Source organism: Paraglaciecola aestuariivivens, assembly GCF_052983255.1.
In genome coordinates, this window is sequence record NZ_JBRKBA010000011.1 from 57672 (window position 1) to 109491 (window position 51820).

Consider the following 51820-nt stretch of genomic DNA (forward strand, 5'->3'; position numbering starts at 1 on the left):
TATCGATTTCCCATGGATGAAAATAAAACGAATAGGGCTGCTTTTCTTTCTTGAGGTACTGGTTAAGCAAAAACTTATTTAACACATAAGGATAAAGCCTAAAATATCCGCCCCCGCCTATTGGGGTTTGTTTACCTAATAATTTAAGGGTTGGAATAGGAATTTCGATTAGGCCTTCTTTACGTTTGTAGGCAAATCTGGGCCAATCTGGTGTACCGTAAAGATCGTGCTTAACTGGGTAAGTACTTGAACTATAACCAAAATCTAGCTCAGCCAAGACTTCAAAAGCCCATTCGCTGTCGTAGCCAATTGAAAAGCTAGGGGCACGGTAACCCGTTACTCTTTGGCCTATTAGGCCTTCTAGGTGATCTTTAGAGCGTTTTACATCCTCATAAAATTCATCCCGGGTTTGTGAATGTACACGTCTGTGGGCATAACCATGACTGGCAATTTCGTGACCTTGTTGATGGATTTCACGGATTAGTTCAGGGTAACGTTCGGCTACCCAGCCTAAAACAAAAAAAGTCGATTTAACTTGATGTTTGGCGAATAAATCTAACAATCTGCGGGTATTAAAATCGACCCTTGGTTGGTATTCCTTCCATTGACTTGGGTCAATAATAGATTCAAACGCAGAGACATGAAAAAAGTCTTCTACGTCTACTGTCATGGCATTTAATACAGAGTGTCGCAACACTTACCTTCCTTTGCCGAAAAGCACCACTTCGACTGTTCTTATTAATATAAGGATATCTAACATCAAGCTTTGATGTTTGACATAGTACAGATCAAACTTCAGCTTCTCCATAGAATCTTCAACACTGGCCCCATAAGGGTAATTGAGCTGCGCCCAGCCGGCTAAACCGGGTTTAACATTGTGCCTTTGATTGTAATAGGGAATTTCTCTAATCAGTTGTTCAACAAATTGTGGTCGCTCAGGCCTAGGCCCAATAAAAGACATTTCGCCTTTAAATACATTTAATAATTGAGGTAGTTCGTCTATTCGATATTTGCGAATAAAATGCCCGACTCGTGTAACCCTATCGTCGTTAGTGGTAGCCCACTTGGCACCATCTTTTTCTGCATCTAAGCGCATACTTCTGAATTTAATAATATTAAACAGTCGGCCGTTTAGCCCTACCCTTTCTTGTTTGTAGAAAATCGAGGCGTTTTTAACATTGACGTCTTCAAAGAAGATCACCAAGGCCGTAATCAACATAAAAGGCCAAGTTAATAACAATACAATAGAGGCCAAAATACAGTTAATGGAATAGTCTAAGGCATCGCGCAGATAGTTCTGTGAATTAAAGCCGTTGGAATAGATCACCCAACTTGGGTACATCAAATTCACTACTATTTGACCGGTTTCGCGCTCCATAAAATCTAGAAGATCGGTGACTTCTACCCCCCTAAGGCGGCAATCAAATAAAATTTCTACTGGCAAGGTGCCACGCCTTTGATCGCATGCTATGACGACTTCGTCTATGTCGTTATCAGCAATAAAGTTTCTGAAATTTTCGTCGATTTTGACGTGGATTAATTTTTCGTTTTGAATGCCTTCTTCGCGGTTGTCCCCTGGAATAGGAATAAAGCCCAGCAATTCAAAGCCAAACCTGTCGACTTCGCGGCGCATGCGCTTTTCGATTATAGAGGCGCGTTCACCGGCGCCAATCACTATAATTTTAGTTTGCCCTAAACCTAAAATACCCAAACGGTTAATAAAATAACGAAAAATGGCTAACGCCAAAATTGTTAGCCCCGCATAGGTGGGGAAATAAAACTGGCTGATTTCTATGGTGGGGAAAAAGCTATTGGTGATAATCTCAATGATAAAATAACTGATGGCAACGCTAACAAAAATGCGCCTGACTATGCCCCTAGAGGTTTCACGTAATTTAGTTTCGTATAGCCCCACAGACAAAGCCGCAAGAACCACTATTAAGGTAAAGAGTGCCACTTGAATGGCAAAGTCTGCCATTGGAACAACAACAAAGGTCTCTGGAAAGAAATGTTTAACTAAAATAGAAGAAAGATAACCAATGTAACTGACGATGACAGCTTCAAGTATCATCATGATATTTGAACGACGAATTTCCTTACGATTACCAAAACTCATTTATAGCCATCCTGCCCAATGAAATTGAAAGAGTATATTTGAAATCATCCTGTGAAAAAGCGTTTTTTTCAATTTAATCATCATATTATAGTTGTCTAGCTTACCCAAAACTTGCTACATTGCGCCAGTGGGTGCAAATTTTATTTGAAGGTAATTTACATGAAGACTAACAAAATAGCATGGGCAAATTTAATATTTTTTATAATATTATCAACTGTAGGATGCAGTACTAATAGTGGTAAATTGCCAATGGCAACCAGCTACAATTCAATGACCACCTCAGTCGATGACTATCAGTATTTAATCGGTCCAGGCGATACAGTTTCGATTTTTGTTTGGCGTAATCCAGATATTTCAGGCTCTTATGTGGTGCGACCAGACGGAAAAGTCACCACCTCTTTAGTTGAAGACATAGAAGTGTCGGGCAAAACCCCCACTATGTTAGCGCGTCATATTGAAAAAGAACTGTCTAAATACATAAACAACCCTAGAGTAACAGTTAGTGTAGGCGGTTTTAGAGGCCCATTGTACGAGCAAGTACGTGTAATAGGTGAAGCAACCAACCCTAGTGCCGTGAATTATACCGAAAGAATGACCTTATTAGATTTAATGATTTCTGTAGGGGGCCTAACTGAATTTGCTGCTGGCAATAGTGCCAAATTAGTGAGAACCGTAGCTGGGGTACAAAAAACCTACAAGCTGCGCATTGAAGATCTCATTAAAGATGGAGAAATAGAACACAATATCGATATGTTACCTGGTGATATTATTATTATCCCAGAGGCGTGGTTTTAGTCGTTAGTTATAAATGGAAATTTAGATGCAAGATCTTCACAAAACCCTCGAATTAATTATTGGTTATATCAAGGGTGTATGGGTAAAAAAGCGTTATATCATGATTTGTTCATGGCTTATTTGCCCCCTTGGCTTTGTTTATGTTGCCTCTTTACCAGACGTATACCAATCTTCAGCTAGAGTTTATGTAGACACTCGTTCTATGCTAGCCCCTATGCTAAGGGGCTTAGCGCTGCAGAGTAATCCTGAACAAGAAGTGGCCATGATGGTAAGAACTCTGCTAACACGGCCAAATTTAGAGATCATTGCACGTAATTCAGACTTAGACATTACCACTTCTAATGATGATCAGTATCAAAACCTTATTACTAACCTTTCGAGAACGATTAAATTAAGAAAAGCCGGTAGAGAAAACCTGTATATTATTTCTTATACTCACAAAGATCCTGAAGTTGCGCGTATTGTGGTACAAAAAACCTTAGATTTATTTGTTGAGGGCACTAAAGGCAATAATCGTAAAGAATCAGACTCGGCTGACCAATTTATTGATGAACAAATTGCCGAATACGAAACCCGTTTAATCAATGCCGAGCAACGCTTAGTTAACTACAAAAGAAAGTACAATACCTTGTTACCTAACCAAGGGACCTTTTATCAAAATTACAACAACTTAACCTCGCAGCTTGAGCAAACCCGTTTAACCATTAAAGAGGTGGAACAACAAATTGCCACCCTAAAAGCCCAAGTCAATGGCAATAAACCTGATGATGCAGGTGAAACTTCTTCTTTTGATAATCTGGCAATTTCTACCCGCTACGACGATAGAATTAAAAACTTAGAAGAAAAACTCGACCAATTGATGTTGAAATATACCGAGTTGCATCCTGATGTGATTGAAACCAACAATTTACTTAACTCTTTGTTAGATGCCAGAAAGAAAGACGTACAAGAATACTTAGCCGCTGGTGATGGCGAACGCCCCGCACAGATTGGCTCTATCGCCAATGAGTTAAAATTAGAAATTAGTCGTTTAGAAGGGCAACTAGCTTCGTTACGGGTTCGTGAAGAAGAGTTTGCAGCCAAAATTGACGACCTGAAACAAAAAATTGACTTTGTACCTCAAGCTGAAGCAGAGCGTACTGCTTTAGATCGTGATTATAATATTACTAAAAAGAAATACGAAGGTTTACTCAACCGAAGAGAAGCATCGAACCTAGCCAGAAAAGCCGATATTTCTACCGAAAGTGTTCAATTTAGAGTACTAGACGCCCCTAGAACCCCTAAAGAAGCGGCCTACCCAAATAGAATGTTAAACTATACTGTAGTGTTAATTCTTGGCTTTGGTGCAGGTTTAGGTTTAGCGTTTTTAATTAGCTTGTTAAACCCTGTATTGGTTAAAGCCAACCAATTAACTGAGCTTACCTCTTATCCTGTTTTAGGTATGGTCAGCCATCTTAACAAAGCCCACATATTAAAAGTGAAACGCACTAGGTTATTGGTGTTTGTTTTATCCTCCAGTATTATTGTGGCCTTATATGCTGCCCTTATGAGTGCAGAAGTAATGAATATAAATATTTATGCGAGGATTTTCTCTTGAACTCTATAGAAAAAGCTCTGCAGAAACAGCAGCAGGAAGCAGAGGCTAAGAGTAAAAACCTAGCCTCTGAACAACAAGCAAGCAGCGCCTCTGACTCAGCAGAAAGCTCAATTGAAAAACTGCAAAAGGTACAGCAAAACCAAGAGCAACAGCCGCTTGAAACCAGCAGCGCGCCAGCTACAGAATCAGATACTGAAAATACAGCAGAGCCCGCAGTTCAACCAGAAGAGCGGGCCAGTAACGCTAAAATTAACATTGATCTGCAAAAGCTAGCGGATAAAGGCTTTGTATCCATTAATTCACAACGCAGTGTAATTAACGAAGAATACCGAGTAATTAAACGTAAGTTATTAGACAATGCTTTTGGCCCTTTATCTAAGTCGCTAAATAACAGCAATGTCATTATGGTAACCAGCTCTCGCCAAGGAGAAGGTAAAACCTTTACTGCAATTAATTTAGCCCTAAGCATTGCCCTAGAACAAAATAAAACCGTACTTTTAGTGGATGCTGACGTATTACGCCCAAATGTAATGCGCACCTTAGAGCTAAAAAACGAAACTGGCCTAATGGAATACTTATTGGGTGAAAAAGATGACATTGCAGATGTGATGTGTCGCACCAACTTAGACAACCTTAGAATTATTTCGGCGGGTAAGTCTCACCACTTATCTACTGAATTACTGGCTAGTCAACGCATGTTTGACGCAGTTGAAGAGTTCTCCAATCGTTACCCAGATCGTATTATTATTGTTGATACGCCCCCCCTATTAGGTATAAACGAAACCGCAGTATTAGCTAACTTAGCCGGACAGGCTTTAGTGGTAACCGAAGAGTTTAAAACTCGCTTAGTCGATTTAGAAAATGCAGTAAAACATTTAAATCCTGAAATGGCCATTGGCTTTGTAGTAAACAAAACCGAACAAGTGAATTTAGAAGGTGGCGGTTATGGATATTATTATGCCGGAGCAAATTAATCTTGCAGTTTAATAGTTGTAAACCTAAAACACTTACAGGCCTATCTACGCAAATAAAATACCTAGGCGTTTTGCTGACCTTCACTACTTTTAGTGGATTCTGCCAAGAAGTAAAAGTTAAAGGCACTATAGATAGCAAAGCCTATTTTTACGAGAGTGAAATAGCAGAGCAAGATCCAACCCAAACTAAATCTATAGTGCTTAAGCCTTCATTAACTGCCAGCTTTGCAAGCCGCAAATTACAGATGTCTTTTACTGCTAATCATTCTAAAGTGAAAGAAGTTGATAGTGACGATTTGCTTGGCGACTCAGACAGCACCAGCGAAACAGAAACATCCAATAATTCTAGCGACAAAGATTTTACTGATTATAAATTTACCAGTAGTTTGTCGGTGATAGACAATGTGTTAACCCTAGGGCTAAACGGCTCACAAAGTTATCAAAACCGTAGTCAGCAACAAGAAGGTTTTAGTGACATCATTGTTAATTCAAACAATCTTACCAAAAGACAAAATTATGGTGCTTTAGTAAATCTAAGCGTACCTAACCCCAGTTATCTAGGCTTTAACTTACAAAGCCGTTTGCAAAATACTAAAACCTCACAAACCATAGATAATGAAACCGGCCTAGATAACAAAAACATTGGAATTACCAGCCGTATTTATAATGGTAAAGATGTACGATTTATCAATTTTGATTTTACTACACAGTACCGTGACACTAGCCGAACTAATTTTCAAAACTTTAAGTCAACCCGAGCTAACGGGCAAATAGGTTTGCCATTGTTTAGTGATTTAGAATTTGTTGTAACAGGCAGTTTAGAAGAGTATGACACTGGGCAGGCGAGCTTTTTTAATCGAGTAAATTTAGATACCCATAGCTATGGTGCTGGGATTAATTGGCGCCCCAGCGACAGCCGACAACTTGCCCTCACCTATAACAGATTAACCGAAAACGACAAAGAAACCGACTTTTTAGGGGTTGACCTAAACTGGGCTTTTTCTTCTAGAACCTCAGTTAACCTCGACTATGGCAAGCGTTTTTATGGTGACTCTTATAGTTTTGGTTTAAAACACGCAACTAAGTCTATTCGTACATCAGTATCTTACTCTGAAGAATTAACGACTTATTCTCGCTTAGGTGAATCAACCACTAACATTACTGGCATATTTGTTTGTGAGTTTGGTGCCACAGATTTGGCTGAATGTTTTCAACCTGATAGCTTAGATTACCAATTGGCCGCCGGTGAGCAATTTAGAGCCACCACAGAGGTTATTACCGACATTAACGAAGAAGTGATGTTGCGTAAAATGGGTACTGCTAGCATTGGCTACGAAAAACGTAAGTTTAAAGTGTCGTTGAATGCCAATTATCAACATATTGAATATTTAGAATCAGACCGCGAAAGAACCAACAATAGAGTGAGTTTGAGTGTTAATTACTCCCTTGGACGTAAGTCGAATATTAGCTTAGTGACTAATATTGCAGAAAATAAATATAGTGAGCTTGATGCACCAGATCTAATCAAAACCACTACACTTAACTTTAATCGTAGCATTACTCGTTATTTAAAATTTAACCTAAGCGCCAGTGTGTTAGATCGTCAGTCTGATAGCTTTGAGCGCAACCGCACAGATAACCGCTTAACCTTAGGTTTAAATTACCGCTTCGAATAATACAAGCCCTGATCGCAGGGCTTTTTAATACTTGAGTTTAATTCTTTAAATTTCACTATTTAGCGCGTGTTATGCGTCTAACGTCACAAAACTCTCACAAAACTATACTTTTTCAATTGGTTAAGCTTTAATCAATATATGCAATAAATAAGCATAAGAGAGAGTAGCTATGTTGAGACATTATTATATAAGTGATGACCTAGACGATTTACAAGCCATAGAAACTGAACTTGAATCACAGGGCGTATCTAGCCCACAAATTCATGTGTTAAGTGAAGACGATGCAGCTGTAGAAAAACGCCATTTACACGCCATTGAAGCAGTACTTAAGCAAGATGTGGTGCATTCTACTGAGTTAGGTGCTGTGGTTGGTGTAATAGGCGCGGCCACTGTGTTAATCATTGCCTACCTAATGGGTTGGCATAATTCAGAAGCAGGTTGGATCCCCTTTGCGTTTTTAGCCATTATTATTTTAGGATTTTGTACCTGGGAAGGCGGATTAATTGGCATTCAAATTCCTAATTATCAGTTCAAACGTTTTCAAAGCTTACTTAATCAAGGTAAACATGTGCTTTTTGTTGATGTTGATGCCTCGCAAGAATCCATATTATCTCAAGTTGTAGAGAACCATCCCAAGCTCAAATTAGCCGGTACAGGTGAAGCTACGCCAGCCTGGGTAGTGCATGGTCAAGAGAAGTTTAGTAAGGTGATGAAAACCCTGCCTTAGTGATCGGTAGCGTATTGCCAGAATATTCTTAACTCATATTCTGGCTTTGCGCTGGGTTTATCTAGCCGTTAATTATCAAAAAAAGTTATACGACTAAAAAAGGTATAGTTTGACTCTATTGCCATAATCCCAATAAACAAACCTAGGCAAAGTGGTGGCAGCAATATGGCACAAATTAATGCCATTTTTTCCCACATCATATGCATAAACACACAAACAATTAAACCCGCTTTTAAAATCATAAAAAACACAATCAATGACCAACGCAACATTCCTTGTAATTGCATATAGTCAACCATGTATGACAACCCACTTAACACAAATAACAACAACCAAATTTTTAAATATAACCCGACCGGGTGAGCCTGCTGACCTTCAACCATTGGCTCTTGTTGATTTGAAACCGACATAATGATTTCTCCAGATGATTTACCACAAGTAAAATAGCGCGAAAATAAACACCCACACCAAATCTACAAAGTGCCAATACAATCCAGCTATTTCTACAATTTGATAATTCCCTTTAGCTTGGTAATGCCCTTTTAAAACTTTGATGGCCACTATTGCCAAATATATAACGCCTATAGAAACATGCAGCCCATGAAACCCAGTAACCATAAAAAACACTGCCCCAAATTGTTCGGCACCAAAAGGGTTAGCCCAAGGTCTCACTCCCTCAGAAATAAGTTTGCTCCACTCAAAAGCCTGCATGCCAACAAAGGACAACCCCAATAAAGCCGTGACTAACATTAATACCCCGGCCTTTACTCTATTTTTTTGGTATCCATAGTTCACTGCCATGGCCATGGTGCCGCTGCTGGTTATTAATATAAAAGTCATGATGGCAATCAGCACTAGAGGAATATGCTGCCCAGCTATTTCTAAGGCAAAAACCTCACTGGCATTGGGCCATGGCTCAACTGCAGACATTCTCATGACCATGTAACCAATCAAAAAACAACTAAACACAAAGGTATCGCTGAGTAAGAAAATCCACATCATGGCTTTGCCCCAAGGCACCTTGAACGTCTCTTTGTCAGCGGACCAATCTTTTATAAACCCATCAATACCTTCATCTCTATTAAAGCCTGATTGTGATGACATGCTTAGACTCCTAGTCCACAAAATTCGACTATGGCATTGTAGGTTTCTGGCTTACTAACTAATAAGGCAAACAAAACTATCCATAAACCTAATAAAAAGTGCCAATAGGTGGCACATAAATCAACATACTGCCTTAGGTTAGGGCTACCACGTAAAATCACTTGTACTGCCAATATCCACACTATTAACCCCACCACTACATGTAGTGCATGCAAACCCGTTAAGATATAAAAAAAGCTTAAAGCTGGATGACTATTGACCACAAAACCTTGGGTATATAACTGTTGCCATAAGATCCATTGGCCAGTAACAAAAGCCCCAGAACACAGGCCCCCTAATATTAAATGTATTTTAGCTATATGCATTTTGCTGCTACGGCTTGAGTAACGGGCAAGCTGTAAAAACACACTGGCCATGACTAAGTAAAAGGTATTTAGCCATAATAAAGATTTATCAAACAAAGGCTGATTCGATTGTTCTGCCAAAGGTTGCCAGTCTGGGTATTGAGAGCGCATTAAATAGGCCACAATAAATAATAAAAACAGCACAGAAATGACACTTAGTAGCACCTTAAGGCCAGTTTTTCTTACCTGTTCTCGCCCTAAATATTGGGATTGTGGTTGAGGCTCAGCTTGCCAAGACTTTTCCATTAACGCCGAAAACATATTCATGTTGCGCTCCCTTGCTTTTTATCTATAAAGTTCTGTGGCAAAAAGTCTTGCTTGTATCCAGGCACGCTGTAGTCATAAGCCCAGCGATAACAAATAGGTAAATCTTTGCCCCAATTACCGTGACCAGGCGGGGTGGTTTCGGTTTGCCATTCAAGAGAGGTGGCTTGCCAAGGGTTATCGCCAGCTTTTTCGCCTTTAAACAAACTCCAGATTAAGTTGTATAAAAAAATCAACTGCACTAAAGCCACAAAGATCGCCATCACCGAAATCATGGCGTTTAAGTCTTTAGCTGAGTCAGGAATAAAGTCGTAGTTTTCGTAAGCAAAATAGCGCCTAGGTACCCCCAATACACCTAAATAGTGCATAGGGAAATAAATGGCATAAGTTCCTAAAAAGGTCCCCCAAAAATGTAGTTTACCCAGAGTAGGGTTAAGCATTCGCCCGGACATTTTGGGATACCAATGATAGATCCCGCCAAATACCACTAAAATAGGCGATACCCCCATAACCATATGAAAATGTGCCACAACAAAATAGGTATCTGACAGGGGCAAATCCACTACTACATTGCCTAAAAACAAGCCGGTTAAGCCACCAATAGTGAAAGTAGAAACAAAACCTAAAGCAAATAACATAGGCACGTTTAACCGAATATTGCCGTGCCAAATAGTTAACACCCAGTTATACACTTTAATAGCGGTAGGCACGGCAATGATAAGAGTGGTAGTGGCAAAAAAGTAACCAAACAAAGGATTCATACCACTGATGTACATATGGTGGGCCCACACCACAAAGCTTAACACCCCTATGCCCACTATGGCCCATACCATCATGCGGTAGCCAAAAATATTCTTACGCGCATGAGTACTAATTAAATCTGAAACTATGCCAAAGGCCGGCAGAGCCACTATGTAAACTTCGGGGTGCCCAAAAAACCAAAATAAATGCTGAAACAAAATAGGACTGCCGCCTTCATGATCCAGTTGCTGGCCCATAGATAAAATTGCCGGCATAAAAAAACTGGTACCTAAGGTTTTATCAAATAACATCATGACAGCACTAACAAAAAGCGCAGGAAAGGCTAATAGCGCCAATATAGTGGCCATAAAAATGCCCCATACCGTTAATGGCATGCGCATTAAGGTCATGCCCCGGGTACGCGCTTGCAACACTGTAGTGACATAATTTAAGCCGCCCATGGTCGCTGCCACAATAAAAATAGCTAAAGACACCAACATTAAAATAATGCCCCAATCTGAGCCTGGCGTGCCTGGTAATATGGCTTGTGGTGGATACAAGGTCCAGCCCGCTCCACTAGGGCCGCCGGGCACAAAAAAGCTGGCCAATAACACAATAACCGCCAATAAATAAAACCACACACTCAGCATATTCACAAAAGGAAACACCATATCTCGGGCGCCAACCATCAGTGGAATCAGATAATTGCCAAAGCCGCCTAAAAATATTGCGGTAAGTAGATAGATCACCATTATCATGCCGTGCATAGTGACAAACTGGTAATACGCACTGGGGTCGATAAAATCAAAGTAACCGGGAAAACCCAATTGCAAACGCATTAACCCCGACAACACTAACGCCACTAGCCCAACTAAAATAGCAATGACTGAGTACTGAATAGCAATCACCTTATGGTCTTGGCTCCATACATACTTAGTAAAAAAGCTATGCGGCTCATGCATATCCATTTCTGATTCTTGTTGCATTGGCGACTCCATTTTTTAACTGGTTATAGCTAACATGGGTTATAAGGTTTTAATGTATTCGATTAATGCCATAGCCTCACTTTCACTCACTACTGGAGGCGGCATAACTGGCGCAAAGCTTTCTACAATTTTGGCATTAGGCTGAAAAATCGACTCTTTTAAATATTGTTCATCAACTAACACGCTTTGGCCGCTTTCTAGTTTTCTTGTAGAGCCAAAAATGCCTTTCCAGCTCGGTCCAAATAAACGCATGCCATCTACACTATGACAGGCTAAACAGCCTTTAGACTGCGCTAGTTTGGCCCCTTCAAGTACTTGGTTAATGACTTGAGTAGCTTCTGCAACTTGGCCTTTTTCTTTGATATAAGCGATTAAAGCTGAGACTTGTAACTCGGATAGTTGCATGGGTGGCATTATGGGTGCGTACCCTTTAACTATTTTGGCGGCGGGATCACTTATCGACTCAGCTAAGTAAGCCTCATCAACCAGTACAGTTTGGCCATTGGCTAAAGTTTGGGTTTTGCCATACAAGCCCATCCAAGTAGGACCGATAGAATTATCACTAAAATTATGGCACCCCATACAACCGTTTTGTTGTGCAACTTGCTCACCACTTTTGGCTAATTGACTGAGTGCCTCTGATTGATTTTGAGCTATAGACTCAGCAAAGGTAGGATAAGTGGCCAACCAAGTTTGATGATCCTCTTGCGTGACCACTTCAACATGGCCTCGCATATTAAAGTGCCCTACCCCACAAAACTCCGCGCATAAGATTTCGAACTTTCCTAACACTGTAGGGGTTAGCCAGATATAAGATACAGTGCCTGGCACCATATCCATTTTGACGCGAAACTGCGGAACATAAAAATCGTGCAACACATCTTTGGCGCGCATTAAAAGTTTAACAGGCTGATTTAAAGGCAGTGCTAGTGTGTTAGCATTTACTAACACATCATCTTGACCAGCTAAATCCATAGGATCTACGCCAAAAGGATTATCAATACTAATGTGCTTAATGGCGCTTTTACCTAATTGATTGTCTTCGCCAGGAAACCTAAAATTCCAACTCCATTGCTGCCCCACTACCTCTACAATAGCCGCGTTTTTAGGCACATTAACAAAGTCGGAATACACCACTAACCCTGGCGCTAACATGGCGATTATGCCTATGCTAGTCACCACAGTTAGCCAGACTTCAAGCTTTTTGTTTTCGGGTTCGTATTTGGCTTTGCGGTTTGTATTATGGCGATACTTAATCACTGCATAGGCAATGAAAAAGTTAATGGCAATGAAGACTATTCCGGTAATGATCAGAGTAATAGCCATAGTGTCATCAATGGCTCCCCAGTTAGATGCTAGGGGGGTCATTACCCAAGGTGAAACAAAATGAAATATCACTGATCCAAGCACAATCAGGATCAACGCTACGGCAATGCCCATGCCAGCCCCTTATAACATTATTATAAAGTGAACTACCGGCTAACTATTTGTAATCTAGGCGTGTTTTGGGCCCACCTAATCAACATTAAGTATTTAAAGGATTAGGTTGAACTGCATAAAAATAGACTGATTCAGCCTCAACGTTTGGTTATTTTTTAATCAACTCAAATAGTGTAGGCATGGATTTGAAATTGTGCGAATTAGGGCTATTTGTCCAACCAATAAAACAGATTTAACGCACTAACTCAATGAAACAAAACGCTTAGATTATCTAGCCACAGAGTTAAGCTGTGGCTTGAAAGTCACCAAAAAAACGAATTCCAAGCTTCACGTCTTGAATAATGTGTAATTGGTTAAATCGGCTTTTAGGCGCGCTGTCTTTTTCTAATAAAAAGCTTTGTTTATTGTGCTGAGGCAGCCCCTCGTATTCAGCAACAATTTGAAATAGCCAAATTTCCGCATCCCATTCTAGTTTTTGTTGAACTAAATAATCGATGCCACTGACCGGCTCGGCACTGTCGATAACAAAAATGAAAAAGTCTTCTACGTCTTTGCTCAGCTGTTTTTGTTGCTGGGCCACTAGCGGCTGAGTAGCCATAGAAAAACTATGGGTTTGTTGGTCTGATTGAGTGGTTTGAGTCGGCTCTCTTGGTATAGCTCTAACTAACTCAGCCAAAGTGTAACTGTCTTGCGGACGGTCAAGTGCTATGGCCGCTTGTGCTTTAATCGGATGCGCCACGTTAACAACTTTTGGTATCTGGCTACGGTTTGGATAATCGCCCACTTGAAAGTTAGGATGCTGGCGTAAAAAAGCACTCATGCGGTTGATTAACAAGGCTTTGTCTTGTTGCTGACGGAACCTAGCCATTAATAAAACCAAACGCTTTTGCACTTCGAATAACGAGCCCGAGTGTTCTGAAATACGCGCCTGCAGTTGACTGACCAACAACTTACGTAAGCTACCATCACTGCCAGCTAACTGGATTAAGTTATCAAAATCTATTTCGGCAAAGCCATCTAAAATGCGGCGCAATTGACGCTGGGCCAGTTCAATTTCTAATATTTTGTCATCTAGGCTGCTAACAAAACCAAATTCTGTATTTAGCCTGTGCCATAAACTGTCTATGGCATCACCAAACTGCCCTGTCATATCGTGCACGCGCTCACTGAGCAATTGCATATGATGTTCAGTGGCAGCGTAGTCGCCTTTTTGCCTAGCGCTTTGCAAAGACTGCACTCTAGTATGAATATGATCTAGGTGCTCACTTACATCTGAGTTGATTTGGCGCTTACGTTCATCTTGGGTCAAACTGGCAATAAGTTCGTTTATATTAGGGCGCAAACTAAGGGGTTGTTGCTCATCAGCCCGCCATAAAATACGACTTTGAATTAACTTTTCTAACGCCTGTACAGAAAAAGCCGATTCATTTACATGCCCTTGCAAATAACCTTGCATCAACAATTCAGCATGTTTACCTATTAACTCTAACCTTTGTGCCCCTAACGCAAATAATGGATTGCTTTGGGCTGCAGCTGCGCCTTTACTAGACTGACTCAAAACATTGCCTCTTGTTCGGGTTGGTCTTCATCAATAGGAAGGTTTTCTTCGTCTTTAATAAAACGCACTAGCTCAATTAGGTGGTCGATTTTACCCGTGACTATGTAAAACAAACGGTCTTTATGCGGCTGATGCAAATAGCCTAGCTCTTTAATACGCTTAAATACCTGCTTAATTTGCATGTCGACTTTTTCACTGGTGGATTTAAAGGTTTTGTCTTGTGCTAACTGCCCCAAACGCTGGATCAAAGATTGGTTGTCTACAACTTTAGATTCAAAGTCTTGTAACTTAATAGTATCCCCGGCACTTAATGCGCCATCTCGGCCCAATGCTTCTTGGACCAATTGCATCCATTCCAACATAGGTAACAAAGCTTGAATACTATGGGCAAACTGCTGACTGACTTGCTGCCTAGCGTTAGGTGTAAGATCGCAATAGGCCAAAAAGTAAACCGAACCTTCATCATTTTGTGCCACTCGTCTATTCAATGGGCGCAAAAAGTGATTTAAATCATCAACTAACGCTTGGTTTTGTAATTTGTGAAAACTTTGCTGATCAGATACAGCACAAATAAACTCGCCTTCTAATAAACGTTCTAACAAAGGGCCATGTTCAATCATGCTGATACCTCTTGTGGTGCTTCGGTGGACGTTTTATTTTGTTGTAAACGTTCGGCTATACGGCTGAGTTTGGGCTCTATTTTTTCTAACCTTTGTTTTTGTTTATCGATTAAATAACGATGTTTAAATAACATTAACACTTCAGATTCTGGGTTAGGAAAGGCCCCTAAAATATGAATTTTATTGGTGTCGCAGGCAGTAAATAGTTTTTCAACATTGTGGTAAGCCAAAGTTCCAATTTCATCAATCGGCCAATGAATATTAATCTGCGCTTGATTACGTAACAATCGAGTAAAGGCCAGTAAAAACTTACATAAAATAAGGTAAGCCATACCGTGACTAGATGACTCTAACAACTGGCGATCATTCTTAATCACTAAGTCAGAGCCCCCTTCGTTTAAATGCAGTTCTAAACGCAATAAGGACTCAATGCTGTAGTTGGCATCGTTGGGCAACACTTCTACTACGTCGGCTAAATTATCTAAATAAGCTTCGCTCGGTAAAAACGCATCACTTTGATTCCATTTATTGTATTGCTCAGCAAAACGTTTAAGTGGTTGCCAAAAGTTTAATTCGTCAACGCTAGAAATAATTTTCACTTCAGAGCGTGCGATTCCATCTAAGCTTAAATCGTCTGATACTTCGTCGGTAAGACGTTGACTCTGTTGGGCGATCTTACGATTTATATCACTAAATACTGTGAAGAATTTGTTTAGGTCGCCCCCTATGGTTTCGCCTTGCTCAACTATTTGCCTTTGGCGAGACTCCAATATACTTAATAATCGCTGCAAAATAGGTAGGCGTTCACGCACATTGGCGTCTTCGTCTAATTGGCTAAAGGCTTGGGTCATAGTGTCTAAAAAGTCTTTGCCTGCATCTTTGCCTAAACTAGATTCAAACTCAGTAAGGGACTCTTTAAGTTTTTTCTCACCACGGCTGCGACTTTCCAGCGCTTGATTACAACGATTAACCCTTTCGATTTGATCGCCTAAGTTTATTTTTGATTTTTCTGTAGGCTCAAAAACAAACTCTATGTGGCTTAGTTGACGCACCATAGGTTCGATTTCAGTCATTAAAGATGACCATTGGGCAAGTTGAGCTTCTATCTCTGATAAGTCTTTAGATAAAGCCGTACGCTTACTTTGATATTGCTTAGTTAACGCATTTTGTTGCTGTTGTAACTGCTGAACTAGAGCTTTTAATTGCGCCTCTTCTTCTAACAAAGCCGGACGTTGTTTTGCCCAGTCGCTTTGCATAAAGGCTTTATATTCGTTTAACTCGTCACGCCTAGCATTAATGGCTTGTAGATGGTTTTTTAATGCTTCTGTTTCGGCTTTTAAGCTTTTTAAAGTATTAGGATCAATGTCTTTATTGGCCAACTCTTGATTAAAGGCGTCTTCTAGTTGTTTGATTTGTTCACGGTTTTGCTGACGTTTATTGTCGACTTGCTGCTCTAAGGTTTCGACTTGTTCATCTAACTGCGCCAGTTCATCTTGCCAGCCAGTTTTAAACTCCAATAATTGCTCTTCAAAGTCAGACTTTAGTACTGCCGTAGCTTGTTGTTTTTGTTCAACTATTTGCTGTTTTTCAGATAATAATTCTTGCAGTTTTTGCTGGGCTTGTTGTTTACGCTTATCTAACTGAGATTTTAGCTCATCGGCAAACCTTTGCTTAGCACTTTGTGCATAGTTAATTTCTTGCTCGGCTTGTTCAAACTCGCGATTTTTTTCGGCAACCACTTCTCTTTGCAATTCTGCGGCTTGATGACATTGATCTAGCTCTGCTTCAGCCTGTTTTTGTTGTTTTTCTGCTTCTACTAGTTGTTTCTTGGCTTGCTCTAACGCGGCACTCAAGGCACTTTCGTCTTGGGCATAATCTGGTGCGTCTATGGCGGCTAAATCAAGTTGCACCCCTAACAAACTGCTGTTGGATGATTCTTGGTCGAGCAGTTGCGGAGATAAGTCTTTACGCTCTAACAAAGGTTGGTCAATTAACTTTCCTATGTTTTGCTCCCAACCCGGCTTATGTTCACGTAAAAAGTGCCGCAAACTATCTTGTTCTGGCGACAGCTGTTGTTGAATATGTTGTAACTGCTCTTTGGCTTTACGTGTGGCCTGACGAGCTTGATGTAAGTCTTTATCTGCCTTCTCGCGTTGCTCTCTTAATGCTTGAAGCTGACTTTCGGCCTGCTTTTTAGCTCCTGAACTTTGTTGCCAGGCCCGTTGCGCTAATTCTAAGCGTTTATCTGCAATGCCGGCATTTTCTAATTCTTGCTCGGTAGGCGAGGCTTGTTTGGCTTGATGCTCTTGTTGCACTATGTTGCGTTCAAGGCTAAGTAATTGTTGATCAAACTCAGCACTTTGCTGCTCTTTACGTTGGTCAAACTTGGCTACTAAGTCTCGCTCTTTTTCACTATGACTCGCGCGTAGGCTTTCTTTTTGTTGACCTATGCCTTTAACTTGCGTTTGATTTTTACGTGACAATCTTTCGAGAGACTCAGATAGCTTAAATTTTTGTTGATCTAATTGGCCTTGAAGATCTTTGTGTTGATCAATTAATAAATTGTATTGCTCTAGCTTTTGTTCATATTCTTCACGTTTTAACGGCAAGGCATCCATATCTTTTTGTAACTGTTCTAGATCTGAATCTTGATATTTTTCATACTGCTGCTGAATATGATCTAAACGCGAAGATTTGGCTTTTAGACTTTCAGCGGTTTCACTGACCTGGCTATTTAATGCCGCTTCGGCTTGTTCAAAGCTTTGTTTTTCGCTGCTTTGTTGCTGCTTGATTTTGTTGCGTTGTTCTTGGCCATCAGCCTTTTGCCTAGCTAAATTTTGCAGATCTGTTTCTAACACAGGTTTAAGCTGCAACAATTCACTTTCAATCACATTAAGCTGTTCGGTTTGACTCTGGATTTTTTGATAATCATCTTGCATAGCCTGCAAACGCATGGTTTGGCGCATTTGCGTGATCCATTCACGGGCTTTGGTATTTTTTACTGTAGTGGTTGGCTGAACTAAGCCATCTTCTTCAAAAATAGCCGCTAGCATAGTGCGCAGGGTATCCATTTTGCCTTCTTTGGCATGCACTGCACTGACCAATTTTTCCATATGCCTAATGCGGTGTTGGCTGGAGACTAAACTGTAACGACTGGCTAATTGTCTTAATTTAGTGTTTTCTCGCCCCACTGCCCGGCCAACACTGGCATCATTTTGTATGATGCTACGAAACTCACTGGTGGCTTGAATTTTATGCGAAAACTCAATATTTAACTGTCTAAGTTGTTTAATCCATTGGTCTGGCAACATGGCCTGTACTTGGCCATCTTCGGTATCTAATAACACTTGTTCTTGGTGATAAGGAGCATCAACAAAGCGGTATTGCACCCCTTCACTGCCTTTGCGAGTTAACACCACTTGGCAAGCTTGGCCGTCTTCTCTTTGATAATCGTAAATTAAATAACTGTTGGCATGGGGCAAATAAAAGTCATCAAACTTTTTACGGGTTTTAGGTACCACTTTGCTCGGCAGTTCGCCATAAAATACCGGGATTAAACGTTGCAGTGTGGTTTTACCTGAGGCATTGGTTCCACAAATGTTAGTGTGTCCTGACAGGTCGAGTTCAACAAAACCAGGAAGATGACAATTAATCAGAATAATACGCTGTAAGCCAGCCATGCTTGTCCTTTTTCTCGAATGAAACTTTAATAGAAGTTAATGGTTATTAGCCGCTAAATATACCTGAAATCCTTGGCTATTTAACCCTTGAAATAACGCAATCTATTGGCTTTTTAGCTTTAACTAGCCTGAAACCTTAGAAGGCCTAAGTTACCTCTAGCCAAAAGTGCGATTTTTAACCAACCTTGGTTAATCTTGAAGGAACAACTACATTCAATATTGCCCTTGTATACCTAAAGTAAATAGTCTGCCAAAATATTGCTATTCCTACTAGCCAACCAAAGCCAAAACCTCATGCATAAAACTCGTACTGTTATCACCCTTACCCTTTTAAGTTTTTGTATATTGGCCTTTTCAACTCTGGCCACACAAACCAAAGCAAAGATAATTGCCACGCATAAAGCCATAATCGAAACAGACTTAGGCTCAATCGAAATCGAACTATATGGGCATAATGCTCCAAAAACTGTGCAAAACTTTATTGGTTATATTCAGGCAGGCGCCTTTGACAAGGGCAGTTTTTATCGGGTGGTACGACAGGATAATGATAATGGCTCGCCTAAAATTGAAGTAATACAAGCAGGAGCCAGAGCTGAATTTAATGATTTTGCCGCAATTGAATTAGAGAATACTCAACTAACTGGCATTAACCATCTAGATGGAGTGTTGTCTATGGCTAGAGGCGCACCCAATAGTGCAACCTCAGCATTTTTTATCTGTATTGGTCCTCAGCCTTCGTTAGATTTTGCAGGAAAACGTAATCCAGACGGGCTGGGATTTGCGGCCTTTGCCAAAGTGGTAAAAGGCATGCAAGTAGTGCATCAAATCCATCAAATTCGAAAGGCCTTAGCAGTTGACGATCCTTATGTTAAAGATCAAATACTGGCAGAGCCTGTCGGCATAAACACCATCAAGCTCATTGATATTTAAGCCATCTTAAAAAATTAGTAAGAGTTAAGAAAAGACTTAACTAAACCTACACTAAAAAGGCCAACTTGATCTTGTTTGTCAATAGCAAGGTCTTGGCCTTTTTGAGATAAAAGGCTGAGACTTTTCCTATCGCAATCAGACGTTTTCTGATTAATAATTACCTCTAATAGCAAATTATAAGAATAATTAATTTTGTAATTAAATATTTTTACTTTGCCTCTTGTCACATCTACCGATTTTACTTTTAGCTCAAGCAAAACCCCACCAACTTACTATTCAAAGCCAAGCGCAATCTAATTAAAATCAATAGAGAGCAAAGGTTTCTTAAAGCTTCAGCATACAACCAGCTGTTCATATTTTAGTCACAAGTATTGACAAGTCAGAACATTTGGAATATTAATTTACAATCAAATAACAATAAATGAATATTTTATTTTAAATTGAGGCTAATTATGGATAGACACACATTTGGAAAATCTACTATAGCGTTAAGCGTGGCAATAGCGTTAAGTGGGCTCAGCTCTTTTCAAGCATACGCGCAAGAAAGTAACAAGCAGGAAAAAGACCAAGAAACAGAAGTCATAGAGGTCAAAGGCTTTCGAGGATCAGTGCAAAAAAGCCTAAACATAAAACGCTTTGCTGACACTATAGTGGATGCCATTTCTGCCGAAGATGTGGGTAAGTTTCCCGATCAAACTGTGGCTGATGCCTTACAAAGGGTACCAGGAGTACAGGTTGAAAAGTCTGAAGGTGAAAGTGATCGCGTTAGTATTCGAGGTACCGCTCCGCATTTAAACCTTACTTTGTTAAACGGTCAAAATGTTGCTTCGGCCACAGCTTCACATTCTATAACTCGAGCTTCCCGTGGTTTTAACTATTCATTATTGCCTACTGAACTGATTGATACCCTAGAAGTGCATAAATCTGCCCAGGCCAAAGTCCAAGAAGGCTCGGTTGGGGGCACGGTTATTGTTAGAACCCGTAAACCGCTAAATGAAGAAGCCAATACTATGGCATTTTCTTTAAAAGATGTTTACCAACAAACCAGTGGCGAACATAGCCCAACCTTATCTGGCTATTATTCTTGGAAATCAGAGGATGAAAACATTGGTTTTAACTTAGGCGGAGTCTTAAAAGAAACCTCAACCCAAAGAGATGGCCTAGGGGCTACGGGATATAACCATGCCTACACTATTAATGACGCCACTTATTTTACTCCTAGAGATGTAAAAGCATCGCGCTTTAGTTCGGGTAAAGAACTCACCACCTTATCTTCTGCCTTTCAGTATGCCTTTGATCCAGCTTGGGTACTGACTTTTACAAATTTATATTCCAATGTGGAAAAAGAAAACCGCAGCATTACTAATGGGGTGTGGATTGGCGAAAACAGCTATGCCGACTTAACCGGCACACCTAATGGTGACATTTTATCTGCTGGTACAGTGCAAATGAATCCAAACGACTTACATTCTGATGCGCGCTGGCACCACTATGGCAATCGTTTTGAGTCTCGCTACACTACAGCAAATGAAATAGGCGAATACCAAACCAAAGTTCACGACCTAAGGCTAGATCACAGTACTGACAATTACGACTTAGTGATGCAATTAGGCATAACCAAAGCTGAAGGTGAAATTGAAATTCGAGCGCTAGATTTTGAAGCACAAACGGATGCGAGTTATAACATTGAAAATGACAACATTAGTTTTTCTCTAGACTCTAACCCCACACCATCAGATTATTATGGGGTATACATAGCTGATAAAAACTATGTAAACGATCAGCAAGAAAGCTATTTTCAAACTGACTTTAACTACCGCCTAGACGATGGTGTAATAAAATCGGTGGATCTTGGTTTTAAATATAGTGACCATGAAAAAACCTCTCGAATTCGTTTAAAAGAACGCTTTCCTTGGTTTTCTTACAATCAGGAATACAGTGGATCAGCTTATCTAGAAAGCTTATATCCAGGTTTTGGGGTGCAAGCGATTGACATGGGCGGACGCACTAACGGCTTGGTTAAAGACTTTATGGGGGGCGGTGAACATCCCTACCTATTCGACTTTGATTTTTCTACTCTAGACTCTGCCTTTGCTGAGGTCGCCCTATTACGTGACTACTGGCACCCTGGGTATGCGTTACAAGTAGAAGAAAAAGTCAGCAGTGTATACGCTCAAGCAAACTTTGAATCAGGCAAACTAAAAGGTAATGCTGGGGTCAGAGTGGCTAAGACCGAACAAACCAGTACTGGGGTAGACATTTTAACCCCTGCTGGCTGGTTTAAGTGGGACGAAGTAGTAAAAACTGCTGTGCCTATTGCAGTTGAGCGTGATTATACAGACGTATTACCTAGCTTAAACTTATCTTATACCTTAAATGATGAGGTGATTTTGCGTTTAGCTGCAGCCAAAGTCATTTCGCGCCCAGACTACGATTTATTGGCTCAACGAAAAATCTACTCGCGCGCTGGAGGGATCCAAGGTAACCCTTATTTAGATCCCACTAAAGCCGATCAATATGACCTATCTGCCGAGTACTATTTTACCGATAGCTCTATTTTGTCATTTGCCGTGTTCTACAAAAACATTCGCTCTTACGTGGTTGAAAAACTCATCACTGCCGATGTGGTATTACCCGATGATGAAGGAGTCAACTCCTTAGACCAAGATGGCGTATTGTACTCTGTTGAACAAATGGAACTACGCACACCTATTAATGGCTCGGGTGGCACCAATAAAGGCTTTGAAGTAAATGTACAGCACGACTTTGGTAATGGTTTTGGGGCACTTGCCAACTACACCTACCAAGATGCCGACATGGACGAAGAAGGGGCGGTGTTGCCAAATAATTCAGATGACACCTTTAATCTAAGTGGCTATTACGAAACTCGCGACTATTCGGCCAGACTGTCTTATTCATTTAGAAGTGCCTATTACGCTGGCCTTGCCCGAAGTATTGACCGCTACACTGATGATTATGGCCAGTGGGATGCCAATTTTAATTACACTATTAACGAAAACCTGTCGGCCAGTTTACAAATTTTAAATTTGACCGATGAAAACCAAAAATCTTTTGTTAAGTCTGACTCTGGGCAACAAGCCAGACTCGCAGAATACAACTACGGGCGTAGATTTTACCTAGGTATATCAGCGCACTTTTAAAGCGTTTTCATAGCTGTGCTTAACCGACTAACAACCTTTGTTAGTCGGTTTTTTTATGTCTAACGAAAACTAAAACAAGCGCTACTTTATACTGACTGTAACGACCTAAGCTTGCTTACTCCTAAGAGTTAGGCATAGCTAGTTGTTATGTCTAATGGAATAAGGATAGGTAATGATTTAAATATCGATATCAAAACGTAAGCTTTGCATGCCGCTGCGATCTACAGCAACCACTGCTACAGCTGTCACTTTATCAGTTGGCAAAAATTGAAAGTGTTTAGTATCACGATTAAAAATTCGATATTGCCATTGTTCATTTTGCTGATAATACAGCACCCAACGGAATACGGCTTCTTCACCTAAATTTTGCCAACTAACATTTAAAGAAGATCCATTATCAATAGTCACTACAGGTGGCGTTGGCGGGATATTGTCTAACCAAGGAGAAGGTGGTACTAGCGCCTGATTATTATAAATATTATTGGCTAATATTTGTTTGAATTGTGGGTTTTGGCTAATAGTAAAAACATTCCAAAAGACCTGACCTGCATTAGGTTGTAATAGGGCTCTGGCGATCATAATTTGATTCACCACTTCGTCTATTCCTGCAAGGGTTTTGACTTTATTGCTACTTAATCCTGGCCAAAAGTGGCGTTTTTGAAAATTTTGTTGTTGCCACCATACCAATAACTGGGCAAAACTTTGCTGAACTTGATTAACCGGCCAATAAAGCTGAGGAGTAAAATAATCTAGCCAGCCCTGATTAAACCACAGCTTGGCATCGGCATATAAGGTGGCGTACTGATCTAATCCTGCAATGCTTTGGGGATAGCCTGGCCGCCAAATGCCAAAAGGGCTTATCCCTACTTTTACCCAAGGTTTAAGGCTTTTAACTTGTTGGTACACAGATTCTACAAAAAGGTTCACTGCTTGGCGCCGCCAGTCGCCCAACGATAACTCGCCGCCTTGTGCTTGATATGCTAAATATTGTTGGTGATCAGGGAAGTCTTCACCATTGTTATAAGATGGATAGGGATAGAAATAATCGTCGTAATGAATACCATCAATATCATAACGAGAGACTAGGTCTTTTATGACCTCTATTGAATGGTTAATGGTTTCTTGATGGGTGGGATTCATCCACTGCATGCCATTATGTAATTCTGCCACTAAGTGGGGTTTAGTATAAACAATAGACTCTTGTGATACTTCGCCTGCGGCATAGTGATGAGCCCGATATGGGTTGATCCAAGCATGTAATTCTAAGCCTCTACTGTGCGCTTCTTCAATCCAAAATGTGAGCGGATCATAAAAAGGCTCAGGGGCTTGTCCTTGCTCCCCAGTTAGGTAGTAAGACCACGATTCTAACTCACTTAAATACAAGGCATCGGCATGGGGCCTAACTTGTAATATCACTGCATTTAAATTGGCCTCGGCAATGTGATCAAGCAGGGCTATAGCTTCTTGTTGTTGTTCAGCAACAGACAATCCCGGCTCGCTAGGCCAATTAATATTGGCAACAGAAGCGATCCAAGCGGCTCTAAATTCTTGCACCACTGTAGGTGATTGGGCTTTTCCATAATTAGGAAGGCTTGGCCCAAACAACCATGAATAATTAAACATGGCCAAAATCAACAAAGCGATAACACTTAAGTAAAGCTTTTCTTTGCCTGATATGCGCGATAGCTTGCTTTTAATTTGCTTGAACAACGGCTCATTCCTAATGCTGTGAACCAAACAACAAGGGTGAATATTCTTCCTGTTTGGTTAGTTTTGTTGATATTCGTTGAGGGCTGATTGCAACAATTTGGTTTTTGCCATGTTTTGCGGTAGCGAATTAGCTAACGCTTGATATTGCGCAATATTATTTGCATTTAGGTAGGCAGAGATCTCTTGGGCTATGGTTCGCGATACATAAAAACTGCCGGTTTGTAGGTTACTTATTAACAATTCATCAATTTGCTCAGCTAGAGAGGGGTAGCGAATCAGTTCCTGTAAGGCTAATGCCATCACTTTACTATCGTAACTGTTATCTAATGCGCTGATTAAGCTTTGGGCGTTTTGAATATTAGGCGGCTGTTGTTGCATCATTTGCAGCGCTTGAAATTGCACGCGTCCTAAAGGGCTGGCAATAAATTCATCTATAGTTTGTGTCAAAACTTGATCTTCAATTTGATACTCTTGATACAAAGCCTGTAGAGATTGCAAACTTTCAACTAAGCGTTTTTCTTGCTCAAACATGGCCGCTTTAGGATCATTTAAATCGGCTTCACATTGCCCACTTTGTTGACACAGTCTAGCTGCATCTAAGTCGGCCAATATGCGCAGGCGGGCTTGATAAAAAGCCTTATCCACTGTTTGTTCTTGCTTGTCAGTTGGCATTGTTTGTTGCTTAGGGCTCTGCGGCTGTTGGGGGGCTAGCGGTTTAGCCTCTTCAACAGCTGACTGGCTTGGTTTGGGTAAAGAAGCTGGTTGCTCAGCAAATAGTTGCCACAGCCAAACTCCCAGACCAACAACAACCAAGCTAACTGATACGGTTTTTTTCATTATTTGATCCGCCTAGATAATAAAATCGATACTAACAATAAATACCCCAAAGCTCCGCCGCCTGAGCTATCTTTTGGTTTGTCTGGAGTAGTAGGGGCCGGTGTTTGAGTGCTAGGTTTATTAAAAGTGGCTCTTTCGGCTAAGGTGGATTCTGGCAATAATTTACCTGCGTAGAAGTATCCGCTTAAGCCGTTTGCGTTAATTTGGTAATACACCTGATTGTCGTTGCCCGTTACTACTGTATCGAGAACCTCAACTTCTGTGTCTTTAGACAGCTTTCCAAGACTAGTGGCATTCTCACCTATGTCGTCTGTTACCGACACGCCCTCTGTATGGGCGATATAAATTTTATCCCCTTGCATAGCAATAATGCGATCGGCAACAGGCAAATCTTGATGACTGATTTGTGTTGCCCAATCAGCAAAGTCCCATACCCCGCCAGCATAAATGTAGCCCTGATTAGTGCCAGAGTAACGAATGCGATAATAACGACTTTGATCAGCTGGTGTGCCAGCTACAACATCTAAAATTTGGTAGGCTTTGCCTGTTACTGCATCTACCCCTGTATCTGTGCCGCCAGCCGTTACTCTAATATTGGTATCTTTTTGAGCTTTAATGCTTTGCCCTACGACAAAACTATTTTCTAAAAAGCTTAAACATTGATGCCTTTCGTAAACTAGCTGTGAATAAGCCTTGCTTTGTTCTTCATTTAAACTCACGGCTTGAGCTTTAAATACTCGATCAAATTTAGCCCCTAAGCAGCTCGCATCTTGTTGTTGCTGAACACAATGAAAAACCCCAGCCTCCAATACACAAGTATGATTATTGGTTAACTTTAAGTAGTTAAATTGCCATTTTTCTTTAGGGTTTTGTAAAGAATACTCAGGTTGCTTATATTCTGGCAGACAAAACTCTACCCCTTCCATAAAGCACTCAACATCAATGGATGGGGTTTTAGTTGGGTTGTCGATGTAATTTAACCAAGACTTAGCCGCGTATTTGTCGGCAAAGCCCTCATCTTGCCACGCTATGTTGTCGTGCCAACGACATAATTTACTGGGGCCTCCATTGTAGGCAGAATAAGCCGAGCGAGTTCTTTCTAGCCAATTATCGCTTTTGCTCACACAACTAGCAGACGCAGCGTTTTGCCATTCTGCATAAAATATTTCCATGGCATAGATAAGATTTTCAAATATTTGCCAGCCTTTACCTTGGTTAATTTCGGTGAAGTGCCAGCGATCATCAATTTGCATCATGCCATGACCATGCCCAGAATCACCACGCATCATTTTTAAGCGCCCATCTACAACAGCATCTCGATAATGGCTCCAAAACGTCTCTTGATTGGCCACGGCTTGGATAGCATGTACCCAGGCTTCGATTTCATCGGTTTGAGCGTCTGGTTTACGTACCGACAAATAATACTTGGCGGCAACTTGTAGCACAGCATTCATTTCATCCATGTATCGTGCCCGTTCATCGGTCACAGTATGCGCACCGTTAAACACAATATCCATTAGATAGTCACGAACTAATTTAGGATCGCCAAAAGGCTCAATATCACAATAAGCGGGTGCGGTGCCAAAGGTCCAACTGGTGTTAGCCACAGTTTTGTGCGCGCACAGATAATAGGCTTCGGTATCGTTAGGCGCCGCCCAAACACCTAGGTTAAGCCCTGCCATTAGCAGAAAAATGGTTGTAGCAAATCCATTCATTATTTATTTCACCAAATAAACACTTAAAGAATAATTTATTCTTTAAGTTAGACTATGTCAAATAAATTTGTTTAGTTAACGCACAAATAAAAACCCTGCGCTTTGGCTAAAAATTAATAAGTTAACTGCTGGAGATAAATATAAGGAGTGTAAATAAATAGTGAGTCTTTACTTAGCTCTTTTAGCTTTAAAATTACAAGCATTAAAACTAAGTAAAGCTTAGTACTGCTGCTCTATCCAACTTTCAAAGATCAGGCAGGCAGACACGCTATCGATTTTTTGTTTATCTAATTTTTTGTAACCACCAAGCTCAAATAATCGCGCTTTAGCATCCACAGTAGTGAGACGTTCATCGCAGGTTTCCACCGCAACTTTGTATTTTGCCATCAGGCGATTAGCAAACTTTTTAGCGCTATGGGTAACTTGTTGATTGGAGCCGTCCATATTTAAGGGTAACCCCACTACCGCAAGTTGCGGCGACCACTCAGCAAAGAGTTTGGCGACTAATTCCCAATTAGGTATACCATCTTGCGCTTTTAAAGCATTTAAAGGCGAAGCTGTGCCTGTAATTTCTTGGCCTACTGCCACCCCAATACTTTTAGTGCCAAAATCAAAGGCTAATACAGTTCTTTGCCCTTGCTTGCTCATAGTGTGTACTCACATACTACTTGCATTAGGCATGGCCCACATCTGGACCGAGCTGCCACACATCTATGCCTAAACGTTGTACTGCTGCTTCCCACTTTTTATGGATAGGGATATCAAATAAAAGCTCGGTATCAGCTTCTACCATTAACCAGGAGTTGGTTTGAATTTCTTCTTCTAACTGCCCTGCTGTCCATCCCGCATAGCCTAAAATAATTAACGACTTTTCAGGGGCATTATGATTACCTAGTGATGAGATGATGTCTTTTGAGGTGGTCACCATGATCTCTGAATTCATGGTTAAACTCGAACTCCAACCCGGTTGAGTCGTATGTAAAATAAAGCCTCGGTCTTGGCTAACCGGACCGCCGGCTAAAATGATGTCGTCGGCTTTTTCGCTCAACACTTCGGCATTTTTATCAACTTGTTCTACTAACTCTTTAAGTTTCATACCCACTGGTTGGTTGATCACTAAACCCATAGCGCCCTGTTCGTTATGCTCACAAATGTAGGTAACAGTACGAGCAAAGTAAGGGTCTTCCATACTAGGTGAGGCAATCAATAAGTAGTTTTGTAAACTTTGCACTTAGTTATCTCCTTTATGCTTAGCTTGAGAACTCAAGCGCTTTTCGATTGCGTCGAATAACATTCCAGTAATGTTGACCTGATAGGCGGCTTCAATTTCTCGCACGCAGGTGGGGCTAGTCACATTAATCTCTGTGACTTTATCACCTATTACGTCTAGACCTACGAATAACAGGCCCTTTTCAACTAATAATGGCGCAATGGTTTGGGCAATCTTTAAATCTGACTCGCTTAAAGGTTGAGGTCTACCAGTACCACCAGCGGCTAAATTTCCACGGGTTTCTCCTTTAGTAGGCAATCTAGCTAATGCATAAGGCACCACTTGACCATCTACTATTAGAATACGTTTGTCGCCCTGTTTAATTTCTGGCAAAAACTTTTGAAACATTGCATAGCGAGTGCCTAACTCTGTGAGGGTTTCAATGATTACCCCTAAATTATTGCCATCTTCTTTGACGCGAAAAATAGACGTGCCGCCCATGCCATCTAAAGGTTTACAAATGATATCTTGGTGCCTTTGGTGAAACTCTCTAATTAAACTCGCATCTCGGGTAACTAAAGTGTCGGCAACTAAATCTGGGAACCAAGAAGTAAACAGCTTTTCGTTAAAGTCTCGTAAACTTTGGGCTTTGTTCACTACTAAAGTGCCAGCTTGTTCGGCTAATTCAAACATGTGCGTGGCATAAATAAACTCATTGTCTACCGGTGGATCTTTACGCATTAAAATAACATCAAGCTCTGCTAAACTTTGTTGTTTAACCTCACCTAAAGTAAACCAGTTAGTAGGGTTTTCAGCTACTTGTAAACTGGCCATTTGCGCCATTGGCCGACCATTGTGTAAATACAAGTCTGCCATTTCCATATAATAAATTTGATACCCACGTTGTTGCGCATCGAGCAACATGGCAAAACTAGTATCTTTTTTAATATTAATGTCCCGAATGGGATCCATGACTATGCCAAGTTTAATGCTCAATGTGTTTCCTTAAGGTTAGCCTTTAGTAGCCTAATTAATGGGTGAAATCAGAGGTATTATAGGTATCTAATATTGAGGTGTCTGCGTTAATTTTCAAGAAGTCGAATAAATTCAGTTTGGCTGAGTTTGTAACTCATCAAGTTTGAATTTGTATTTACGACTGACTTTTATCTGCTCACCTGACTTTAAGCTGGCCATATATTCGCCGTTAGAATTTGGCGTAAGTTTTTGTAATTGTTCAATATTGATCATAGCTGAGCGGCTAATTCGTGGAAATAATCTAGGATTGAGTTCTTGTTCAAACTGCTTGAGAGTTTTGCGAATAATTTGTGTGCCTTGTATTGTATGCACGCACATGTAGTCGCCGGCAGCTTCTATCCAGATGATATCGGCTAATTTCATTCTAACCCATTCACTGCCGCTTTTAAGAGAAATGCTGTGTTGCAACTCTTGTAAACTGCCACCATGAGATAGTTCCAAATTTTGGATTAAGCCTTGTAACGAGCTACCGGTTTTTCGACTAAGCAATTCGTCTAACTTTTGATGTTGCTGCATGGCTTCTTGGGTACCAAAGGTATCGACTAATTTAGTTAAACAGCTCTCAAGTCGAGTTTCAGATACTGGTTTTAATAGATAATCAAAGGCCTGAAATTCAAACGCATTTAACGCAAATTCCTTAAACGCTGTAACAAACACTAGCTTAAGTCCATTATTTGTTAGTGCATGAATATCTGCCGCTAACTCTATGCCTGAGGCGCCAGGCATTTCAATATCAATAAAAGCAATATCAGGTTGCCATTGCTCAATGGCCTTTAACGCATGTTGTGCATTTGCGCATTGTGCTACCACATCAAAACGTGTGTCTGTGCTTAAGCGCAACATTAAGCCTTCACGGGCTAAAGGCTCGTCATCCACTATTATGGCGGTTAATTGCCTATTCATTGAGCTTTAGGACCTGTACAAGAAAATAAAGCAACACTGGTAATTGCATCTTTATAATCAGATTCAACTGGTTTTTTCATTAGTACTCAGGGCTCCTACATACAAAGTGTTCAGTTTCTGCAATGGGCGGCTTTAAGTATTCAGCGACTAAGGCACAACACAGCTAATCGCCTGAACAAAGATATACCTAGCTAGACGTTGAACCGACTATTCTGAGACAAAATGCATGGTGGTAAGATAAGCAGACGAGGGGTGTAACAAAATATGAGTGCATACATATTTTAAAAAGATTAAAAAAAAATGAGGGCTGCGCTTTGTAGCATCAGCCCTCACTTAATCCAGGGAACAATACATGTTTTGTAAATCGGGGTTAAACATATATTGGTCGGGTCACTACTCCGACAATCTAAGTATATTCAGTGAAAAATTACTGCATAGGTGAATGTGATAAATGCACGATTTGTTGAGATAAACGCCAAAAACGTTAGCTAAGTGCGCCTTTTAAGCGCAATTTGTTATTGCAATTCGATTCTTAGCTAAGGTGATTCGCAACTTATTGGGTTTAGGTTGCCGCAATAGCTTTTAACTTTTTAAGAAACTGTTCGAGATCTTGCTCTTTGGCATAGTCAAAATGATATTGATTATGAAAACCAAAACGTAACTGTACTAGGGCATCTTCTAAAAAAATGGTGTAGCCATCAAAATCTGTGTAGGCATTTATCCCTTGCAAAAAATAATGCCCATCTTTTTGTTCGCCTTGTTGACGAATTTTTTCAAACACATTCAAAATGAATTTACTATCAATGTCATTTTTCATTTGCTAGCTCCCTAAATATAGTTTTTAACTTACAATTGAAGTTAGAAAAGTTATGTTTAGATTAACTCAAAGTGAACTTATCGGCTTTAAAATACGTTAACAATTTCTAATAAATACAAGTTTTTCAATAATATATGGGGTTTTCTGAGGTGCGAGTCTATTAAACACAATACCAAGGTACAAAAACTATCGCATCTGGATGCCGCTAAGCTATTGTACGACAATGGCACTATAGGCATTTTATTAGGTGCCTTTGCTAGTACTGTGATGATTTTTATTCATGCAGAAAGCGCCCCTCAACCTAGTCAAATGATTTGGTGGATCAGCTTAAATCTTATTCTGATGATGCGATTAGCTGACTATATAGAATGGAAATTACGCAGTAGTCATTCGTTATACACAGGTTTTGCTGGGTTAGTAAGATATGCCTTAGGTTGTATCTTAACTGCTGGTGCCTGGTCTTTTTATCTAGTCTATTTTTACCATCAACTGAGCGATATAGAGCTATTATTTGCCATTGTTATTATTGCCGCTTTAGCGGGTGGTTCGGCGTCCTTTTTATCTTCTAGCCGCTTTCTTGCCATTAGTTACTCAGTAATATTGCTAGTTCCGGTTTCGCTAATGGGCATTTTTACGAGCAACGAAGAGAGACAATTATTAGGTTGGTTAAGCTTGGCTTATTGTTTAATTATGGTGTTGTCGTGCATTAAAACCACCAGTTTTGCTCGCAAAGCGATTCACCTTAAAAATTTGAATCAAGTTTTAATGGATGAAATGCAGCAGGAAAAAAATACGGTTTATCAAACTAACCAAGCCCTAAAACTTAGCTCAACTGAACTCAGCCAAGTTAATGTAGATTTAGAATCGGAAGTACGAAAACGCACTGAAGAAATATACAAATTAAGTAACCTTGATCCCTTAACCCAACTCAACAATAGAAAAGCCTTTACTCGACAGCTTAAAGAGCAAATTAACCAGTCGATTAATAATAAAAGTTCTTTGGCTTTGTTATTTATTGATCTAGATGGCTTTAAAAAAATTAACGACACTATGGGGCATAAGGTTGGTGACAACGTACTTTTGCAAGTGAGTAACAGGCTATTAGCCTTTGCTGATAAAAACAGTGCAGGACGCTGGAATGGCGACGAATTTTTAGTCTCGCTGCCTTATAGTAATGATGACACTGCCATGTCTATTGCAAAGGCTATTGCCAAAAGCTTAGCCCAACCCATTTTTGTGAACGGCAACGAATTATATTTAACCGCTTCTATAGGTATAGCTATGGCGCCAAAGCATAGCCATTCGGCCACTGAGCTTATTCAATTGGCTGATTTGACTATGTGTGAACAAAAAGAATTGGGGGACAACCAACCTAGGCTTTTTTCCAATGAGCTAAAACAAAAAGTCGAATCTTCACAATTAATCTTAGAAGGTTTGCAACATGCGATTGAACGAAAACAGTTATTTCTGTGTTATCAACCCATTCAAAGTGCCAAAGACAATGTTTCCTGGGCCTTTGAGGCATTGTTAAGATGGGAGTTTAACCAAAGTTTTATTGGGCCAGATGTATTTATTCCTTTAGCCGAAAAATCCGGTTTAATAAAAGAAATTGGAGCCTGGGTATTAAATCGTGCTTGTTTAGACGCTAAATATTGGCAACATAATCAACAGGCAGCCGTATCGGTAAATGTGTCGGTTATTCAGCTAATGGACGATGGTTTTATCCGCTTGTTAGATAGGTGTTTGCAAAGCAGTGGTTTACCCCCTGAGCGTTTGCATTTAGAAGTAACAGAATCCACCTTTATTGAAAACCAAGTGAAAGTTAGAAGGCAACTCGAACAGATCCAAGCCCGCAATATAGCCGTGTCTATCGATGATTTTGGCACAGGCTATTCGTCTTTATCGCAACTGCAACGACTGCCAGTTAACTACGTAAAAATCGACAAATACTTTGTAGATAATATGTTAAGCACAGGAGAAGCCATTATTCGCGCCACCTTGTTTATTGCCAAAGAATTAAATTACAAAACCATTGCTGAAGGGGTAGAAAGCCAAGAACAAGCTCAAGCACTGGCGGCTATGGGCGTAGATTATTTACAAGGCTATTATTTTGCCAAACCTATGCCTAACCACGAATTGCATGAATGGCAAAACCCCATAAAAACCCAAAACAAAATCAAATAAAACAAACAAATTTGCCATATTAATTTGTGGTTTTTCAGGGCAAAATAGAGTTTTTTGGGCAACGAGAGCGATAATGGCGCAACTTTACTTTTATTATTCTGCAATGAACGCGGGCAAATCCACTTCTTTATTACAATCAGCCTACAACTACGCAGAAAGAGGCATGAAAGCTGAAATTTTTACTGCTGCGCTAGATGATAGGTTTGGTCAAGGAAAAGTCGCCTCGCGTATTGGCTTAGAATCAAAAGCTCATCTTTATACGCCAGACACAGACATGCGAGCGGCTGTTGAAGATCTACTAGCCAAAGGTAAAGTGAACTGTTTATTTATTGACGAAGCACAGTTTTTAACTAAGTCACAAGTTAAACAACTAGTGTATGTGGTAGATCAACTAGACATCCCAGTATTAGCCTATGGGCTTCGTACCGACTTTTTAGCCGAAACCTTTGAAGGTAGCCGTTATTTGCTGGCTTGGGCAGACAAACTAATTGAATTAAAAACCATTTGCCATTGTGGTCGTAAAGCAACTTTTGTGGTCAGAATTGATGAGAGTGGGCAAGCAGCTAAAGCAGGGGCACAAGTTGAAGTTGGGGGCAACGATAGATATGAATCTATGTGTCGTCAACATTTTGCTGAGCTGGTTTGGTCTTAATCAAACAGAGTAACAAAAGCAAACTCAGTGATTGGGTTTGCTTTTGTTAATTAAGCCAAAACATTATTGATTTTCAGCAATATAACCTAAAACACTGCTGGCTTTTTGCTGCTCAAAGAACTCACCTAAGGCTTTGCCGTTGCAGGTTACGTTATCGGCTTCTAATACTTTATTAAGCACATCCTTTTTAGACATACCTAAATTTCCAATTTGCTTATTTAAAGCTAACTTGAACAAACTCACACTGTTGGTTAGTGCAGATTTACAAAAGTTCTTAAATCCATTGTCACCCACAAAGCGATATTGCTTGCTTGAAGCCACTTCAACATTGGCGTTTTCACCCGTTATGTAGTTAGCAACGTCAGTTGAACCACGTTGCTGAGCAAAGGCGACTATACCTTGACCTGCACATTGAAAACTATCCGCATTAGCTAACCAGCTTAACAATTGCCCTTGATTAGTATTTAAACGAAAGCTTTGTTGTTTAAGGTTTATTTTGAACTTGTGCAAATCATTGGTAGCTGCAGCTTTACACAGGCCAGCATACTCTGTATCTCCAACAAATTTAAATTTGTTTGAGTTTTTCATTGATGCTGACGCGCTCATTGACAGCGTTGCAGTTAACAAGACTGTGGTAAGAATTCGTGTTTTCATTGTTACACCTCACATTTATCATAATTAAAGAAAAACAAGCCAGCTACTCATTGCAACTGACCCATTAATTGTAATTTAATTACAAAAATATGTTGTTTTATTTCTGTTTGTTTATATTTAACCATTTGTAAACGATTAACAAAGCAAACAAGATCGATACGCAAACCGTTGTTTTTTAAAGAAAAAACCCGCAAGTGGATATGCTTTTTTGATATAGAGGGGTGAAATTTAAAACTAAAATTGTTGGTTATTTAATTACAAAAAGCCTTGTTCAGGCTTTTTGCAATTAAATCTCATTGAAAGATGTAAACAAAATTAACACTTTAGACAGGCTAAACTAAGGCCTAAGTGACTTTTCTCCACGGGTTAACCCGCATACTCCTGTTCTTGACGCTTCTAAAATCTCTGTGCTTTGGCTCAAAGTGTGAGAAAAAGCATCGAGTTTATCGCTAGTGCCGGTAATTTGAATAGTATAATTCGAGGCATCTACATCAACGATTTGCGCTCTAAAGATGTCTACATTGCGTTTAACTTCTGCTCGTATTAACTCGCTACGGGTGGCCACTTTAACCAGCATTAATTCACGTTCTACATGATTACCATCGGTTAAATCTGACACCTTTAACACGTCTATTAACTTATTCACCTGTTTAGTGATTTGCTCAATGGCTTTGTCATCTGCCACTGTCACTATGGTCAATCTAGATAAACTTTTATCATCTGTAGGCGCCACACAAAGTGAGTCAACATTAAAACCACGTTGAGAAAATAATCCTACTATTCGAGAAAGCGCGCCTGGGGCATTTTCCATTAATACCGAAATAATTCTTCTCATTAGGTACGCTCCGTTTTACTTAATCGCATGTCATCCATGGCACCAAATTTAATTTGCATTGGATACACATGCTCATTTTGGTCAACTTCTATATCCATAAACACCAATCGATCTTTGGCGGCAAAACATTTAGCCATGGCTTCATCTAATTCTTCAGGTTTAGTCACCTTAATTCCAATATGCCCATAAGCTTCAGCAAGTTTTACAAAGTCGGGCATTGAGTCCATATAAGAATGTGAGTGACGCCCTTTGTAAATCATATCTTGCCATTGACGTACCATGCCTAAAGCGCGGTTATTTAACGAAATGATTTTTATAGGTAGTTGGTATTGCATACAGGTAGCCAGTTCTTGAATATTCATTTGAATACTGCCATCACCTGTTACTACTGTAGAAACCGCATCGGGATGTGCCATTTGCACGCCCATGGCCGCAGGCAAACCAAAGCCCATAGTGCCAAGCCCACCAGAATTAATCCAACGCCTAGGTTTGGCAAATGGATAATACAAAGCAGCAAACATTTGGTGTTGCCCTACATCTGAGCTCACATAAGCGTCGCCGTTAGTATGTTTATATAACGACTCAATCACCTCTTGTGGCTTGATAAGTTTGCTATCTTTTTTGTACACCAAACATTGTTTTTTACGCCACTGGTTAATTTGTTGCCACCAGTCAGCCACTTTAGCCTTTTGCCCTTCTGCCTTAATGCCATGTAGTTGTTGTAATATTTGTTCCGTTACTTTATCTACGCTGCCTACCACAGGAATATGCACAGCCACAGTTTTTGAAATGGAAGCAGGGTCTATATCCACGTGAATAATTGTGGCATGTGGGCAAAACTTATCTACGTTATTGGTTACCCTATCATCAAACCTAGCCCCTAAGGCTAAAATACAATCTGCGTTATGCATGGCTTTGTTAGCTTCTAAGGTGCCATGCATACCTAACATGCCAACAAATTGCTCATGAGTAGATGAAAACGCCCCTAAGCCCATTAATGTCGAGGTAACAGGCGCTTGTAATTTTTCGGCCAACTGGGTAACCAATTCACTGGCATTAGCAGCAATGGCGCCGCCGCCTACGTATAAAACTGGGCGCTTTGCGTCTAATAAGGTTTTGGCGGCCTTTTTGATTTGTTTGTTGTGCCCTTTAACCGTAGGATTGTACGAGCGCATGGCCACACTGGCTGGAAATTCATAAGGATGTTCATCTGAAATATTCACTATATCTTTTGGTAAATCTACTACTACCGGCCCTGGTCTACCGCTGTTAGCAATATAATAGGCTTTGGCTATAGCATCGGGAATATCCACCGCTCGTTTTACCAAAAAGCTATGCTTAACTATGGGTCTTGAACAACCCACCATGTCGGTTTCTTGAAACGCATCTTCACCAATATGTTTAGAAGGCACTTGGCCTGACAACACCACCATAGGGATAGAGTCCATAAAAGCTGTAGCTATTCCCGTAAGAGTATTGGTAGCCCCAGGACCAGAGGTCACTAACACCGTACCGGTTTTACCGGTAGAACGGGCATATCCATCGGCCATATGTGCTGCAGCTTGTTCATGACGGACGAGCACGTGTTTAACATCTTCTTGCACATAAAGTGCATCATAAATATCAAGAACCGCGCCACCAGGGTATCCAAATACATGGGTTACCCCTATATCTTTTAGTGCTCGCACCACCATTGCGGCACCCGACATCATCTCCATCAGAATTACTCCAGATATATATATTAAATATTAAATATTAAAAATTACTATACTCGGGTAATAGGGAATATAAAACACAATCAACCAGAAAAGAGAGATATATATCCCAACATTTTGATATATTGGGATATACATTCTAATTATTCACAGCAAGAACGCTGAAAATAGGATAGAAAACCAAAAAACTAAGAGCGTTGTTGATTAATCGTCTAATTCAACTTCTAAATCATCTTGCTCTATGCTGTCATCGTCATCATCCACAGAAATAGGTTTATGACGACCATAAAAACTACCTAACTTAGGTCGATTAATACGCTTTTGATATTTAACCCAAGCTTTTTCGGTGGCACCTTCTGGCTCTTTTTTACCAAAAGCAGCGGCCAATAAGTTTTGATCTTCCTCTGTTTCTGGTTCTATTTGCCCATCAACTAAAGCAGCAATTAAGCAACCGTATTGAGCTAGGGCTTTGCTTTCACTAATTGAAAAATCTCCAGAGCGCGAAAAGCCATAGGGATAATTTTTTGCATCACTGAAAATTCGTTTATTTAAAGATTCTCGAGTAAGTATTGCCATAACGACATCCACAAAATAGTTAACAACTAGACTAATATCAATATAAGCTAAATTAAGCTTACCCATAGGCTGGTTAGGCCTACCCACTTGCAATTTCAACTAGCTTTATAATTTAAAACTAAAATCTGTCAACTAAATTTCGAAGAATTTTTTATACTGAGTTGTACTTACTATTTAATAAGCTGAGGAATATTTTTATAAAGAGCAAAACAAAGCCTACAAACCAGCTTAGCCTTTAGTGATCCATGCCCAAATCATAGTGCATTGTATAGGTTCTACACCTGCAGCATCTGTTACTGTTACCTGAACATTCACCTCGCCTTTGTCTGTGCTTTGCAACAAGGCTATTTGCTCGTCGGTTAAGCTGGCCACTGCTTGCATGTCTCCAGTTGCTCGCTTAACGTAATTCAACTCCATGCGTTTAATTAGCGGCAGTTTGTCACCGGGTAAATTGATCCCTACCACAAAACCAGTACAAGACTCGGCTAAAAGCGCCATAGCCGCAGCGTGCACACTGCCAATATGGTTTTGCGCTTTTTTGCGATTTTTTTGCCGATAAACCGCGCTTTTACCATCTGTTGATAAGACTTCTATTCCTGTGGTGCCCGCCAATTTTACTTTGTATCTAAACAACCAAGTTAATAAACGCCGACTCAACCAAGAAGGATAAGAGTTAACTGTATCTACATATTTGCGCAAGGGATTTGAAACAGGCATAGCAACACTCTCTGGTTTGACCAGTTGCAATTATGAATAGCTAGTTAACGAATAGCAATGTTTTTCAAGCAAAAAGCAAAGCTTGAATAAGGCACTAGCTGTAAGATTGAGAATGAGATAAAAAGTTTTTGTTATAACTTGCTAAATAGTTTGATGCGGGAAACGAGATACGATACCCGCAACGGCAGTTGTCGCGTACCCCTTGGGGTCGTTTCAATATTGTTTACTGAATTGATAATATTCTGATATGTATCATTGGAGCGGGAAACAAGATGCGATACCTGCAACGGCAGTTGTCGCGTACCCTTTGGGGTCGTTTCAATATTTTTTGCTGAGCTGATAGTACTCTGAGAGAAAACATTGGAGCGGGAAACGAGATTCGAACTCGCGACCCCAACCTTGGCAAGGTTGTGCTCTACCACTGAGCTATTCCCGCATAATGAATTATTGCTGTTTTAAGTGTGGTTCCTCAAAACGGACGCGCATTTTACAAAAATAAGATGGCTATGCAAGCCCTAAGATTAAAATAGTCAGATTTTTTTTATAAAACCTGACTGTTTGATGAAATTACAGGCAATAAAGCTGTTTTAGATGGTAAATACGTGTTGGCGGTAGTACACCATTTCTGCAATAGATTCACGAATGTCATCAAGGGCTAAGTGCACACCTTTTTTATGAAAACCATCTAATAATTCTGGCTTCCAACGTCTGACTAATTCCTTCACTGTACTCACATCTATATTTCGGTAATGGAAATATGCTTCTAATTGAGGCATGTATTTAACTAAAAATCGACGATCTTGCCCTATGGTATTGCCACAAAGTGGAGACTTGCCCGCCTCAACATAGTCTTGCAAAAAGGCTATGGTTTGTTCTACCGCCTGTTGTTCAGTCACAGTGCTGTTTCGACAGCGCTCTGTTAATCCCGACTTACCATGGGTGTCTATGCACCATTGATCCATGCCATTTAACACCTCATCAGATTGATGGATAGCCAAAACTGGCCCTTCAGCTAAAATGTTAAGTTCTTTATCTGTCACTATAGTTGCGATTTCTAGCACCACATCTGTGTCAGGTTCAAGACCCGTCATCTCCATATCTATCCATACTAGGTTGTCATTATTAATGGGCATCTTGGCTCCTAATTTTTTTGGGCGATAAGCAATAATTACGGCGGAATTTTATTAAAAATTTGGTATCCGCCGCTTGTGACGTTAACATGATACTAGATATTGATATAAATACAGTAAAGATCACGTGGCTAAAAAACCCAAGTTAACCAAACGTCAATCCCGACAAGTTTCAGAAAACCGTTCTAAGCGTCTTTCAAATACGCATTCATCCTCAGATAGTGAAGATAATCAATTTGGCGAGCAACAAAGTGGACGGGTAATTGGACGTTTTGGTAAACACGCTGATATAGAAGATCAGGCCGGCAATATTCACCGCTGCCATATGCGCAGAACAATCAAGAGCGTAGTGTGTGGTGATCATGTATTGTTCCGTCCTGGCAAAGATCCTTCCATAACTATTAGCGGCATTATTGAAGCCGTACAAGACAGAAAATCTGTATTAACTCGCCCTGATTTTTACGATGGGGTAAAACCTGTCGCGGCCAATATAGACCAAATTATTATCGTCAGTTCGGTTATTCCGAGTTTGTCGCTGAATATTATCGATCGTTATTTAGTTGCCGCTGAAGATGTAGAAATTACCCCAGTTATCTTGCTTAACAAAGTTGAACTATTATCTGCCGAAGAACGCCAGCAAGTAGAACAGCAACTGCAAATCTACCGCGATATTGGTTATCAAATCATTTATACCAGCTGTAAATCTTTGGCTGGTTTAGAGCAGCTTTCTGCTTGTTTAAAAGACAAAATCAGTGTGTTTGTTGGTCAATCTGGGGTGGGTAAGTCGAGCTTAATTAACGCCCTGCTGCCCGAAGCCGATGAAATAATAGGTGCCATTTCCGATAACTCTGGGTTAGGTCAACATACCACCACCACAGCTAAGTTGTTGCACTTTCCAGCAGGTGGCGACCTAATAGATTCTCCTGGGGTGCGTGAATTTGCCTTATGGCATTTACCGGCTGAACGCTTAACTTATGGTTTTAAAGAATTTAGAGACTTCTTAGGTGGCTGCAAGTTTCGCGATTGTAAACATGCCAATGACCCTGGTTGCTTGATAAAAGCGGCAGTCGACCAAGGTAAAATCAGCCAACAACGCTATCAAAGTTACCATAAGATTTTGCTTAATATGGACGAGCTTCGCCCAGCTCATACTAAAGTCTAGCGGAAAGAAATCAACACACTTACTACCCTTAAAAATCTACTAGCTTATAGCCTATTAAACTTAGTTTGAAACGCAAACCGAGTATTATTAGGGTACAATTCGGCCCGCTAAAATAGATTATTAGGAATGTCATTTTGTTTGATTCTTTAAAAATTGCCTTGCAATACATTACCCCTAAACACCTTTTGTCACGCTTAGTTGGCTGGCTTGCTGCGGCTGAAGCGGGGGCACTAACCACAGCTTTAATCAAACTTTTTATTAAACATTTTAAAGTGGATATGTCAGAAGCTAAAGACAGTGATCCTGCGTCTTACGCCAGCTTCAATGCATTTTTTACCCGTGAGTTAAAAGAAGGCGCAAGACCTATTTGCCAAGAACCAAATAAACTAGCGCTGCCAGTTGATGGTGCGGTGAGCCAGATGGGTGACATTGACTTTGACTCTATATTTCAAGCTAAAAGGCACAATTATAGTTTAACGGCCTTATTGGGCGGCAAACCAGAATTAGCCAAGCCATTTTTAAATGGCAAATTTTCTACTATCTATTTATCTCCTAAAGATTATCACCGTATTCATATGCCTATTGATGGCAAGCTAACCGATATGTTGTATGTACCAGGCGAATTATTCTCAGTGAGTCCACTTACCGCCCAAAGGGTGCCAGGGTTATTTGCTCGCAACGAAAGAGTTGTAGCTATCTTTGAAACTGAGATAGGAAAAATGGCCATGGTGTTAGTTGGGGCAACCATAGTAGCTAGCATAGAAACCATTTGGGCTGGCACAGTATCGCCGCCTACTGGTAAAAATGTACAACATTGGCAATATCCTACTGAAGGCGAACATGCAGTTAGTCTGAAAAAAGGCGAAGAAATGGGCTTATTTAAATTGGGCTCGACCATAGTGGCCTGTTTTGAAGCAGACGCGCTGGATTTTGCCGACTTAGCTGAGGGTGATATTACCCGCCTTGGTGAAGAATTCGCTACCATAAGCGCTTAATCTAAGATGGATAAAGTTAAACAGAGTTTGTGGTCGCTGCACATCACCATGATGTTGCTGGGTGCAACGGCATTATTCTCTAAATTATTACCACTTTCCGCTCTCGACATTACTTATGGCCGAGCGATAGTTGCCTGCGTTATGTTGTTTATTATTGTTAAAATGTTTAAAGGCTCAATTCGCCTAAATAGCAATAAAGATTACATAGTGGCAATATTTTTGGGCTTATTAATGGCAGCGCATTGGGTGAGCTATTTTGCCGCTATGCAGTACTCGTCTGTCTCTGTGGGGATGATAGCGCTTTTTACCTTTCCAGTGATGACGGTATTGTTAGAACCTTTTTTTGAGGGCATCCGTTTAGTTTGGCAGGACCTTGCAAGCGCGTTAGCCGTACTTTTTGGCATTTATTTAATCGTCCCCGAAATATCCTTAGAGAATGACATTACTTTAGGTGTGCTGATTGGCGTGCTATCGGCAATTTTATATTCCTTTAGAAACCTAGTGCACAGAAAACACTTCGCCCATTATTCAGGGGCACATGCTATGGCCTACCAAACCTTAGTGATATTTTTAGCGTTAAGTTTTTTTGCCAGCGACCAAGTATTTAAGGCCAGCCAAGAAACCTATTTAGGATTAGTGGTTCTGGGGATATTTTTAACTGCTGTGCCCCACGCCTTAATTGCCGCTAGCTTAAAACATTTACGAGCTAAAACCTTTTCATTAGTTGCCTGTATGCAGCCGCTTTATGGAGTGTCATTAGCAATATTGGTGTTAGACGAACAACCTAGATGGCAAACCTTAGTGGGTGGAATGATAGTGATTTGTGCCGCAATTTATGAAACTATCAACGCACAGAAACTTCATCAAAAGTAACCTACAGTGCTAATTTTTGCTCATAGAGGTGCCAGTGCTGTGGCACCTGAAAACACCCTGTTAGCCATGCAAAAAGCCTTAAACCAAGGCTGTGACGGCATAGAACTAGATGTACAGCAGTTAGGTAATGAGTTGGTGGTGATCCACGACCAAAGGGTTAGTAGAACCACCAATGGGGTTAAGTTATTACGCAATTATAGTTTAGCCGAGTTACAAGCATTAGATGCGGGCGAGGGGCAGAGCATTCCTACTCTCTGGCAAGTATTATCTCTAATTGATGGGCGTTGTTTGGTCAATATCGAAATTAAACAGGTACAAAATTTAAATTTAGTACAAAAGTGCATTGAGCAAGCTATTCAACACTGTCACTTTAGTTTACCACAATTTATTGTTTCTTCTTTTGATCATCCGCTACTCAAGCAATTTAAGCAGCTTTGCCCACAGGTTAAAGTAGGCGCCTTGACTGCTTCTAAACCCCTGCACTATGCACAGTTTGCCCAGCAACTCATGGCCTATTCAGTGAATGTTGATTTTGCTTTTTTAGATCTTGCTTTTGTACAAGACGCCAAACAACGCAACTTAAAATTGTTTGTGTATACGGTAGATGAAGCTGAAGATTTGCTGCAATTAAAAGACTGGAAGGTTGACGGCGTGTTTTGCAACAACCCCGGCCATGCTAGAAAGGTTTTACAACAGGCAGGTTAGCTACTTTCGCAACCCGAGTCACAAGACTGACAGTTTTGGCATAGCTTTAAGTTAACTATATGCGCACCCACAATTAAGAAAGCACCTATGGCAATAGTAAAAGGTTCGTAGGCCTCGCCAAACATGTCTTTGTTCCAATAAATTAGTCCACCTAAAGCCAAACTATATAAAGGATAAAGCTGACGGTGATAGCGGTAAAACCCAGAAAACAATGCCCAAAAGCCAATGATCATGGAAAGCGACAAGATACTTCTTTCAAACCAGTCTTGTGCAAAAAATGAAGCCCCAACAAAAGGCACTAGAGGAATAAGAATAGGTAGCAGCAAACAATGCAACGCACACAAACTCGAGGCCCAAATGCCGAGTCTGTCTAACAGCGTTTTTTCTTGATTTACTTGCATCTACTAAAGCTCTAAAATGATTTGACGTTATATTATAACATTTCATGAAAGATTCAAGTACTGTGGATCATTTTATGGGGATATTTCACTCAAATTACATATCTGGTCAGTCGGCAGACCGAGAATGAAAAAGCCTGCTAGTTAATTGATACAAAATTAATGCTATGGCTCCAACTAATAAGCCAATTACGCCATCAATCAAAATAGGGAACAACCAGCCTAAATAGTCAATTGACTGGGCTATTTCAATGACTGGCAACAAAAGCTGATGCAACCAAGTCAAACTATGCACCAAAATACCACCTCCTACTAAAAACATGGCGGCAGTCCCTACTATTGCCAAGGTTTTCATTAATAGAGGAGCTAAGATTAATAATGCTCGACCTATTCCACGCTGCAGGCGATTAAAGCTGCCAGAGACTGATTTTCTTAATAAATATAATCCTGCATCATCTAGTTTTACTATGCCAGCCACTAACCCATATACCCCAACAGTGATGGCCAAGGCTAAAAACGAGACCACAGACACTTGAGTTGAAAAAGGCGCTTCTTGCACTGTCCCTAAAACAATCACAATAATTTCTGCCGATAAAATAAAATCGGTTCTGATAGCGCCTTTTATTTTGGTTTTTTCGAGCGCCACCAGATCTGCATTAGGATCAGCTATTGCTGCAAGTTTCTGTGTTTGTTGCTGCGCTAAGTCTTGTTTGGAATGCAAAAATTTATGCGCTAATTTTTCCATGCCTTCAAAACATAAATAGATGCCGCCAATTACCATCAGCACCACAATTAACCAAGGCATAAAAGCGCTAATTAATAAAGCCGAGGGCACTAATATTAATTTATTAAGAAAGGATCCTTTGGCCACTGCCCACACCACAGGCAACTCGCGGCTTGCCTGCACCCCAGATACCTGCTGCGCGTTTAACGCTAAATCATCACCTAACACCCCAGCCGTCTTTTTAGCCGCCACTTTAGATAACACTGCTACGTCATCTAGAATGCTGGCAATATCATCGATTAAGGCGAGCAAATTAGCGCCTGGCATAAGTTTTCCTTATAAGATTGTGGTGTCGGTTGGTTTTTTTGGCGCTTGATTAGCATATGCTTCACCAGCAGATAACAACTCGGTTAACTTAACTAGCTCGATGCCATGTTGCTCTAGGTTATTAAGATGCTGTTTTAAATAAGCAAGAGTTTGTGGATAAGGATGGGCAATACCCACTGCATAACCGTACTTTTTAGCTAATCGTAGCAACCGATGAAATTGCCTATCGATCTCTACTAAGCTAGGGGTATGGTCGAGAAACACATTACGTTTAGTGCTTAACACCCCATTTTGTTTGGCTATATGCTCAGCTTTACTGAATTTAGTGGTACGACTATCTACAAAAAATAAGCCTTGCTGCGATAAATATTCCATGGTGATAGACATAGGCATTGTTAATTGGGTTAAGCGGCTGCCCATATGGTTATTTACCCCCATTGCATGAGGTACAGTAGATAAGGCGTTTTTTAATGTTTGAATAATTTGTTGTGGTGGCATAGTCGCCAACAACGCATGTTGCTCTTGGTTAGTACCAGCCAGCGATTCCATTGGCATGTGCAAAATAACATCTCTTTTTTGCGCTGCAGCACGAGAAGAAAAAGGCGTAGAAAGCGGTTTATTGGGCAAAATCGCTAAAGCGACCTTAGCAGGCAAAGCAAATGCTACTGCATCTTTTTTATTATTGCCCATATCGTCGATAATTAACGCGATTTGCGCAGCATTGGCCTTAAAGAATAAGCTACACAGCACAGTTAACAGGGCTAAACGCATAATTGTTATTATTATTATATTTTGCATGACGATTTGATTATATGCCGCCTTAAGATTTTTACTAGACTTGGCTTAAGTAAATGGTGCTAAAAATTATAACTTTAACCATAGTGTAGGGTTTATAGGTACCCCCTTATGCCTTATTTCGAAATATAAATTGGGGCGGCTTTGCCCACCACTTTGCCCTAATAACGCCACGGCTTCGCCAGCCTGAACCGTTTCACCAGCCTGTTTAAGTAGGGCTTGATTGTGCCCATATAAACTCATATAGCCGTCACCATGATCTAAAACCGTCACTAAACCAAAACCTCGTAACCAATCTGAATACAAAACCTTAGCATCGTGAATTGCTACCACTGTATCACCTGAAGTGCCATAAATAACTACGCCCTTCCATTTAACTTGCCCTTGTCTAAAGCGGCCAAACATTTTTCTTAGGGTGCCTTTAACCGGCTTTAATAAGCGCCCTTTTAGCGCACTTAACCCATCTAGCTGTATGTTTTGTTTTTTGGCTTGTTGTTGGGCCCGGGCTAATGCTTCAGCTAAGTTTTTTTCGTTGATTTGCAGTTGTGCTATTTGCGCTTCTTCTGATTCAATGGTGCTGCGGATCTGGTTTAGAGTCGCTTCCCTTTCGGTCAAACTGGCTTGCAAGGCGTTTTGCTGATTGACTTGCTCAGCTTGGATTTTTACTAATTGCTGCTGGTTGTCGAGCAGCTTCGCGTTAACCTGTTGTAATTGCAATATTAACGCATTAAAACTATCAATTTGTTCCTTGCGGGCTTTATTTAGGTATTGATAGTAGGTAATTGTCCGTTCAAAATTAGCCGCATCTTGTTGATTAAGTAACATTTTGGCGAATTCGTAATTGCCAGTCATATAAGCACTTCGAATTTGCTTAGCCAATACCGATTTTTGTTGCTCTAGCGAATTTAAATAACCTTTTTGTTGCTGACTGAGCTGTTTTTGCTCAGCACGATTTTGCTTGAGCGATGCTTTAGTTGAATTCAGTTTTTTGGCCGCTAAGGCAACGTCTAGCTCAACCTTTTTAAGGTCTTGTTGTAACTTTTTGGCTTTATTTAACTCTTTTTCTATCTGCGCTTGTTTGGCTTTGATTTGTAGTTGAATGCTTTCGAGATCAGATTGTTGCTGGGCTTGGGCAGAAAACAGCACGCTTAGGATACAGAATAAACAAGTTGCTAATCGCAGACTAACAACTTGCTTACTACTTTGTGGGTATGCCAAGCTCAAACCTAAGCTACTGTCACTATAGGTTTGCCCGTCATTTCTGGTGGTTGTGGCATGCCCATTAAATGCAACATAGTTGGCGCCACATCGCTTAATGTTCCGCCCTCTCTGGCTGTAGACTTTTGTCCAACATGAATAAAGGGCACTAACTCACTAGTATGCGCAGTATGAGCCTGACCTGTTTGCTCATCTTGCATTTTTTCAGCATTACCGTGATCAGCAGTAATTAAGCAGTCACCCCCGTTGCGACCGATAGCTTCTACTACTCGACCAATACAACTATCAACTGCTTCGCAAGCTTTTACAGCTGCGTCAAAATTACCTGTATGCCCAACCATGTCGCCATTAGGGTAATTACACACTATGACGTCAAACTCACCTGAATCAATAGCCTCAACGAGTTTGTCTGTCAGTTCTGCAGAGCTCATTTCTGGTTGTAGATCATAGGTAGCCACTTTGGGTGATTGAATTAATATTCGCGATTCACCTGGGTATACTTCTTCTCGGCCACCACTATAGAAAAACGTAACATGGGCGTATTTTTCAGTTTCAGAAATTCGCAGTTGGGTTTTGTTATGTTGAGCCAACCAGTCTCCCATAACATTCACTAAGGCTACCGGTGGATATGCCGCCGGCGCTTTTATGCTTTCTGCATATTGGGTTAAAGTCACAAAAGCCGCGAGATTAATATGTTGGCCTTTATCAAACTCTTTAAAGTCTGGCTCGACAAACACACGGCTTATTTCTCTGGCACGATCAGCACGGAAGTTCATAAAGAACAAGGCATCACCTTCCTCTAAAGGTACCGCATCGCCAATCACAGTAGCTTGCACAAATTCATCGTTTTGCTCACGTGCATAGGATGCTTCTAACGCTTCTACTGCACTTGATGCTTGATGCTGACCTTTTGCATGAGCAATCAAATTATAGGCAGCTTCTACTCTGTCCCAACGGGCATCTCTGTCCATGGCGTAATAACGACCAATAATACTGGCAGTTTTTCCTACCCCTAAATCGCTAAATACTTGGTCTGCATTTTCTAGTGGCGTTTTGGCACTTTTAGGCGGCGTATCACGACCATCTAAAAAGGCATGTAGATACAATTTTTTGGCGCCTCTTTGGGCGGCTAATTTTAGCATGGCAAAAATGTGTTCATCATGGCTATGTACACCGCCTGATGATAACAACCCCATAACGTGTATGGCTTTGCCTGCTTGAATGGCTTTATCTAAGTTTTCAGTCAAAACCGTGTTTTCAAAAAATTCGCCATCTTCTATGGCTTTAGTTACACGGGTAAAGTCTTGATACACAACTCGACCTGCACCCAAATTTACGTGGCCAACTTCTGAATTTCCCATTTGACCAGGGGGCAAACCAACATCTAATCCAGAGCCCGAAATAAGAGTATTGGTGTGGTTTGCATATAAATTATCTAAAATTGGGGTATTAGCATGTGCTATAGCATTGCTTTCTTGTTCCTCACGATGTCCCCAGCCGTCTAAAATAATCAGTGCCGTTGTTTTTTTGGTGTGACTCATGAATTTCCCCACAGTTAAACAGTTTAATCAAAATTAACTTAATGCAGCCTAAGATAAGAGAAGGGCAAGCATTAATTCCTACAATATTATCCTGAGTATCCATGCGCGTCACGGCTTAATCGGCGTAAAAAAACAAATGGATAACAATAAGTTATTCCATGTTAATACGATGAGTGCCGACAAAGACTAGTTTATGTTGGCAAAATCTATATACTTTGCCCTCGTTTTTAAGTACTACAGGTAAGGATCATTTGTTATGGATCAAATGGTAGAATTTGTCACTAACCATTATATATTGTCTGGATTGTTTGTTGCGCTCTTAGGCGCCTTAATATATTCGACAGTGGCAAGTCAGTTGTCATCATTAAAAGAACTCAATACCCACGAAACCACTTTATTAATTAATAAAGAAAATGCTGTGGTTGTAGACATTCGCCCTGCTGCTGAGTTTAAAAAAGGCCATATTTTGGGCTCTAAACAAATTAAAACAGAAGCAGTGAACAAAGGCGACTTTAGCTCCCTTGAAAAATATAAAGATAAACCCATTATTGTAGTCTGTGCTATGGGCATGACTTCAAAACGCGCCGCATCGCAAATGCAAAAAGCCGGTTTTGAAAATGTTTCCATATTAAAAGGCGGCATTGGTGCGTGGCAAAGCGCAAGCTTACCTTTAAATAAGTAAACTTAGGCAATAGTCATGAGTAAAATAGACATTTATACTAAAGGTCATTGCCCTTACTGTCATAGAGCAAAGGCATTATTGGCACAAAAAGCAGTACACTTTAACGAAATACAAATCGACATTCAGCCAGAATTACGTAGCGCAATGATCGAGCGAGCAAATGGCAAGAGCACTGTTCCGCAAATATTTATTAAAGACATACATGTAGGCGGTTGTGACGACTTGTTTGCATTAGAAGCAAAAAACCAACTAGACAGTTTATTAGCTGACTAATAACTCATTTAAGGAAGTACCATGGCTGACGAAAATCAACCAAACGAAGCTGCAGCGCAGCCTGAAGCGGCACAAGGCCCTCAATTTTCAATTCAAAGAATTTACACCAAAGATATTTCTTTTGAAGCACCTAACTCTCCGGCTATGTTTCAAAAAGAGTGGAAACCAGAAGTTCAACTAGATCTTGATACAAAAAGTACACCTATGGGTGATAACTTGTTTGAAGTGGTTTTATCGGTAACAGTTACCGCTAAAGTTGGCGAAGAAACAGGCTTTTTATGTGAAGTTCAGCAAGCAGGTATTTTTGCAATTGGCGACATGCCTGAGCAAAATAAAGCACATATGATTGGTGCTTTCTGCCCTAACACTTTGTTCCCTTATGCTCGTGAAACTATCTCTAACTTAGTTAATCGTGGAACTTTCCCTCCGCTTAACTTAGCACCAGTTGATTTCAACGCTATTTTTGCTGCTTACATGCAAAAGCGAGCTGAACAAGCACAGGCGCAAGAACAAGCTCCACAAAAACTAGACGCATAAACAGGTCATTACCACAATGAATTCAGTTTGTGTATTAGGGGCGGGGTCGTATGGCACCGCCCTTGCTTTTTGCCTTTCTCGAAATGGTGTAAGCACACTGTTATGGGGCAGAGATCAAAAACAAATGGCTGATATGGCCAACACCAGAACCAACAGTAAATATCTGCCTGGCGCTACCTTTCCTGATGGCCTCAGTATAGAAGCCGACTTGCAAACTGCAGTCACTCAGAGTCAAGATATCTTAGTTGTTGTTCCTAGTCATGCCTTTGCCGACACCCTAAAAGAGATTAAACCTTACCTACAAGCTCATCATAGATTGATATGGGCGACTAAAGGCTTAGAGCCTGAAACAGGTAGACTATTGCAAGAAGTAGCCAAAGATATATTAGGTAACCACATAGCCTTTGCTGCTCTTTCTGGCCCTACTTTTGCCAAAGAAATGGTAGCAGGCTTACCAACGGCTATTTCTTTAAGCTCAACAGACGAAGAACTGGCCAATGACTTTGCTAACAAATTGCATTGTTCAAAATCTTTTAGAGTCTATCGAAATGACGACTTTATTGGCATTCAGCTTGGTGGCGCAGTTAAAAATGTTATCGCTATAGCTGCAGGTTTAGCTGATGGCTTAGGCTTTGGCTCAAATGCCCGTACAGCGTTAATCACCAGAGGCCTAACCGAGTTAACTCGCCTAGGCGTAGAATTAGGTGCCAACCCCAATACCTTTATGGGTATGTCGGGATTAGGAGACTTAGTTTTAACCTGTACAGATAATCAATCGCGCAATAGACGCTTTGGTTTAGCCCTAGGTGAAGGATTAGACACAGAAACCGCCATGGCTCAAATTGGCCAGGTTGTAGAAGGCTATAGAAACACCAAAGAAGTGCACATTTTATGTAAGCGTTTACAAGTAGAAATGCCAATTTGCGAGCAAGTCTATGAAGTGCTGTATAACAATAAACCAGCTAAAGAAGCCGCATTGACTTTATTGGGCCGCAGTCAAAAAACTGAGTCTTAGCAATATTGTTGATCCTACTCTGTGTGTGCTTAATATCCCCCAGAGTAAGATCAATTGATTCAGGTCCCCTACCCACTCTCTTCATTCCATAGTGACTTATTTAATACTCTCATTAAATAAAACACACTAAAAACTGCCTATCACCTGCTTGCAGCCTAATACTAAACTAATGCCTACCAACTCTTAGAGCTTTTCTGCCAAGATTTAAGAACCACGCTTAGAACAACCTTGCTGTGCTAGTAAAAGTGGCTTAGAAAACATATCAGCGCTATACAACTTATGTAACTACTAAGGGAAGGTTATACAGAAGGTTTAAAATAAGCCTTTCGGCAGCACTACAACAGTAAGCTTTACAGCCAAACATAGATGTTTGCATATCAGCATATAGGTGTATGGAATACACAATATTTGACTACTTCAAATAAAAATCACTAAGAAAAATAAACTGAAATTTTAGACATAAAAAAAAGGGCCAACCTTTCGGTTAGCCCTTTCTCTAAATGGGAGTCTGGCAATGTGCTACTCTCGCATGGGGAAACCCCAAACTATCCCTGCGCCGGTCACCGGTCGCCGCTAATGTGTTTTATCTTTCCAGTTACTGGTCTGAGTTCGGAATGGGCGGGGCTGGCCTTCCAGTCAGGTGGGGCCACATCGCTATTGTCGCCAGACAAAAACTGTATAGAAAGTCCTATTTAGTCTTACTGCCAAGCTGGTTGAATGCATAAAAAAAAGGGCCAACCTTTCGGTTAGCCCTTTCTTAGAATGGGAGTCTGACGGTGTGCTACTCTCGCATGGGGAAACCCCAAACTACCATCGCCGCTAATACGTTTCACTTCTGAGTTCGGAATGGGATCAGGTGGGACCGTATCGCTATGGCCGTCAGACAAAAACTGTTATCTATCGAGTTTTTACTCAATAAATCAATATGTAAAAGCTGATGCTACTCATTGTTTGAGCTAGCAAATAATCGAATCTAAGAGTGTCTTTAACTTACTCTATTTTATGATGTTGTCTTGTCACTCTATACACGCTTTATAGTTTCTTATATCACCTTATCGTTTATCACTCGCTTTTAACTTTAGCGAGCAGATACATTGTCAGCAAAACCACGT

The 51820-nt window shown here is 40.5% G+C and carries 46 protein-coding genes, 1 tRNA gene and 1 rRNA gene (1 of these 48 running past the window's edge); 17 read left to right on the forward strand and 31 right to left on the reverse strand.

What is annotated here, in order from left to right:
* Together ACVCDT_RS14485 and ACVCDT_RS14490 are read right to left on the reverse strand one after the other, a co-directional pair.
* Positions 1-694, reverse strand: partial view of an XrtA system polysaccharide deacetylase gene (locus ACVCDT_RS14485; protein WP_447133551.1) — the 5' portion only. Its footprint begins 149 nt before the window's first position; the window shows 694 of its 843 coding nt (coding positions 1-694); the start codon lies at positions 692-694; its stop codon lies off the left edge, out of view.
* 3 nt (positions 695-697) lie between these two features.
* Complete coding sequence (locus ACVCDT_RS14490; RefSeq protein ID WP_447133506.1) at positions 698-2116, reverse strand: TIGR03013 family XrtA/PEP-CTERM system glycosyltransferase; 1419 nt, start codon at positions 2114-2116, stop codon at positions 698-700.
* A gap of 159 nt (positions 2117-2275) precedes the next feature.
* Between ACVCDT_RS14490 and ACVCDT_RS14495 the strand changes: the two genes are divergently transcribed.
* The 5 genes from ACVCDT_RS14495 to ACVCDT_RS14515 all read left to right on the forward strand — a co-directional run bounded on the left by ACVCDT_RS14495 (position 2276) and on the right by ACVCDT_RS14515 (position 7885).
* Positions 2276-2911, forward strand: coding sequence for an XrtA/PEP-CTERM system exopolysaccharide export protein (locus tag ACVCDT_RS14495; RefSeq protein ID WP_447133507.1), 636 nt, complete (start codon positions 2276-2278; stop codon positions 2909-2911).
* 25 nt (positions 2912-2936) lie between these two features.
* Positions 2937-4508 (forward strand): XrtA system polysaccharide chain length determinant, encoded by a 1572-nt coding sequence (locus tag ACVCDT_RS14500; RefSeq protein ID WP_447133508.1) that lies wholly within the window; start codon positions 2937-2939, stop codon positions 4506-4508.
* Positions 4505-5482, forward strand: coding sequence for an XrtA-associated tyrosine autokinase (locus tag ACVCDT_RS14505; RefSeq protein ID WP_447133509.1), 978 nt, complete (start codon positions 4505-4507; stop codon positions 5480-5482). Before ACVCDT_RS14500 ends, ACVCDT_RS14505 begins: the two co-directional genes overlap by 4 nt.
* A gap of 2 nt (positions 5483-5484) precedes the next feature.
* Positions 5485-7158, forward strand: a complete 1674-nt coding sequence (locus ACVCDT_RS14510; RefSeq protein WP_447133510.1) for a TIGR03016 family PEP-CTERM system-associated outer membrane protein — start codon at positions 5485-5487, stop codon at positions 7156-7158.
* Positions 7159-7327: 169 nt separating this feature from the next.
* Entirely contained in the window at positions 7328-7885 is a 558-nt protein-coding gene (locus ACVCDT_RS14515; RefSeq protein WP_447133511.1) for an NAD/FAD-utilizing enzyme, read from the forward strand.
* 68 nt (positions 7886-7953) lie between these two features.
* On the opposite strand, the gene ACVCDT_RS14520 is transcribed toward ACVCDT_RS14515, so the two are convergent.
* From ACVCDT_RS14520 to ACVCDT_RS14555, 8 genes are all read right to left on the reverse strand, one after another.
* Positions 7954-8295, reverse strand: a complete 342-nt coding sequence (locus ACVCDT_RS14520) for a cytochrome C oxidase subunit IV family protein (RefSeq protein ID WP_447133512.1) — start codon at positions 8293-8295, stop codon at positions 7954-7956.
* A gap of 19 nt (positions 8296-8314) precedes the next feature.
* Positions 8315-8989 (reverse strand): heme-copper oxidase subunit III family protein, encoded by a 675-nt coding sequence (locus ACVCDT_RS14525; protein WP_447133513.1) that lies wholly within the window; start codon positions 8987-8989, stop codon positions 8315-8317.
* Positions 8990-8991: 2 nt separating this feature from the next.
* The gene (locus tag ACVCDT_RS14530; protein ID WP_447133514.1) at positions 8992-9660 is read right to left on the reverse strand and encodes a cytochrome c oxidase subunit 3; all 669 of its coding nucleotides are present in this window, start codon (positions 9658-9660) and stop codon (positions 8992-8994) included.
* Entirely contained in the window at positions 9657-11384 is a 1728-nt protein-coding gene (ctaD, locus tag ACVCDT_RS14535; protein ID WP_447133515.1) for a cytochrome c oxidase subunit I, read from the reverse strand. The genes ACVCDT_RS14530 and ctaD overlap by 4 nt, the downstream gene beginning before the upstream one ends.
* Before the next feature lie 39 nt (positions 11385-11423).
* Positions 11424-12824: a cytochrome c oxidase subunit II gene (gene coxB / locus ACVCDT_RS14540; RefSeq protein ID WP_447133516.1), complete on the reverse strand. Its 1401-nt coding sequence runs from the start codon at positions 12822-12824 to the stop codon at positions 11424-11426.
* Positions 12825-13107: 283 nt separating this feature from the next.
* Positions 13108-14382 (reverse strand): hypothetical protein, encoded by a 1275-nt coding sequence (locus ACVCDT_RS14545; RefSeq protein ID WP_447133517.1) that lies wholly within the window; start codon positions 14380-14382, stop codon positions 13108-13110.
* Complete coding sequence (locus tag ACVCDT_RS14550; protein ID WP_447133518.1) at positions 14379-15002, reverse strand: condensin complex protein MksE; 624 nt, start codon at positions 15000-15002, stop codon at positions 14379-14381. The genes ACVCDT_RS14545 and ACVCDT_RS14550 overlap by 4 nt, the downstream gene beginning before the upstream one ends.
* On the reverse strand, positions 14999-18682 hold the full coding sequence (locus ACVCDT_RS14555) for an ATP-binding protein (protein ID WP_447133519.1): 3684 nt from the start codon (positions 18680-18682) through the stop codon (positions 14999-15001). The genes ACVCDT_RS14550 and ACVCDT_RS14555 overlap by 4 nt, the downstream gene beginning before the upstream one ends.
* Positions 18683-18976: 294 nt before the next feature.
* Here ACVCDT_RS14555 and ACVCDT_RS14560 point away from each other — a divergent pair, with 294 nt between their 5' ends.
* Positions 18977-19612: a peptidylprolyl isomerase gene (locus tag ACVCDT_RS14560; protein ID WP_447133520.1), complete on the forward strand. Its 636-nt coding sequence runs from the start codon at positions 18977-18979 to the stop codon at positions 19610-19612.
* A 452-nt stretch (positions 19613-20064) separates the two neighbouring features.
* Positions 20065-22773, forward strand: a complete 2709-nt coding sequence (locus tag ACVCDT_RS14565) for a TonB-dependent receptor (protein ID WP_447133521.1) — start codon at positions 20065-20067, stop codon at positions 22771-22773.
* Between the two features lie 177 nt (positions 22774-22950).
* Here the strand turns inward: ACVCDT_RS14565 and ACVCDT_RS14570 are convergent, their stop codons facing one another.
* From ACVCDT_RS14570 to ACVCDT_RS14605, 8 genes are all read right to left on the reverse strand, one after another.
* Entirely contained in the window at positions 22951-24483 is a 1533-nt protein-coding gene (locus ACVCDT_RS14570) for a glycoside hydrolase family 10-like protein (protein WP_447133522.1), read from the reverse strand.
* 57 nt (positions 24484-24540) lie between these two features.
* A complete protein-coding gene (locus ACVCDT_RS14575; RefSeq protein WP_447133523.1) occupies positions 24541-25320 on the reverse strand; it encodes a hypothetical protein in 780 nt (259 codons plus the stop codon).
* A complete protein-coding gene (locus ACVCDT_RS14580) occupies positions 25320-27035 on the reverse strand; it encodes a lysozyme family protein (RefSeq protein ID WP_447133524.1) in 1716 nt (571 codons plus the stop codon). The genes ACVCDT_RS14575 and ACVCDT_RS14580 overlap by 1 nt, the downstream gene beginning before the upstream one ends.
* 219 nt (positions 27036-27254) lie before the next feature.
* Entirely contained in the window at positions 27255-27683 is a 429-nt protein-coding gene (ruvX, locus tag ACVCDT_RS14585; RefSeq protein WP_447133525.1) for a Holliday junction resolvase RuvX, read from the reverse strand.
* Between the two features lie 25 nt (positions 27684-27708).
* Positions 27709-28266: a YqgE/AlgH family protein gene (locus tag ACVCDT_RS14590; RefSeq protein WP_447133526.1), complete on the reverse strand. Its 558-nt coding sequence runs from the start codon at positions 28264-28266 to the stop codon at positions 27709-27711.
* Entirely contained in the window at positions 28267-29241 is a 975-nt protein-coding gene (gene gshB / locus ACVCDT_RS14595) for a glutathione synthase (protein ID WP_447133527.1), read from the reverse strand.
* 111 nt (positions 29242-29352) lie between these two features.
* Positions 29353-30183: a LytR/AlgR family response regulator transcription factor gene (locus ACVCDT_RS14600; RefSeq protein WP_447133528.1), complete on the reverse strand. Its 831-nt coding sequence runs from the start codon at positions 30181-30183 to the stop codon at positions 29353-29355.
* A gap of 562 nt (positions 30184-30745) precedes the next feature.
* Positions 30746-31000: a DUF3081 domain-containing protein gene (locus ACVCDT_RS14605; RefSeq protein WP_447133529.1), complete on the reverse strand. Its 255-nt coding sequence runs from the start codon at positions 30998-31000 to the stop codon at positions 30746-30748.
* A gap of 213 nt (positions 31001-31213) precedes the next feature.
* Between ACVCDT_RS14605 and ACVCDT_RS14610 the strand changes: the two genes are divergently transcribed.
* Entirely contained in the window at positions 31214-33184 is a 1971-nt protein-coding gene (locus tag ACVCDT_RS14610) for a putative bifunctional diguanylate cyclase/phosphodiesterase (protein ID WP_447133530.1), read from the forward strand.
* A 73-nt stretch (positions 33185-33257) separates the two neighbouring features.
* A complete protein-coding gene (locus ACVCDT_RS14615; RefSeq protein WP_447133531.1) occupies positions 33258-33836 on the forward strand; it encodes a thymidine kinase in 579 nt (192 codons plus the stop codon).
* A gap of 63 nt (positions 33837-33899) precedes the next feature.
* Here the strand turns inward: ACVCDT_RS14615 and ACVCDT_RS14620 are convergent, their stop codons facing one another.
* From ACVCDT_RS14620 to orn, 7 genes are all read right to left on the reverse strand, one after another.
* A complete protein-coding gene (locus tag ACVCDT_RS14620; protein WP_447133532.1) occupies positions 33900-34490 on the reverse strand; it encodes a hypothetical protein in 591 nt (196 codons plus the stop codon).
* Between the two features lie 337 nt (positions 34491-34827).
* Entirely contained in the window at positions 34828-35325 is a 498-nt protein-coding gene (ilvN, locus tag ACVCDT_RS14625; RefSeq protein WP_447133533.1) for an acetolactate synthase small subunit, read from the reverse strand.
* Positions 35325-37043: an acetolactate synthase 3 large subunit gene (locus tag ACVCDT_RS14630; RefSeq protein ID WP_447133534.1), complete on the reverse strand. Its 1719-nt coding sequence runs from the start codon at positions 37041-37043 to the stop codon at positions 35325-35327. Before ACVCDT_RS14630 ends, ilvN begins: the two co-directional genes overlap by 1 nt.
* Before the next feature lie 201 nt (positions 37044-37244).
* On the reverse strand, positions 37245-37616 hold the full coding sequence (locus tag ACVCDT_RS14635; protein ID WP_447133535.1) for a MaoP family protein: 372 nt from the start codon (positions 37614-37616) through the stop codon (positions 37245-37247).
* Positions 37617-37844: 228 nt separating this feature from the next.
* Positions 37845-38333, reverse strand: a complete 489-nt coding sequence (locus ACVCDT_RS14640; protein WP_447133536.1) for a DUF4442 domain-containing protein — start codon at positions 38331-38333, stop codon at positions 37845-37847.
* A gap of 361 nt (positions 38334-38694) precedes the next feature.
* Positions 38695-38769: transfer RNA gene (locus tag ACVCDT_RS14645), tRNA-Gly, on the reverse strand.
* 151 nt (positions 38770-38920) lie between these two features.
* Complete coding sequence (gene orn / locus ACVCDT_RS14650) at positions 38921-39466, reverse strand: oligoribonuclease (protein ID WP_447133537.1); 546 nt, start codon at positions 39464-39466, stop codon at positions 38921-38923.
* Positions 39467-39590: 124 nt separating this feature from the next.
* On the opposite strand from orn, the gene rsgA reads away from it, so the two are divergent.
* The 4 genes from rsgA (at position 39591) to ACVCDT_RS14670 (ending at position 43198) form a co-directional block, all read left to right on the forward strand.
* Positions 39591-40625: a small ribosomal subunit biogenesis GTPase RsgA gene (gene rsgA / locus ACVCDT_RS14655; protein WP_447133538.1), complete on the forward strand. Its 1035-nt coding sequence runs from the start codon at positions 39591-39593 to the stop codon at positions 40623-40625.
* A 134-nt stretch (positions 40626-40759) separates the two neighbouring features.
* Positions 40760-41620 (forward strand): archaetidylserine decarboxylase, encoded by an 861-nt coding sequence (asd, locus tag ACVCDT_RS14660; protein ID WP_447133539.1) that lies wholly within the window; start codon positions 40760-40762, stop codon positions 41618-41620.
* Between the two features lie 6 nt (positions 41621-41626).
* Entirely contained in the window at positions 41627-42493 is an 867-nt protein-coding gene (locus tag ACVCDT_RS14665) for a DMT family transporter (RefSeq protein ID WP_447133540.1), read from the forward strand.
* A gap of 6 nt (positions 42494-42499) precedes the next feature.
* On the forward strand, positions 42500-43198 hold the full coding sequence (locus ACVCDT_RS14670; protein WP_447133541.1) for a glycerophosphodiester phosphodiesterase: 699 nt from the start codon (positions 42500-42502) through the stop codon (positions 43196-43198).
* Here the strand turns inward: ACVCDT_RS14670 and ACVCDT_RS14675 are convergent.
* The 5 genes from ACVCDT_RS14675 to gpmI form a co-directional block, all read right to left on the reverse strand.
* Positions 43195-43599 carry a MerC domain-containing protein gene (locus tag ACVCDT_RS14675; RefSeq protein ID WP_447133542.1) on the reverse strand — a complete coding sequence of 135 codons (405 nt, stop codon included), beginning with the start codon at positions 43597-43599 and terminating at the stop codon, positions 43195-43197. The genes ACVCDT_RS14670 and ACVCDT_RS14675 overlap by 4 nt on opposite strands.
* A gap of 106 nt (positions 43600-43705) precedes the next feature.
* Positions 43706-44647: a DUF808 domain-containing protein gene (locus ACVCDT_RS14680; protein ID WP_447133543.1), complete on the reverse strand. Its 942-nt coding sequence runs from the start codon at positions 44645-44647 to the stop codon at positions 43706-43708.
* Positions 44648-44656: 9 nt separating this feature from the next.
* On the reverse strand, positions 44657-45418 hold the full coding sequence (locus tag ACVCDT_RS14685) for a divergent polysaccharide deacetylase family protein (RefSeq protein WP_447133544.1): 762 nt from the start codon (positions 45416-45418) through the stop codon (positions 44657-44659).
* A 93-nt stretch (positions 45419-45511) separates the two neighbouring features.
* Entirely contained in the window at positions 45512-46588 is a 1077-nt protein-coding gene (locus tag ACVCDT_RS14690) for a murein hydrolase activator EnvC family protein (RefSeq protein ID WP_447133552.1), read from the reverse strand.
* A gap of 80 nt (positions 46589-46668) precedes the next feature.
* Positions 46669-48201, reverse strand: coding sequence for a 2,3-bisphosphoglycerate-independent phosphoglycerate mutase (gene gpmI / locus ACVCDT_RS14695; protein WP_447133545.1), 1533 nt, complete (start codon positions 48199-48201; stop codon positions 46669-46671).
* Positions 48202-48457: 256 nt separating this feature from the next.
* Here gpmI and ACVCDT_RS14700 point away from each other — a divergent pair, with 256 nt between their 5' ends.
* The 4 genes from ACVCDT_RS14700 to gpsA are packed head-to-tail and all read left to right on the forward strand — an operon-like array spanning position 48458 to position 50708.
* A complete protein-coding gene (locus tag ACVCDT_RS14700) occupies positions 48458-48883 on the forward strand; it encodes a rhodanese-like domain-containing protein (protein WP_447133546.1) in 426 nt (141 codons plus the stop codon).
* A 15-nt stretch (positions 48884-48898) separates the two neighbouring features.
* Positions 48899-49156 (forward strand): glutaredoxin 3, encoded by a 258-nt coding sequence (gene grxC, locus ACVCDT_RS14705; protein WP_447133547.1) that lies wholly within the window; start codon positions 48899-48901, stop codon positions 49154-49156.
* Between the two features lie 21 nt (positions 49157-49177).
* On the forward strand, positions 49178-49693 hold the full coding sequence (secB, locus tag ACVCDT_RS14710) for a protein-export chaperone SecB (RefSeq protein WP_447133548.1): 516 nt from the start codon (positions 49178-49180) through the stop codon (positions 49691-49693).
* A gap of 16 nt (positions 49694-49709) precedes the next feature.
* Complete coding sequence (gpsA, locus tag ACVCDT_RS14715; RefSeq protein ID WP_447133549.1) at positions 49710-50708, forward strand: NAD(P)H-dependent glycerol-3-phosphate dehydrogenase; 999 nt, start codon at positions 49710-49712, stop codon at positions 50706-50708.
* 768 nt (positions 50709-51476) lie between these two features.
* On the opposite strand, the gene rrf is transcribed toward gpsA, so the two are convergent.
* Positions 51477-51592 (reverse strand): 5S ribosomal RNA (rrf, locus tag ACVCDT_RS14720).
* Positions 51593-51820 lie beyond the last annotated feature (228 nt).

Excerpts from the sequence above, each read along its gene's own strand:
- ACVCDT_RS14490 (WP_447133506.1), bottom strand. The coding sequence starts at position 2,116 with ATGAGTTTTGGTAATCGTAAGGAAATTCGTCGTTCAAATATCATGATG.
- ACVCDT_RS14495 (WP_447133507.1), top strand. The coding sequence starts at position 2,276 with ATGAAGACTAACAAAATAGCATGGGCAAATTTAATATTTTTTATAATA.
- ACVCDT_RS14500 (WP_447133508.1), top strand. The coding sequence starts at position 2,937 with ATGCAAGATCTTCACAAAACCCTCGAATTAATTATTGGTTATATCAAG.
- ACVCDT_RS14515 (WP_447133511.1), top strand. The coding sequence starts at position 7,328 with ATGTTGAGACATTATTATATAAGTGATGACCTAGACGATTTACAAGCC.
- ACVCDT_RS14520 (WP_447133512.1), bottom strand. The coding sequence starts at position 8,295 with ATGTCGGTTTCAAATCAACAAGAGCCAATGGTTGAAGGTCAGCAGGCT.
- ACVCDT_RS14525 (WP_447133513.1), bottom strand. The coding sequence starts at position 8,989 with ATGTCATCACAATCAGGCTTTAATAGAGATGAAGGTATTGATGGGTTT.
- ACVCDT_RS14530 (WP_447133514.1), bottom strand. The coding sequence starts at position 9,660 with ATGAATATGTTTTCGGCGTTAATGGAAAAGTCTTGGCAAGCTGAGCCT.
- ctaD (WP_447133515.1), bottom strand. The coding sequence starts at position 11,384 with ATGCAACAAGAATCAGAAATGGATATGCATGAGCCGCATAGCTTTTTT.
- coxB (WP_447133516.1), bottom strand. The coding sequence starts at position 12,824 with ATGGGCATTGCCGTAGCGTTGATCCTGATTGTGCTTGGATCAGTGATA.
- ACVCDT_RS14550 (WP_447133518.1), bottom strand. The coding sequence starts at position 15,002 with ATGATTGAACATGGCCCTTTGTTAGAACGTTTATTAGAAGGCGAGTTT.
- ACVCDT_RS14555 (WP_447133519.1), bottom strand. The coding sequence starts at position 18,682 with ATGGCTGGCTTACAGCGTATTATTCTGATTAATTGTCATCTTCCTGGT.
- ACVCDT_RS14560 (WP_447133520.1), top strand. The coding sequence starts at position 18,977 with ATGCATAAAACTCGTACTGTTATCACCCTTACCCTTTTAAGTTTTTGT.
- ACVCDT_RS14565 (WP_447133521.1), top strand. The coding sequence starts at position 20,065 with ATGGATAGACACACATTTGGAAAATCTACTATAGCGTTAAGCGTGGCA.
- ACVCDT_RS14575 (WP_447133523.1), bottom strand. The coding sequence starts at position 25,320 with ATGAAAAAAACCGTATCAGTTAGCTTGGTTGTTGTTGGTCTGGGAGTT.
- ACVCDT_RS14580 (WP_447133524.1), bottom strand. The coding sequence starts at position 27,035 with ATGAATGGATTTGCTACAACCATTTTTCTGCTAATGGCAGGGCTTAAC.
- ruvX (WP_447133525.1), bottom strand. The coding sequence starts at position 27,683 with ATGAGCAAGCAAGGGCAAAGAACTGTATTAGCCTTTGATTTTGGCACT.
- ACVCDT_RS14600 (WP_447133528.1), bottom strand. The coding sequence starts at position 30,183 with ATGAATAGGCAATTAACCGCCATAATAGTGGATGACGAGCCTTTAGCC.
- ACVCDT_RS14605 (WP_447133529.1), bottom strand. The coding sequence starts at position 31,000 with ATGAAAAATGACATTGATAGTAAATTCATTTTGAATGTGTTTGAAAAA.
- ACVCDT_RS14615 (WP_447133531.1), top strand. The coding sequence starts at position 33,258 with ATGGCGCAACTTTACTTTTATTATTCTGCAATGAACGCGGGCAAATCC.
- ACVCDT_RS14620 (WP_447133532.1), bottom strand. The coding sequence starts at position 34,490 with ATGAAAACACGAATTCTTACCACAGTCTTGTTAACTGCAACGCTGTCA.
- ilvN (WP_447133533.1), bottom strand. The coding sequence starts at position 35,325 with ATGAGAAGAATTATTTCGGTATTAATGGAAAATGCCCCAGGCGCGCTT.
- ACVCDT_RS14630 (WP_447133534.1), bottom strand. The coding sequence starts at position 37,043 with ATGGAGATGATGTCGGGTGCCGCAATGGTGGTGCGAGCACTAAAAGAT.
- ACVCDT_RS14635 (WP_447133535.1), bottom strand. The coding sequence starts at position 37,616 with ATGGCAATACTTACTCGAGAATCTTTAAATAAACGAATTTTCAGTGAT.
- ACVCDT_RS14640 (WP_447133536.1), bottom strand. The coding sequence starts at position 38,333 with ATGCCTGTTTCAAATCCCTTGCGCAAATATGTAGATACAGTTAACTCT.
- orn (WP_447133537.1), bottom strand. The coding sequence starts at position 39,466 with ATGCCCATTAATAATGACAACCTAGTATGGATAGATATGGAGATGACG.
- ACVCDT_RS14665 (WP_447133540.1), top strand. The coding sequence starts at position 41,627 with ATGGATAAAGTTAAACAGAGTTTGTGGTCGCTGCACATCACCATGATG.
- ACVCDT_RS14675 (WP_447133542.1), bottom strand. The coding sequence starts at position 43,599 with ATGCAAGTAAATCAAGAAAAAACGCTGTTAGACAGACTCGGCATTTGG.
- ACVCDT_RS14680 (WP_447133543.1), bottom strand. The coding sequence starts at position 44,647 with ATGCCAGGCGCTAATTTGCTCGCCTTAATCGATGATATTGCCAGCATT.
- ACVCDT_RS14685 (WP_447133544.1), bottom strand. The coding sequence starts at position 45,418 with ATGCGTTTAGCCCTGTTAACTGTGCTGTGTAGCTTATTCTTTAAGGCC.
- gpmI (WP_447133545.1), bottom strand. The coding sequence starts at position 48,201 with ATGAGTCACACCAAAAAAACAACGGCACTGATTATTTTAGACGGCTGG.
- ACVCDT_RS14700 (WP_447133546.1), top strand. The coding sequence starts at position 48,458 with ATGGATCAAATGGTAGAATTTGTCACTAACCATTATATATTGTCTGGA.
- grxC (WP_447133547.1), top strand. The coding sequence starts at position 48,899 with ATGAGTAAAATAGACATTTATACTAAAGGTCATTGCCCTTACTGTCAT.
- secB (WP_447133548.1), top strand. The coding sequence starts at position 49,178 with ATGGCTGACGAAAATCAACCAAACGAAGCTGCAGCGCAGCCTGAAGCG.
- gpsA (WP_447133549.1), top strand. The coding sequence starts at position 49,710 with ATGAATTCAGTTTGTGTATTAGGGGCGGGGTCGTATGGCACCGCCCTT.